The organism is Priestia sp. 53B2 (genome assembly GCF_056099005.1).
In genome coordinates, this window is sequence record NZ_JBLZXA010000009.1 from 113692 (window position 1) to 171362 (window position 57671).

At 39.0% G+C, this 57671-nt stretch carries 57 protein-coding genes, 1 tRNA gene and 1 pseudogene (2 of these 59 only partly in view); 4 read left to right on the top strand and 55 right to left on the bottom strand.

Annotation, left to right across the window (positions count from 1 at the left end; translation table 11 throughout):
* From rnr to ACN6NE_RS09855, 13 genes are all read right to left on the bottom strand, one after another.
* Positions 1-126: the start of a ribonuclease R gene (rnr, locus tag ACN6NE_RS09795; RefSeq protein WP_013059695.1), read on the bottom strand. Its footprint begins 2217 nt before the window's first position; only the first 126 of its 2343 coding nucleotides appear in the window; it begins with the start codon at positions 124-126; its stop codon lies off the left edge, out of view.
* Positions 127-164: 38 nt separating this feature from the next.
* Positions 165-905: an alpha/beta hydrolase gene (locus ACN6NE_RS09800; protein ID WP_013059696.1), complete on the bottom strand. Its 741-nt coding sequence runs from the start codon at positions 903-905 to the stop codon at positions 165-167.
* Between the two features lie 267 nt (positions 906-1172).
* Positions 1173-1406 (bottom strand): preprotein translocase subunit SecG, encoded by a 234-nt coding sequence (secG, locus tag ACN6NE_RS09805; RefSeq protein ID WP_014457843.1) that lies wholly within the window; start codon positions 1404-1406, stop codon positions 1173-1175.
* A gap of 208 nt (positions 1407-1614) precedes the next feature.
* The gene (gene eno, locus ACN6NE_RS09810; protein WP_013059698.1) at positions 1615-2910 is read right to left on the bottom strand and encodes a phosphopyruvate hydratase; all 1296 of its coding nucleotides are present in this window, start codon (positions 2908-2910) and stop codon (positions 1615-1617) included.
* A 24-nt stretch (positions 2911-2934) separates the two neighbouring features.
* Entirely contained in the window at positions 2935-4467 is a 1533-nt protein-coding gene (gene gpmI, locus ACN6NE_RS09815) for a 2,3-bisphosphoglycerate-independent phosphoglycerate mutase (RefSeq protein ID WP_129705346.1), read from the bottom strand.
* Entirely contained in the window at positions 4467-5222 is a 756-nt protein-coding gene (gene tpiA, locus ACN6NE_RS09820; RefSeq protein WP_013059700.1) for a triose-phosphate isomerase, read from the bottom strand. Before tpiA ends, gpmI begins: the two co-directional genes overlap by 1 nt.
* Before the next feature lie 175 nt (positions 5223-5397).
* Positions 5398-6582, bottom strand: coding sequence for a phosphoglycerate kinase (locus ACN6NE_RS09825; protein ID WP_013059701.1), 1185 nt, complete (start codon positions 6580-6582; stop codon positions 5398-5400).
* Positions 6583-6891: 309 nt separating this feature from the next.
* A complete protein-coding gene (gene gap, locus ACN6NE_RS09830; protein ID WP_013059702.1) occupies positions 6892-7899 on the bottom strand; it encodes a type I glyceraldehyde-3-phosphate dehydrogenase in 1008 nt (335 codons plus the stop codon).
* Between the two features lie 46 nt (positions 7900-7945).
* The gene (locus tag ACN6NE_RS09835) at positions 7946-8974 is read right to left on the bottom strand and encodes a sugar-binding transcriptional regulator (protein WP_013085386.1); all 1029 of its coding nucleotides are present in this window, start codon (positions 8972-8974) and stop codon (positions 7946-7948) included.
* A 132-nt stretch (positions 8975-9106) separates the two neighbouring features.
* Positions 9107-9355 carry a glutaredoxin family protein gene (locus tag ACN6NE_RS09840; RefSeq protein ID WP_043977322.1) on the bottom strand — a complete coding sequence of 83 codons (249 nt, stop codon included), beginning with the start codon at positions 9353-9355 and terminating at the stop codon, positions 9107-9109.
* Positions 9356-9367: 12 nt separating this feature from the next.
* Positions 9368-10678, bottom strand: a complete 1311-nt coding sequence (gene rpoN / locus ACN6NE_RS09845) for an RNA polymerase factor sigma-54 (RefSeq protein WP_116516502.1) — start codon at positions 10676-10678, stop codon at positions 9368-9370.
* A 286-nt stretch (positions 10679-10964) separates the two neighbouring features.
* A complete protein-coding gene (locus tag ACN6NE_RS09850; protein ID WP_474325273.1) occupies positions 10965-11639 on the bottom strand; it encodes a hypothetical protein in 675 nt (224 codons plus the stop codon).
* Between the two features lie 201 nt (positions 11640-11840).
* Positions 11841-11912 (bottom strand) — tRNA-Arg (locus ACN6NE_RS09855).
* A gap of 220 nt (positions 11913-12132) precedes the next feature.
* Between ACN6NE_RS09855 and clpP the strand changes: the two genes are divergently transcribed.
* Positions 12133-12720: an ATP-dependent Clp endopeptidase proteolytic subunit ClpP gene (gene clpP, locus ACN6NE_RS09860; protein ID WP_013059707.1), complete on the top strand. Its 588-nt coding sequence runs from the start codon at positions 12133-12135 to the stop codon at positions 12718-12720.
* Between the two features lie 33 nt (positions 12721-12753).
* Here the strand turns inward: clpP and ACN6NE_RS09865 are convergent, their stop codons facing one another.
* The 25 genes from ACN6NE_RS09865 to uvrB all read right to left on the bottom strand — a co-directional run bounded on the left by ACN6NE_RS09865 (position 12754) and on the right by uvrB (position 36335).
* Complete coding sequence (locus ACN6NE_RS09865) at positions 12754-13008, bottom strand: HPr family phosphocarrier protein (RefSeq protein WP_013059708.1); 255 nt, start codon at positions 13006-13008, stop codon at positions 12754-12756.
* Between the two features lie 28 nt (positions 13009-13036).
* Positions 13037-13981, bottom strand: coding sequence for a DNA-binding protein WhiA (gene whiA, locus ACN6NE_RS09870; RefSeq protein ID WP_013085390.1), 945 nt, complete (start codon positions 13979-13981; stop codon positions 13037-13039).
* Positions 13982-14014: 33 nt separating this feature from the next.
* Positions 14015-15001, bottom strand: a complete 987-nt coding sequence (locus ACN6NE_RS09875) for a gluconeogenesis factor YvcK family protein (protein ID WP_474325274.1) — start codon at positions 14999-15001, stop codon at positions 14015-14017.
* Entirely contained in the window at positions 14998-15891 is an 894-nt protein-coding gene (rapZ, locus tag ACN6NE_RS09880; protein ID WP_013059711.1) for an RNase adapter RapZ, read from the bottom strand. The genes ACN6NE_RS09875 and rapZ overlap by 4 nt, the downstream gene beginning before the upstream one ends.
* A gap of 41 nt (positions 15892-15932) precedes the next feature.
* Complete coding sequence (locus tag ACN6NE_RS09885; protein ID WP_013059712.1) at positions 15933-16391, bottom strand: 8-oxo-dGTP diphosphatase; 459 nt, start codon at positions 16389-16391, stop codon at positions 15933-15935.
* A gap of 303 nt (positions 16392-16694) precedes the next feature.
* Positions 16695-17648 (bottom strand): thioredoxin-disulfide reductase, encoded by a 954-nt coding sequence (gene trxB, locus ACN6NE_RS09890; protein WP_013059713.1) that lies wholly within the window; start codon positions 17646-17648, stop codon positions 16695-16697.
* Between the two features lie 111 nt (positions 17649-17759).
* Positions 17760-19262: a tetratricopeptide repeat protein gene (locus ACN6NE_RS09895; protein ID WP_129705356.1), complete on the bottom strand. Its 1503-nt coding sequence runs from the start codon at positions 19260-19262 to the stop codon at positions 17760-17762.
* Positions 19263-19443: 181 nt separating this feature from the next.
* Positions 19444-20067 (bottom strand): bifunctional phosphoribosyl-AMP cyclohydrolase/phosphoribosyl-ATP diphosphatase HisIE, encoded by a 624-nt coding sequence (gene hisIE, locus ACN6NE_RS09900; RefSeq protein WP_013059715.1) that lies wholly within the window; start codon positions 20065-20067, stop codon positions 19444-19446.
* Positions 20064-20822 (bottom strand): imidazole glycerol phosphate synthase subunit HisF, encoded by a 759-nt coding sequence (hisF, locus tag ACN6NE_RS09905; protein WP_025752585.1) that lies wholly within the window; start codon positions 20820-20822, stop codon positions 20064-20066. The genes hisIE and hisF overlap by 4 nt, the downstream gene beginning before the upstream one ends.
* Positions 20822-21556 (bottom strand): 1-(5-phosphoribosyl)-5-[(5-phosphoribosylamino)methylideneamino]imidazole-4-carboxamide isomerase, encoded by a 735-nt coding sequence (gene hisA, locus ACN6NE_RS09910; protein WP_474325275.1) that lies wholly within the window; start codon positions 21554-21556, stop codon positions 20822-20824. The genes hisF and hisA overlap by 1 nt, the downstream gene beginning before the upstream one ends.
* Positions 21549-22190 (bottom strand): imidazole glycerol phosphate synthase subunit HisH, encoded by a 642-nt coding sequence (hisH, locus tag ACN6NE_RS09915; protein WP_129705360.1) that lies wholly within the window; start codon positions 22188-22190, stop codon positions 21549-21551. The genes hisA and hisH overlap by 8 nt, the downstream gene beginning before the upstream one ends.
* A complete protein-coding gene (gene hisB / locus ACN6NE_RS09920; protein WP_474325276.1) occupies positions 22191-22775 on the bottom strand; it encodes an imidazoleglycerol-phosphate dehydratase HisB in 585 nt (194 codons plus the stop codon). It lies immediately after the preceding gene.
* Between the two features lie 75 nt (positions 22776-22850).
* Complete coding sequence (gene hisD, locus ACN6NE_RS09925) at positions 22851-24119, bottom strand: histidinol dehydrogenase (protein WP_129705363.1); 1269 nt, start codon at positions 24117-24119, stop codon at positions 22851-22853.
* Between the two features lie 15 nt (positions 24120-24134).
* Entirely contained in the window at positions 24135-24767 is a 633-nt protein-coding gene (gene hisG / locus ACN6NE_RS09930; RefSeq protein WP_013059721.1) for an ATP phosphoribosyltransferase, read from the bottom strand.
* Positions 24767-25948 (bottom strand): ATP phosphoribosyltransferase regulatory subunit, encoded by a 1182-nt coding sequence (locus tag ACN6NE_RS09935; protein ID WP_013059722.1) that lies wholly within the window; start codon positions 25946-25948, stop codon positions 24767-24769. Before ACN6NE_RS09935 ends, hisG begins: the two co-directional genes overlap by 1 nt.
* 183 nt (positions 25949-26131) lie before the next feature.
* Positions 26132-26659, bottom strand: a complete 528-nt coding sequence (locus ACN6NE_RS09940; RefSeq protein ID WP_013059723.1) for an acyltransferase — start codon at positions 26657-26659, stop codon at positions 26132-26134.
* On the bottom strand, positions 26656-27303 hold the full coding sequence (ppaX, locus tag ACN6NE_RS09945) for a pyrophosphatase PpaX (RefSeq protein ID WP_474325277.1): 648 nt from the start codon (positions 27301-27303) through the stop codon (positions 26656-26658). The genes ACN6NE_RS09940 and ppaX overlap by 4 nt, the downstream gene beginning before the upstream one ends.
* Before the next feature lie 60 nt (positions 27304-27363).
* Entirely contained in the window at positions 27364-28197 is an 834-nt protein-coding gene (gene lgt / locus ACN6NE_RS09950) for a prolipoprotein diacylglyceryl transferase (RefSeq protein ID WP_474325278.1), read from the bottom strand.
* Positions 28198-28213: 16 nt separating this feature from the next.
* On the bottom strand, positions 28214-29149 hold the full coding sequence (gene hprK, locus ACN6NE_RS09955; protein WP_013059726.1) for an HPr(Ser) kinase/phosphatase: 936 nt from the start codon (positions 29147-29149) through the stop codon (positions 28214-28216).
* A 190-nt stretch (positions 29150-29339) separates the two neighbouring features.
* A complete protein-coding gene (locus ACN6NE_RS09960; protein ID WP_013059727.1) occupies positions 29340-29705 on the bottom strand; it encodes a phage holin family protein in 366 nt (121 codons plus the stop codon).
* Between the two features lie 2 nt (positions 29706-29707).
* On the bottom strand, positions 29708-29902 hold the full coding sequence (locus tag ACN6NE_RS09965) for a PspC domain-containing protein (protein WP_013059728.1): 195 nt from the start codon (positions 29900-29902) through the stop codon (positions 29708-29710).
* Positions 29903-29943: 41 nt separating this feature from the next.
* Positions 29944-31035: a DUF4097 family beta strand repeat-containing protein gene (locus tag ACN6NE_RS09970; RefSeq protein WP_474325279.1), complete on the bottom strand. Its 1092-nt coding sequence runs from the start codon at positions 31033-31035 to the stop codon at positions 29944-29946.
* Between the two features lie 38 nt (positions 31036-31073).
* Complete coding sequence (locus tag ACN6NE_RS09975) at positions 31074-31385, bottom strand: hypothetical protein (RefSeq protein ID WP_013059730.1); 312 nt, start codon at positions 31383-31385, stop codon at positions 31074-31076.
* An 87-nt stretch (positions 31386-31472) separates the two neighbouring features.
* Complete coding sequence (uvrA, locus tag ACN6NE_RS09980; RefSeq protein WP_129705373.1) at positions 31473-34349, bottom strand: excinuclease ABC subunit UvrA; 2877 nt, start codon at positions 34347-34349, stop codon at positions 31473-31475.
* A gap of 6 nt (positions 34350-34355) precedes the next feature.
* A complete protein-coding gene (gene uvrB / locus ACN6NE_RS09985; RefSeq protein WP_474325280.1) occupies positions 34356-36335 on the bottom strand; it encodes an excinuclease ABC subunit UvrB in 1980 nt (659 codons plus the stop codon).
* Positions 36336-36670: 335 nt separating this feature from the next.
* On the opposite strand from uvrB, the gene ACN6NE_RS09990 reads away from it, so the two are divergent.
* Entirely contained in the window at positions 36671-38332 is a 1662-nt protein-coding gene (locus ACN6NE_RS09990) for a sigma-54 interaction domain-containing protein (protein ID WP_474325281.1), read from the top strand.
* Between the two features lie 66 nt (positions 38333-38398).
* On the opposite strand, the gene pruA is transcribed toward ACN6NE_RS09990, so the two are convergent.
* The 8 genes from pruA to ftsE form a co-directional block, all read right to left on the bottom strand.
* A complete protein-coding gene (pruA, locus tag ACN6NE_RS09995) occupies positions 38399-39970 on the bottom strand; it encodes an L-glutamate gamma-semialdehyde dehydrogenase (RefSeq protein WP_474325282.1) in 1572 nt (523 codons plus the stop codon).
* A gap of 27 nt (positions 39971-39997) precedes the next feature.
* A complete protein-coding gene (locus ACN6NE_RS10000) occupies positions 39998-40912 on the bottom strand; it encodes a proline dehydrogenase family protein (protein ID WP_013059735.1) in 915 nt (304 codons plus the stop codon).
* Between the two features lie 315 nt (positions 40913-41227).
* Entirely contained in the window at positions 41228-41452 is a 225-nt protein-coding gene (locus ACN6NE_RS10005) for a DUF2198 family protein (RefSeq protein ID WP_028412034.1), read from the bottom strand.
* 26 nt (positions 41453-41478) lie between these two features.
* The gene (locus ACN6NE_RS10010; RefSeq protein ID WP_129705381.1) at positions 41479-42669 is read right to left on the bottom strand and encodes a PDZ domain-containing protein; all 1191 of its coding nucleotides are present in this window, start codon (positions 42667-42669) and stop codon (positions 41479-41481) included.
* A gap of 162 nt (positions 42670-42831) precedes the next feature.
* Positions 42832-44271 (bottom strand): S41 family peptidase, encoded by a 1440-nt coding sequence (locus ACN6NE_RS10015; RefSeq protein WP_057244829.1) that lies wholly within the window; start codon positions 44269-44271, stop codon positions 42832-42834.
* Between the two features lie 173 nt (positions 44272-44444).
* Positions 44445-45653: a murein hydrolase activator EnvC family protein gene (locus tag ACN6NE_RS10020; protein WP_129705383.1), complete on the bottom strand. Its 1209-nt coding sequence runs from the start codon at positions 45651-45653 to the stop codon at positions 44445-44447.
* Between the two features lie 160 nt (positions 45654-45813).
* The gene (ftsX, locus tag ACN6NE_RS10025; protein ID WP_129705385.1) at positions 45814-46704 is read right to left on the bottom strand and encodes a permease-like cell division protein FtsX; all 891 of its coding nucleotides are present in this window, start codon (positions 46702-46704) and stop codon (positions 45814-45816) included.
* The gene (gene ftsE, locus ACN6NE_RS10030; protein WP_013085414.1) at positions 46694-47380 is read right to left on the bottom strand and encodes a cell division ATP-binding protein FtsE; all 687 of its coding nucleotides are present in this window, start codon (positions 47378-47380) and stop codon (positions 46694-46696) included. The genes ftsX and ftsE overlap by 11 nt, the downstream gene beginning before the upstream one ends.
* Positions 47381-47721: 341 nt before the next feature.
* Between ftsE and ACN6NE_RS10035 the strand changes: the two are divergent.
* A pseudogene (locus ACN6NE_RS10035) lies at positions 47722-48262 on the top strand (flavodoxin family protein).
* Positions 48263-48287: 25 nt separating this feature from the next.
* On the opposite strand, the gene cccB reads toward ACN6NE_RS10035, so the two are convergent.
* The 6 genes from cccB to secA form a co-directional block, all read right to left on the bottom strand.
* Positions 48288-48602: a cytochrome c551 gene (gene cccB, locus ACN6NE_RS10040; RefSeq protein ID WP_474325283.1), complete on the bottom strand. Its 315-nt coding sequence runs from the start codon at positions 48600-48602 to the stop codon at positions 48288-48290.
* 124 nt (positions 48603-48726) lie between these two features.
* Positions 48727-49443: a twin-arginine translocase subunit TatC gene (gene tatC, locus ACN6NE_RS10045; protein ID WP_129705389.1), complete on the bottom strand. Its 717-nt coding sequence runs from the start codon at positions 49441-49443 to the stop codon at positions 48727-48729.
* Between the two features lie 59 nt (positions 49444-49502).
* Positions 49503-49721: a twin-arginine translocase TatA/TatE family subunit gene (locus tag ACN6NE_RS10050; RefSeq protein WP_129705391.1), complete on the bottom strand. Its 219-nt coding sequence runs from the start codon at positions 49719-49721 to the stop codon at positions 49503-49505.
* Between the two features lie 26 nt (positions 49722-49747).
* Positions 49748-51508, bottom strand: a complete 1761-nt coding sequence (locus tag ACN6NE_RS10055; RefSeq protein ID WP_474325284.1) for an alkaline phosphatase D family protein — start codon at positions 51506-51508, stop codon at positions 49748-49750.
* Between the two features lie 278 nt (positions 51509-51786).
* Positions 51787-52885, bottom strand: a protein-coding gene (gene prfB / locus ACN6NE_RS10060; protein WP_115655064.1) for a peptide chain release factor 2 whose coding sequence is annotated in 2 segments (ribosomal slippage) — positions 51787-52821 and positions 52823-52885 — 1098 coding nt in all. Because the reading frame shifts where the segments join, the coding sequence is not laid out codon by codon here.
* Positions 52886-52984: 99 nt separating this feature from the next.
* Positions 52985-55501, bottom strand: coding sequence for a preprotein translocase subunit SecA (gene secA, locus ACN6NE_RS10065; protein WP_013059748.1), 2517 nt, complete (start codon positions 55499-55501; stop codon positions 52985-52987).
* A 226-nt stretch (positions 55502-55727) separates the two neighbouring features.
* On the opposite strand from secA, the gene ACN6NE_RS10070 reads away from it, so the two are divergent.
* The gene (locus ACN6NE_RS10070) at positions 55728-56132 is read left to right on the top strand and encodes a GNAT family N-acetyltransferase (RefSeq protein ID WP_474325285.1); all 405 of its coding nucleotides are present in this window, start codon (positions 55728-55730) and stop codon (positions 56130-56132) included.
* A gap of 71 nt (positions 56133-56203) precedes the next feature.
* Here the strand turns inward: ACN6NE_RS10070 and hpf are convergent, their stop codons facing one another.
* From hpf to fliS, 3 genes are all read right to left on the bottom strand, one after another.
* Entirely contained in the window at positions 56204-56755 is a 552-nt protein-coding gene (hpf, locus tag ACN6NE_RS10075) for a ribosome hibernation-promoting factor, HPF/YfiA family (RefSeq protein ID WP_013059750.1), read from the bottom strand.
* A 189-nt stretch (positions 56756-56944) separates the two neighbouring features.
* A complete protein-coding gene (fliT, locus tag ACN6NE_RS10080) occupies positions 56945-57283 on the bottom strand; it encodes a flagellar protein FliT (RefSeq protein ID WP_057244822.1) in 339 nt (112 codons plus the stop codon).
* 2 nt (positions 57284-57285) lie between these two features.
* On the bottom strand, positions 57286-57671 hold the 3' portion of the coding sequence (fliS, locus tag ACN6NE_RS10085; RefSeq protein WP_057239915.1) for a flagellar export chaperone FliS. Its footprint extends 16 nt past the window's final position; 386 of the gene's 402 nt are visible here — the last part of the coding sequence; the start codon falls outside the window, past its right edge; the stop codon is at positions 57286-57288.

The window sequence follows — 57671 nt, forward strand, 5'->3', positions numbered from 1 at the left end:
TTTGAATGACTCTGCATCCTCAGTATTAAATTCTTTTGCAAGCTCTTGGACAGTCAAAGGTTTGTAATTATCCCTTTTCATAAAATCCAATATTTCATTTATATAGGGCTGATTTTCTTCTTTCACATCATGTCCCTCCTTTTTCTTTATTCGTATTATCTCTATCACCAATCAAGTGATTCCAAAAATGCATATACATCCTCGTGAAGCTGATCACGCTCTTTATCAAAGGTAATGGTATGACCAGATTCTTCGTACCATTTTATATCTTTTGTAGGAGACTCGACGCTATTATAAATAATATTGGCGCTGTCTGTATTAATCATATGATCATGACGACCTTGTACAACAAATGTCGGTGCATAAATCATATCAACTGAATTTCGCACTTCAGCGATTAATTCCTGTAAAGACTTTAATGTGTTCATTGGTGTTTGCTTGAACTCTTCCATTTCTTGTTCAATCTGTTCAGACGATTTACCTTCACGCTTTTTATATTCGCGTGCATACGCTAAAACACCTTCATACATGACTTCTTCACTCTTTATATACATAGGGGCGCACATAGGCACAATACCCTTTATAGGTACAGTGTAACCCAATTTCAGTGAAAATACGCCACCTAGTGAAAGACCTACAGCGGCAATACTTTCATGACCTTTGCTTTTCAAAAACTCATAGCCGTCCATGACATCTTTCCACCAATCTTTTGGACCAGTATGAACAAGTTCTTCAGGCGCTACGCCATGTCCTTTGTAATGAGGTGCGTGGCATGTGTATCCTTTTTTCTCTAAAAAACGACCTAACATACGAACATCAGCAGAATTTCCGGTAAAACCATGAAGTAATAAAACAGCTTTTTCGCCGCCTTCAAATGTAAATGGCTTTGGTTGTGCAATTTTCATATATCATTTAACTCCTTTTAGTTATAATATCTGCAGTCCTAATAGAAAAAAACATGTATTTATGTGACGGTCATCACATAACAAGAGATGTGACCATCAACTTTTACGCTTTTATACTATATTTAGTACTTTTTTCTAAAGCTATATTATATCATTACTTAAAAATGAAATTAAAGTATGCAACACGCCCATTAAAAAACCACCTAATACATAAGTTGGTATACACCAAGTACATATGCATTAGGTGGCAGTCTATCCAGTAACATATTAAAGTTTGAAATAAGATACAGCAAGTGTTAACGCAAAGAATAAGATAGATAACACTACTGTCAAACGGTGTAAAACTAAGTCAATTCCACGTGCTTTTTGTTTCCCAAATAACGTTTCAGCTCCACCGGAAATAGCTCCAGATAATCCAGTAGTTTTACTTGATTGTAAAACGACCACAACAATCAAAGCAATTGAAACAATCACTAGCAAAGTAATCAGCAATGTATGCACTAAGACACACCTCCTACACCAAGTAATAGTCAATCAGCGGGGTTTCTTCATCCCTTCTGATTGGCATTACCGGGGATAAAGTACGCGCACTACGCTAAGGTTAATTTATCATAAAAAACCCTCTCGTACAAGTAATGGCAGTGAAATACACCGGATTTTAACGTAAAAAAACGGATGACAATCGTCATCCGTTTTTTATACTTTCAACTTATTTTTTTAAGTTGTAGAAAGATTTAGCGCCATCGTATACAGCTAGAACACCTAGCTCGTCTTCGATGCGTAGTAATTGGTTGTATTTCGCAATACGATCTGTACGGCTCATAGAACCAGTTTTGATTTGACCAGCGTTTGTTGCAACAGCGATATCAGCGATTGTTGCATCTTCAGTTTCACCAGAACGGTGAGAAACTACTGCTGTGTAACCAGCACGTTTAGCCATTTCGATAGCTTCGAACGTTTCAGTTAATGTACCGATTTGGTTAACTTTGATAAGGATAGAGTTACCTACGCCTTGTTCGATACCTTGAGCAAGTTTTTTCGTGTTTGTTACGAATAGATCGTCACCAACAAGCTGTACTTTGCCGCCAATGCGCTCAGTTAATAGTTTGTGACCATCCCAGTCATTTTCGTCTAAACCGTCTTCGATTGAAACGATTGGGAATTCGTTAACTAACTGCTCATAGAAATCTACCATTTCAGCAGAAGTTACGCCTGTACGGCCTTCGCCTGCTAAGTCATATTTACCAGTTTCTTTGTTGAAGAACTCAGAAGAAGCTACGTCCATACCTAATTGGATGTCTTTACCAGCTTCGTAACCAGCTTTTGTGATTGCTTCTACGATTACTTCTAATGCTTCACGGTTAGAACCTAAGTTAGGAGCGAAACCACCTTCGTCACCTACAGCTGTGTTTAAGCCTTTAGCAGATAAAACAGATTTTAACGCGTGGAATACTTCAGCACCCATACGGATTGCTTCTTTGAATGTAGGAGCTCCTACAGGTAAGATCATGAATTCTTGGAAGTCAACGTTGTTATCAGCATGAGAACCACCGTTGATGATGTTCATCATTGGAGTTGGTAATTGCTTAGCGTTGAATCCACCAAGGTAACGGTATAATGGAAGACCTACGAAATCAGCTGCTGCGTGAGCTACTGCCATAGATACACCAAGAATAGCATTGGCACCTAATTTACCTTTGTTTTCAGTACCGTCTAACTCGATCATAAGGCGGTCAATACCGATTTGATCAGTTACGTCCATACCTACTAATTCAGGAGCGATAATTTCGTTTACGTTTTCTACTGCTTTTAATACACCTTTACCTAGGTAGCGAGATTTGTCACCATCGCGTAATTCTACTGCTTCGTATTCACCAGTAGAAGCACCACTTGGTACTAAAGCACGTCCGAAAGCGCCTGATTCAGTATATACTTCAACTTCAACTGTTGGGTTACCGCGAGAATCTAATACTTCGCGTGCATAAATGTCAAGAATTGCTGGCATTTTAAAACTCTCCTTTATAATTAATTATTTAATTAATGTTTTACCTGTCATTTCTTTTGGCTGTGCTACATCTAGAAGAGTAAGCATCGTAGGAGCTAGATCTCCTAGAATACCGTCTTCACGAAGCTCTAAGCCTTGTTTGGTTACGATTACTGGAACAGGATTCGTTGTATGAGCCGTCATTGGATTACCTTCAAGCGTAATCACTTCATCAGCATTACCATGGTCTGCTGTGATGATTGCTGTACCGCCTTTAGCTAAAATTGCATCTACGATTTTGCCTAAGCACTCATCTACTGTTTCAATCGCTTTTACTGTTGGTTCTAACATACCTGAATGGCCAACCATATCAGGATTTGCAAAGTTTAATAAAATAGCGTCTTGCTTATCGCCTTCGATTTCTGCAAGCAACGCGTCCGTCACTTCATAAGCACTCATCTCAGGTTTCAAGTCATATGTTGCTACTTTTGGTGAATCGATTAAGATACGTGTTTCACCAGGAAACTCTGCTTCACGTCCACCGCTCATAAAGAACGTTACGTGAGGATATTTTTCTGTCTCGGCAATACGAAGCTGCTTTAAGCTATTTTGAGATAATACTTCACCAAGCGTGTTATCCAAGTTAATTGGCTTAAAGGCTACATATCCGTCAACTGTTTCGCTGAAGTGAGTTAAACATACAAAATGTAAGTTTTTCGGATGTTTTTCACCACGATCAAATGAACGGAAATCTTCGTTTGCGAACGTATTTGAAATTTGAATTGCGCGATCCGGACGGAAGTTGTAGAAAATAACTGCATCTTCGTCTTGAATTGTCGCAACTGGCGATCCGTCTTCTTTTGTAATAACAGAAGGTAAAACGAATTCGTCATAGATTCCATTTTCATACGAATCTTTTACGCACTCTTCAGCGCTTGTATATGATGGACCTTCGCCGTACACCATTGCGCGGTATGATTTCTCTACGCGCTCCCAGCGTTTGTCGCGGTCCATTGAGTAGTAACGTCCTGAAAGTGTTGCAATTTCACCAACGCCGTACTCTTCAATTTTTTCATTAAGTTCTTTTAAATACGTTTCAGCAGATTGAGGTGCTACATCACGACCATCTAAGAAGCCATGAATGTAGACTTTTTCTAAGCCTTCACTCTTAGCTAGACGCAATAATGCATATAGATGTTCGATATGACTGTGTACACCGCCATCAGATAAAAGCCCGAAAAGATGAAGATTTGTACCCTTTTCTTTTGCGTGCTTTACAGCTGCTAGAAGCGTTTCGTTTTGTTCAAACTCGCCTTCACGAATTGCTACGTTTACACGAGTTAAGCTTTGGTACACAATTCGGCCTGCGCCGATGTTTAAGTGACCTACTTCAGAGTTACCCATTTGGCCTTCTGGTAAGCCTACAGCTTCTCCAGACGCCTGAAGTGTAGCATGAGGATACTCGTTCCAGAAACGGTCGAAGTTTGGTTTTTTTGCATGTGTTACCGCATTACCTTTATCTTCATCGCGTAATGCAAAACCATCTAAGATGATTAATGCTACTGGCTTTTTACTCATTACTTACCAGCCTCCAAAAGCTGTAAGAAAGAATCTGCTTCTAAGCTTGCTCCACCTACTAAAGCTCCGTCAATGTCTGATTGAGACATATATTCTTTAATATTAGCAGGTTTTACGCTACCGCCGTATTGAATACGTACAGCATCTGCAACATCTTGAGAGAATTGTTCTGCAACAACGCTACGGATGTATGCACAAACTTCGTTTGCACCTTCAGCAGTTGAAGATTTACCTGTACCGATTGCCCAGATTGGCTCATATGCGATAACCGTTTGTTTTACTTGCTCATCAGTTAGACCAGCTAATGCTTTTTGTACTTGATTAGCTACAACTGTTTTTGTTTGATCTTGTTCGTACTCTTCGTTTGTTTCACCGCAGCAAACGATTGGTGTTAAACCGTGTTTGAATGCAGCGATTGTTTTTTGGTTTACTGTTTCGTCCGTTTCAGCAAACATTTCACGACGCTCAGAGTGTCCTAAAATGACATAGTTCACACCTAAGTCTGCTAAAGCAACAGGGCTCACTTCTCCAGTGAACGCACCGTTTTCTTCAAAGTGCATGTTTTGTGCACCAATTTTTAAGTCTGTGCCTTTAGTCGCTTCTACTAAACGATCTAAAAATAGTGCAGGTGCACATACTACTGATTCTACGCTTTCAGGAGATGGTACTGCTCCTTTTACTTCTTCAACAAAGCTAGTTGCTTCAGAAAGTACTTTGTTCATTTTCCAGTTTCCTGCAATAATTGGTTTACGCATGTATAACACCGTCCTTTGTTTATTGTGGGTTTTCCCTTCACGCGTTAGATGTCCAAGAGGGTGCTGTTAAAAGTGATTCGGTCCCTTTTATCTCTTGGTCATCCATCTTCGCTGCTTGATAATTTTCTATATTATCAGTCGTCAGGTCGGTCCTCCGTCTTACTGAAACATAAACTTACTTATCGTTTAATGCAACTACGCCTGGAAGTTCTTTACCTTCCATAAACTCTAGTGACGCACCGCCACCTGTAGAAATATGGCTCATTTTATCAGCTAAGTTGAATTTTTCAACAGCTGCTGCAGAGTCTCCTCCGCCGATTACTGAATATGTGTCAGTTGCTTCTGCTAAAGCTTCTGCTACTGCTTTTGTTCCGTTAGCAAATGCGTCTAATTCAAATACACCCATTGGTCCATTCCAAATAACTAACTTAGAGTTTTTGATTACGTCAGCATAGATTTCACGCGTTTTCGGTCCTGCGTCTAAGCCTTCCCAATCGCTTGGAATATCTTCAATTGATACAACTTGAATATTAGCATCATTTGAGAAGTCATCTGCTACTACCACGTCCACCGGCATGTAGAAGTTTACTCCGTTTTTCTTAGCTTTTTCCATGAAAGATTTTGCAAGTTCAATCTTGTCTTCTTCAAGAAGTGATTTACCTACTTCATGGCCTAGTGCCTTAATAAATGTGTAAGAAAGTCCTCCACCGATGATTAAGTTATCTACTTTATCAAGCAAGTGGTCAATTACACCGATTTTGTCTTTAACTTTTGCTCCACCAACGATTGCAGTAAATGGACGTTCTGGGTTTGATAATGCTTTTGAAAGCACATCAAGCTCTTTTTCCATTAAGAAACCTGCTACTGCTGGAATATGTTGTGCAATTCCTTCTGTTGAAGCATGCGCACGGTGAGCTGCACCGAATGCATCGTTTACGTACACGTCTGCTAATTCAGCAAATGCTTTTGCTAATTCAGGATCGTTTTTCTCTTCACCTGGGTAAAAACGTACGTTTTCAAGTACTAAAACATCGCCTTCGCTCATACCGTCGATTGTTTTCTTTACTTCTTCGCCAAAAGCTTCGTCAGCTTTTGCAACGTCTTTACCAAGAAGAGCTTGTAAACGTTCTGCAACAGCATTTAGACGTAACTCTTCAACAACTTCGCCTTTTGGACGTCCAAGATGGCTAGCTAAAATTACTTTTGCACCTTGTTCTACTAAATATTGAATAGTAGGAATAGCTGCACGAATACGAGTTTCGTCTGTTACTTTTCCGTCTTTCATTGGTACGTTAAAGTCTACGCGACAAAATACTCGCTTTCCTTTTACATCGATGTCTTTCAACGTTTTTTTGTTCATCGTTAAAAGGCCTCCTTAAGTATTTATGGTACTAAGCAAGTAGGCTTCTATGTAATCATCAATCCACAAACCACCGTACATTTCATTTTATATATTGGCGCCTTTCTATATAAAGTGAAACTCCAGTTAGCTGCTTATGACGCTTTTTCATGTAGAAGCCAATACATAAATCAAGGAAGAGGGGGTATGCCCCTCTCTTCCTTAGCAAGTCTTATTATAGTCGTTCTATTTTCAGATATCCAATAAAAAAGGAAAGTCTAGTCGATTTCTGTCTTATTGAATAAAATAGAAGCGAATTTTAAGTTATTCTTATAGTCCTTTAGCAGCGATGTATTGAGCAAGGTCTACTACACGGTTAGAATATCCGCTCTCGTTGTCGTACCAAGAGATAACTTTAACCATGTTACCTTCCATTACCATTGTAGATAATGCATCGATTGTAGAAGAGTTGATGTTACCATTGTAGTCACCAGATACTAGTGGCTCTTCGCTGTAACCAAGGATACCTTTAAGATCGCCTTCAGCAGCTTCTTTAAGAGCGTTGTTTACATCCTCAACAGTTACTTCTTTGTCAAGTTCAGCAACTAAGTCTACTAAAGAAACGTTTGGAGTCGGAACACGCATAGCTCCACCGTTTAATTTACCTTTTAATTCAGGTAATACTAGAGATACAGCTTTAGCAGCACCAGTTGAAGTTGGGATGATGTTTTCAGCAGCTGCACGAGCACGACGGTAATCTTTGTGTGGTAAGTCTAAGATTTGTTGGTCGTTTGTGTAAGAGTGAACTGTTGTCATCATTCCGCGTTTAAGACCGAACTTGTCATTTAACACTTTAGCAAATGGCGCTAAGCAGTTAGTTGTACAAGAAGCGTTTGAAATTACGTTGTGGTTAGCCGCATCGTATTTGTCTTCGTTAACACCCATTACGATTGTGATATCTTCGTCAGATGCTGGAGCAGAGATGATTACTTTTTTAGCTCCTGCTTCTAAGTGTTTCGCAGCGTCAGCGCGTTTTGTGAAGAATCCAGTAGATTCAACAACGATTTCTACGCCTTGTTTGCCCCAAGATAATTGAGCTGGGTCACGTTCAGCAGAGATTTCGATTGTTTTACCGTTTACTACTAAGTTGCTACCATCTACTACTACTTCTGCATCTAATTTTCCGTGTACAGAATCATATTTTAAAAGGTGAGCAAGCATGTTAGCATCTGTTAAGTCGTTAATTGCTACTACTTCAACGTTATCATTTTTTAAAGCTGCACGGAATACGTTACGGCCGATACGACCAAATCCGTTAATACCAATTTTTACTGCCATGGGTATTTCCTCCTTGAATGTAAAAAGTATTTTTTTATATGAGGGATTAATTAAAATCCCTTACTAACTCTTTTGCGGCGCCTTCATCTGTAATAAGAATCGAATCATGCGCTTGTTGCATAAACGCTTTAATTGCCTTTGCTTTTGATGAACCTCCTGCAACAGCAATAACACATTTATTGTTCTTTAAATCATCGAGTTGTATGCCAACTGTTTTAACTTTATGAACAACTTCGCCTTGATGATTAAAATAATATCCAAATGCCTCACCTACAGCATGTCCATTTTTCACTTTTTCTAAGTCTGCTTGTGGTGTTTTACGGCGTTCTGCCATTGTCATAGCGTCTCCTATTCCGTGAACAACCATACCAGCGGACTTAATTAAATGAAGCATGTCTTTAATAGATGGTTCACCGATAATGGATCGGTATGCTTCATCACTAAGCTGATCTGGAACATGAAGCAAGCGATAGTGACTCATGGACTTTTCAGCCATCTTAGCACAAATCGTATTTGCTTGGTTTTGTACATTTTCACCTAGCCCTCCGCGAGCAGGTACAAAAAGTACATCAGGGTGTTTTAAATCAGGTGTCATCATTTCAGCAACGGCGGCAAGCGTGGTACCACCTGTAACAGCAACGGTATTTTTTTTACCAACAAGGCGCTCCTTGATACACGAAACAGATGCTCGACCCATTTCATTTTTGACCCAAGGAGACTGATCACTATCTCCAGATACAACAACAACTTCTGATAAAGAAAACGCCTCTTTTAATGTTGTTTCCAATAATCGAAGTCCTGAAACTTCCTTCATTACTTCTTCTAATTCAGCCAGAAGGAGTTCTCCCTCATTTGTAAGCGTCATTCCACTAGGGTAAATATCAATCAAATCTTGTTCTTTTAAGAATGTTACTTCGCTTCGTAACACACGCTCTGTTAGCCCAAGGCTTACAGCTAAGTTTCTGCGGCCAATCGGCTGCATTAAACGTATGTATTGCAAGATTTGATAGCGCTTTTGCATAACTGAGAGAAGTTCAGGTAATAATTTTCGTTGTACTTCTATTAAAGAACGCATGTTAAAATCCCCTTAAGGCATAAACTCGCTGGACACATTTTGTCCCGTATAGACATATTATGTCCCACCTTGCGCAAAAAAATTCACCCTGCTACAAAATCTATTCTAACAGGAGTGAATCCTTTATTCAACTCATGTGTTGCCTATTTTTAAAAGTAAGCGTTTTCTTAACGGAATACCTGTTATTTTTCCATATTCCACTTCTTCTCCATCCATTTCTACTACAGGAATGGCAAGGTGATACTTTTCCAGCCACTCATCGTTTTTGTAAATATCTCGTTCAATAAGCTGAAAGGGAAACTCCGACTGCAGCTCTGCAAGCAGCTTCTTTGCATCATCGCATAAGTGACAGCCATTTTTGGTATACAGTACGACTTCCACATTCCCACTCCTTTACTGCGTGACAAAAAGTTTTCGTTGACTGGATGGTAGAACGTTTAATTGATCTCGATATTTGGCTACCGTTCTTCTTGAAATAGTAACGTTATAATTGCTTTGCAAAACGTTAGCCAACTGCTGATCTGAAAGCGGACGCTGTTTGTTTTCTTCTGCTACTAGCTTTTTAAGCAGTTCTTTTACGTGAGTTGTAGAAGTCGCTTCGTTGTTGCCCAGTTGAATACTAGTTGAGAAAAAAGATTTCATTGAAAAGGTGCCAAAAGGCGTTTGAATATATTTGTGCCGAGTAGCACGGCTAATCGTTGATTCATGCACAGACGTTTGTTCCGCTACTTCCTTCATTGTTAACGGCTTCAAATACGAAGGACCCTTTTTAAAAAATGCTTCTTGTTCAACGAGTAAGGTATTCATTAATGCGTTTAATGTATCTTTGCGTGTGTGTAAACTTTTCATAATCCATTGGAATTCACGATATTTCTCTTGCAAATAAGAAAACATTTCTTGGTTCTGCCTATTTTTCAGCTGAAGTTTGTATTGTTCATTCACTGAAAGCCGAGGTTCCAAATCCTCATTTGCATAAGCAACGACATTTCCATCTTCAATTTTTACAATAAAATCCGGTACAATGAATCGTTCATTGGACTTCATATAAAACGATCCAGGACGAGGATTTAATTTCTTAATCTGTTCATGTAATTGTTGAAGAGCTTCAAGTGAGATTTGACATAACTTTGAGATTTTCATCCATTTTTTATACGCAAATTCCTCAAAGTGATGTGTCAAAATTTGCTCTATTTTTTCTGTCCATTGATTGCTTCTTTTTAATTGAAGCATTAAGCACTCTTGTAAACTTCTTGCCCCTACTCCTGCCGGGTCCATCTGCTGCACAAGCTGAAGAGCCTTTTCAACCTGCTCTTGACCTTGGCCAAGCTGGTTAGCAAGTATGATTAACTCATCGTGCAAATAGCCAGCATCATCCAGACTATGAATAACAAACTCAACGGCTGCCTGCTCACATTCATCTAATTTTAATAATGCGGATTGATTCATTAAATGTTCGTACAGCGTTTCTTTAGGAGCTGGTATACTGCTCATATAATCTGTTGAATCAGAAGTTGCATGATTTTTTTGATTGTGAGATGTATAGACGGGCAGCTCTGAAAAATCTATAAGCGGATTTTGAAGCGCCTGCTCATGTAAAAACGCTACAATATCCATCGATGAATATTGTAAAAGAGAAATAGCTTGTGATAATTCTTTTGACATCGTCAGCTTTAACGACTGCTGCTGAAATAATCCAATCTCCATTATTTCTCCCCTCCCCTTCATCTATTTTACTATAAAAACGCTTTCAAAGAGCATGTAACTATTTTTTATATGTAATTTTTTCATCAAAAAATCTCCGTCAACCTTTGTTAACGAAGCGGTTCATCCTATTTTTAATTACTAACCATCAAAAAAGCAATAGAGCTATGCACCTTTATAACTTTTCATTATAATTCGCCCCAACCACATGATCCGAGCAATAATCCAACATGACGGTTTCTTCGTCATGTCGAATTTTCTGCATGTGTATAATATATAGAAGAATTGCTTATTGAATGGTTTGTGCCATTTGCATAAACTTGTCCAAGTTTTCTTCGTCATTTTTCGTGAAGATGGTTAGCTTCATTGGTTTCTTTCCTTTAACCAACACGGCGTTTACCGTATGATCGCCAGATGTGGCTTCATACCAAACAGAATCTTTGAAGATTCCATTCTCTTCAAGATTCTTTTTCTCTGCTGCATTTTTATTAACTGCTGTTGCCGTTTGTTTAACAGATTGAGCAGCGTCGTCCATCGATGCTTCTGATGAAAGCATTTCAATACGCATAAATTGAGAATCATCTGAAGTTAATACTAATACATCTTTTCCTGGTTCTTCACCCGTTAGTTTATAACCGTCCATTACTTGAATAGAATAATCTTGTTCTGGGCTTTTTGTTAGTTTTGTTTCTGAAGAAGAGGTTGACTGTCCATCTTCTGCTGTTTCGCTAGTTGATGATTGACTTCCTGAAGGTTTGGCTGAGACCTCGGAAGAATCCGCATCTTTTTTCGAATCTTCTTTTGCAGCGCCTGATGTTTGATCAGATTTAGAAGCTGTATCCTGCTGAACATTTTCTGCTTGATCATTAGACTTCGGCTGAGCAGAATCTTCGTTCGTCCCGCATGCAGACAGCAATAGTGCTACCGATGCACTGACAATGAAAAGTTTGTTCATATATTTCATATTTATTCCTCCTCCGTGTTTCTTTTCCTTATATACTGTTTTATAGTATTCTGACAAATTCCGCAACCGGTACAATGGAATTAATTTCTTGCTTCCTTACGCGTATAAAGGGTTACAGGAGAAAAATAAATATTATTTTTTAAGAATATGAGCCTTTTTACTCAAAATAAAAAACGTTGCGTAATCCGCAACGTTTTAAGACGCCCTCGACAGGATTCGAACCCACCCTAAGAGAACCGGAATCTCTTGTGCTATCCACTACACTACGAGGGCATATTTGTCACAACTTCCATTATAGGAGAGAAAACTTCTCTTTTCAATAGAATACTACGTTTATTTTTTTTAGAAGGGGGAAAAATTTTAATAATGTCAAAGAGGAATACATAGTCTTTTAAGCGAATATGTGTAGTAGAGGTTCTTTTGTTTGACCTTTATTGACCATACGTGTATTATAGGTACATAACAAATTATTCTTGTTAAGGAGGAATTTAATATGAACTTAATTCCTACAGTTATTGAACAAACAAACCGTGGTGAACGTGCTTATGACATTTATTCACGTTTATTAAAAGACCGCATTATTATTTTAGGTAGTGCTATTGACGATAATGTAGCTAACTCAATCGTTTCTCAGCTTCTATTCTTAGCTGCTGAAGACCCAGAAAAAGATATCTCACTTTATATCAACAGTCCAGGTGGCTCTATTACAGCTGGAATGGCTATCTACGATACGATGCAATTCATTAAGCCAAAAGTTTCTACAATTTGTATCGGTATGGCTGCATCAATGGGTGCTTTCTTACTGGCTGCTGGTGAAAAGGGCAAACGTTTTGCTCTTCCAAACAGCGAAGTAATGATTCATCAACCTCTTGGTGGTGCTCAAGGACAAGCTACTGAAATCGAAATTGCGGCAAAACGTATTCTATTCTTACGCGAAAAACTAAATTCAATTTTAGCTGAGCGTACAGGTCAACCTTTAGAAGTGCTACAACGTGATACAGATCGTGATAATTTCATGACTGCTGAACGCGCTTTAGAATACGGTCTAATTGACAAAGTATTAGAAAACGACCCTAAATAAAAAAAAGCCTTTCCCGCAACGGGAAAGGCTTTTTTATGCATCGTTCTCTACGTAAGCTACTAACGCATCCATTGCTTCTTTTTCGTCTACCCCTTCAACGATGAGCGTAATAAGAGAACCATTATTAATCGCTAAGCTCATTAACCCCATGATACTTTTAGCGTTGACTACTTTCTCATCTTTCTTCAAGTACACATCAGATGTAAAACGAGTTGCTTCTTGCACAAATAGTGCCGCAACACGAGCTTGTAATCCCGTTTTTAATTTTACTTCTACTTGTTTTTCCATGATAAAATCCTCCCCCTTGCAATTCCCCTTATGTGACTGGCTGACCGGCGCGAAGCTTGTCTGCTATTTGGTCAATTTTACGCAACCGATGGTTAATGCCCGATTTGCTAATTTGACCTCCAGATACCATCTCACCAAGCTCCTTTAACGTAACGTCTTGGTATTCCACACGCAAACGAGCAATTTCTCTTAGCTTTTCTGGTAAGATGTCTAATCCAGCTGTTTCATCAATATAACGAATGTTTTCCACTTGACGAATAGCCGCTCCGATCGTTTTATTTAAGTTAGCTGTTTCACAATTAACTAAGCGATTAACGGAATTTCGCATATCTCGGACGATTCTTACATCCTCAAACCGTAAAAGAGCGTTATGGGCTCCAATGATATTTAGAAACTCCGTAATTTTTTCAGCTTCTTTCAAATAGTTAATATAGCCTTTTTTCCGTTCTAATGTTTTACTATTCAATTGAAATTCGTTCATTAAATTGCATAAAGCTTCGTTGTGCTCTTCATACAATGAAAAGATTTCAAGATGGTACGATGATGTCTCTGGGTTATTAATAGAACCGCCGGCTAAAAATGCGCCTCTTAAGTAGGATCGCTTACAGCATTTCTTTTGTACTAGCTCTGGTGAAATACGATGTGTAAACGTGAATCCTTCTTCTACAATTTTTAAGTCTTCCAAAAGCATTCTCGTTTTCTCTACTAATCGAACAATATACACATTGTTTTTCTTCAACCGCATTTTCTTACGCACAAGCAGTTCTACTGACACATCATAATTTTTCTTAAGCAGGACATAAATGCGTCGAGCAATCGCTGCGTTTTCTGTTTGAACATCAACTGTGAATTTTTTATTCGAAAAAGAAAGTGAACCATTCATTCGAATTAATGCAGAAAGCTCTGCTTTTGCACAGCAATCTTTGACTTCTAAATTCGTTAACTCTTTTTTTGTTTCTGATGCAAATGACATAACTTCACCTCCAATCTACATACGGAAATAGTGTTAAACACCCGTATTCGCTTTACCTTGCAGCGATATCAGCATAGAATACACAAGCTTTGCTACTTTTTTTGTATCATGCCTAATTACGCTGCCGTCATACTGAATAATTTGATCTTCAATCACTTCTAAACCTAATTTTAGCAATACTTCACGATCATATTCTACAGGCTGAGCCTGCTCTACTTGATATTTCTTTTTCAAAGGTGCTGGAATAGGTGCATTATTGACGATAATCGCATCTAAAAATGCACACGGCATATGATTGTAAAGCGCTTTAATATGATCACTTGCCTTGAAGCCCAATGTCTCACCCGGCTGCGTCATCACGTTGCATACGTACACTTTCTTTGCTTTTGTCGAACAAAGCTCGTTACAAATATCCTGCACCAGTAAATTCGGCAAAATACTTGTATAAAGACTTCCGGGCCCCAATACAATTAAATCAGCGCGTCGAATCGCTTTTATTGTCTCGACAAGCGGTTTCACATCGGCGGGCGATAAAAATACTTTATTAATTTTTTTATTAACTTCTGGAATTTTAGATTCACCTGTTACGATGGATCCATCTTGCATCTCCGCATGCAGCACAACACTTTGATTAGCTGCTGGAAGTACTTTCCCTCTGACGTTTAGTACTTTGCTCATTTCTCGTATAGCATGCACAAAATCGCCAGTAATAGACGTCATAGCTGCAAGCAACAAATTGCCAAGAGAATGGCCTGTAAGCTCATTTCCTGTATCAAATCGATGCTGAAAAAGCTCTTCAACTAGTGGCTCTACATCAGATAAAGCAACTAGCACATTTCGAATATCACCAGGAGCAGGGATTTCAAGTTCATCGCGCAATCGGCCAGAACTTCCCCCGTCGTCTGCTACGGTTACGATGGCTGTAAGATCAAGAGGGTATTCCTTCAACCCTCTTAACAGCACTGGTAAACCCGTTCCTCCCCCAATGACGACAACTTTTGGAAGCTGTTCACTGCTCATCTATGATTTTCCTTTCTCCTCTCAATGTCACGATGAGAAATATGAGTTTTGTATTCATTCTGGAAATGGTGACCTAAATATTCAGCTAATGTGACGGAGCGATGCTGTCCGCCTGTGCATCCTATAGCAATGACCAGCTGGCTTTTACCTTCTCGCTTGTACTGTGGAAGCATAAACGAAAGTAAGTCTACTACTTTTTCAATGAACTTTTGAGTTTCCGTCCATTTTAATACGTAAGAAGAAACCTCTTCTTCAAGCCCTGTTTTAGGACGCATATGGTCAATGTAGTGAGGGTTTGGCAAAAAGCGCACATCAAAGACTAAATCAGCGTCAATAGGTACACCATATTTAAAACCAAACGACATCACATTAACAGTAAAAACCTGTGAAGCGTGCGACGAAAACTGAGTTAAAATCTTTTCTCTAAGCTCTCTTGGTTTTAACTCTGACGTCTCATAAATAAGCTGAGCTCTTCCCTTTAACTCCTCAAGAAGCTCACGTTCCATACCAATTCCTTCCAAAGGTAAACCCGAAGGAGCTAGCGGATGTGAACGTCTCGTTTCTTTATAGCGCGTCACCAATACAGAATCTTTTGCATCTAAAAATAAAATTTGTGGCGTGACCCACGTTGTTTCACTCATGTTATCTAATGCTTCAAACAGGCTTTCAAAAAACTCTCTGCCTCGCAAGTCCATAACAAGAGCAACTTTATTCATTTTATTCCCTGACTCTTTCATGAGTTCTAAAAATTTCGGTAGCAATGTAGGGGGTAAATTATCTACACAAAAGAACCCTAAATCTTCAAAACTCTGAATTGCTACTGTTTTTCCTGCACCTGACATTCCAGTAATAATCACTAATTGAATATCGCTTACAGACCCAGTACTCATTTTCCATCCCCCTCAATCTATGCATACATGTCTATTTATCATTAACAAGGATCAATTCGATAAGATAATAACTCGAAATCCGTTGTATACGTAAAGTTGCCATAAATAACACCCGACCCTTTTGCTACATAATCGATAATGTGATGATCTCCCGGTGCCATCGGCAATTCACTTACTTCACTCAAATTATGCCAACCGAGTTTGCCTTCTTCTGATTCTAGCACATTTGTCCCATCAAAATCTGTAGCAAAAAAAGTAAACATCATCCATTCAGATGAAATTTGATCGTTTTCTTTCATCGTAAAAGTAAAGATACCTTTTACAGTGGGATTTTTCAAATAAATTCCCGTTTCTTCACGAAATTCTCTTACAACAGAGTCTTTTACAGATTCTCCTTGCTCCATTTTCCCACCCGGGGCCACCCACCAGTTTCTTCGTGGCTTTTGAAGCAACAATACTTTATCGTCTTTCATTAATACACAATTTGTGACCCTTTGCATGTTTTCCACCTCATCATATGTATACTGACATTTTCTTTTATTATACTACGAAACAAACTTCTCTCACAACGGAGATGAACTAACTATTACTAAATTTTCTGAAAATAATTCATTGCTGTTATATACGTAAATTCAATCTGTTATAGTCACAAAAAAGAGGCATAGGAACACGTCCTATGCCCGACATACATATATTTTATAAAAGGGGGTCAATTACTATCTATATAGTAACCCATCAATGTTTCACAGGTGTTACAGAACAGTTAAAACCGAATTACGTTTTGTAAAAGATTGATTTCAGCCTTATTGCTGAATAGCTTTTAACTTTTCTTTTAACTCTTCTACATAGTGCTGAGCCGCTTGAGCAGCAATGCTGCCATCACCTGTAGCTGTTACAATTTGACGAAGAGCCTTTTCACGAACGTCTCCAGCTGCGAACACACCTGGTACTTTTGTTTCCATTTGCTCGTTCGTTTCAATATATCCTTCTTTATTCGTGATGTTTAGGCTTTCGAATGGTTTTGTTAGTGGAACCATTCCAACATAAATGAATACGCCGTCCGCACCGAACTCGCGCTCTTCACCTGTTTTTGTGTCTACTAACGTTACGCTGCCTACTTTACCGTCTTTTTCATTTACTTCTTTGACCGTTGTATTCCAAATAAAATCAACTTTTTCGTTGTCAAATGCACGCTGCTGTAGGATTTTCTGCGCGCGAAGCTCATCGCGTCGGTGAATAATTGTTACTTTTGTTGCGAAGCGTGTTAAATATACGCCTTCTTCAACTGCAGAGTCTCCACCGCCTACAACGACTAGCTCTTTACCTTTAAAAAATGCGCCGTCACATACAGCACAATAAGATACGCCGCGGCCGCCTAGTTCTTTTTCTCCTGGCGCGCCTAATTTTTTATATTCCGCACCAGTAGCAACGATTACTGAACGTGTTTTATATTCTTTGCTGCCTGCACGAACTGTCTTGTATTCTTCTCCGTCGATGATTTCTTTAATATCACCGTACGCATATTCCGCACCGAATTTTTTTGCATGCTCAAACATTTTGTTAGAAAGGTCAGGACCAAGGATATGGTCATAACCTGGATAGTTTTCTACATCTTCCGTATTAGCCATTTGACCTCCTGGAATTCCGCGTTCAATCATTAGTGTTGATAAATCTGCACGAGATGTATATACAGCAGCAGTCATACCTGCTGGACCTGCCCCAATAATAATGACATCATAAATTTTTTCTTCTGTCATTGCTTTACACTCCTTTTAGGAAATTCCTTCGTAGTTGATTCCAAATTTATGGATAATTATTTCGTTAACACTATCCTAATATGTTCTTCCTATTACCGTCTATTTTTTTGCTCAATTTAATAACGTATTCACAATTTTACTGTACTTTCTAACTGTTGCAGCGGAAATGGAATATTGTTTTGCCGCATCGGCTTGAGTAATAGCCTGCCTTTTTTCTTTCGCCCATATATATGTGACGGCTGCAGCCCATGCATTTACGTTCACATGCTGAAAATCATAGGATTGTTTATATACCTGTACATATACATAAAACCAAAAGCTTAAAAGATCCTGGATATCACTTTCATTCTGCGATTCCATCTCCAGTTCAATAACATCTGCCACCTCAAAAATTACATGGTGTTTATCCTGCCATACATACGTATATACTTCATCTAAAAGTGTACTCATATGTATGGACGACTTGATTTCTTCTAAAAGAAGCAGACGCTGCTGTTCAGGAAGCTTTTTTGCCATATACAAGCTGTAAAGCTGATCGTGAACATTTTTTGTTGCACACTTCTTTTTCGCTGTAACATCCACTTTCGATTGAAAAACCTTCGCAGCTTTTTGACTGATGCGCCAAGGCTCCTCTCCTTCTTTATCAGGAACGTCTTCCAATGCCAGCTTCCACATTTCTTTAGCGAACGCTTCACGTCCGGTATAGTAAGAGGCATATGAGAGCCAATAATGAAATGAGTTGTCTCCTTGAAATCCTTGTGTATAAAGCTTTTTTAACCATCTGTATGATAGTTTGTATTGACCAATCAATGCAAATGTTGCTCCAAGCTTATAGCGGTGTTCAAATGACATTGGATAAACGCGGCTAAGCCCGTCTGTAAGCTCCTCAACTTCTTTATGCTTGTGGCAATAATAATAGAAAATCAGCTGATTGCATAACGCATGAAGATTTCCAGGGTTTTTCTCCAATACTTCATTCAGCAAATCCATTGCCTCATCAATTTTATTTAAATAAAAATAAGCTAACGCTAAATTATTATATGCAGACCAGAATTCTGGATACTCATCAATTATTTCAGTTAACAAATCCACTGCTTCTTCAAAATTCGTTGCTTCAAGCAGTCTTTTTGCTTGTTCTTGTTTTATAATCAGCATGTCGCCTAGCTGATTTTTAGGCTCTTCATCTTCTTCATCCACATCAATTGATAGTAAATCTAACAGATCTGTAGCCGATCGAAAGAGGTCACCACTTGGAAAATGCTCAATGTAATACATCGCGTATTTTTTTGATTCTTCAAACAGTCCAAGATGCGCATAGCTGTTGGCTATATAGTAGTAACAGCTTCCTAATGTATCGTCCATATGATGAATCACATGGAGAAAAAGCTCGTTGGCATCTTGATAATCTCCCCGCTCCGTTAAAGCTACTCCAACGTTTGTAAGAAGCTGTGGATTACGGGCATTTTCTTTGTTTGCACGCGTTAAATACTTGAGCGCTTTATCCGACTCCTCTTCTTCAAACGCCTGCAGCGCTTTTTCGAAATAGAAGTCACCCGTTTGCGAAAATGGAATTACTTGTGCCATTTTTTGAATTACTTTTGAGTGTTTTTCCATTAAGCCCTCCAAATAAGTTGATAATTTCGACGTTCGTAGTATATCACATTTGCCAAGAAGTTTAATACCTCTATTCAAAAAAGGAGCCTGTAAGCAGTCGTTTCTTGACACAAATAAGAGAAGGTTTTGCCTCTTTTATCTAAAATGAGACAACTCCTTCTCTCCTTTCACTATGTAGCTATTAGCTAGAGTGACGCTCTTTTAATACTGATAGGACATCGTCTAAAGGCAGCTTTTGCTCACGAAGTAAAACAAGTACGTGGTACAATAAATCTGCAACTTCCCACTTCAGCTCATCATGGTCACGATTTTTTGCTGCAATAATCACTTCACCAGCTTCTTCTCCTACTTTTTTGAGGATTTTATCTACGCCTTTATCGAATAAGTACGTCGTATAAGCTCCTTCTGGCATTTCAGCTTCACGCTTAGCGATTACTTCTTCTAGCTCATTAATAATAGCAAACCGATTATCGTTTTGTTTATTTTCTCCAAGAATTGTTTCATTAAAGCAGCTGTAAGCCCCCGTATGACAAGCAGGACCTTGAGGCTCCACTTTTACAACAAGAGAATCAGCATCACAGTCATATGCCATGCTCACAATTTTTTGTGTGTTTCCAGAGGTTGCGCCCTTGTGCCACAACTCTTGTCGAGAACGGCTGTAAAACCATGTTTCACGTGTATCAATTGATTTTTGAAGTGATTCTTCGTTCATATAAGCCAATGTTAAAACTTCTTTGCTCACAGCATCTTGTACAATAGCTGGCACAAGTCCATCACTGTTGAATTTAATGTTTTCAATCGTCATCGAATGCTCACTCCTTGTTGTTTTGCATAGCTTTTAATTTCTTTTACAGATGTTTCTTTATAGTGAAAGATCGAAGCCGCCAAAGCCGCGTCAGCTTCTCCTTTTTCAAACGCATCGACAAAATCTTGACCATTTCCTGCGCCCCCAGAAGCAATAACAGGAACGCTCACCGCTTGGCTGACTGCTTTGGTTAATGCTAAATCAAACCCTGACTTTTCGCCATCTTTATCCATACTCGTTAACAAGATCTCACCCGCACCGCGCTTCACTGCTTCTCTTGCCCAGTCGATTACTTCCCAGTCCGTTGCGTTGCGGCCTCCGTGTGTATAGACTCGCCATGATTGTAAACTTTCATCGTACTTAGCATCGATGGCTACCACAATACACTGAGCTCCAAAAAAGTCGGACCCTTCTGTAATCAGTGCTGGATTGAGTACGGCCGCTGTATTTAATGACACTTTGTCTGCACCAGCACGAAGCATTCTCTTCATATCTTCTAATGCATTAATTCCTCCACCCACCGTAAAAGGAATCGCTAGCTGAGATGCTACTTCTTCTACAACATGTACCATTGTTTTGCGTCCTTCATGAGAAGCAGAAATATCTAAAAAGACTAATTCGTCTGCGCCTTCTTCATCGTAAAATTTCGCCAACTCTACAGGATCTCCTGCATCTCGAAGTTCCACAAACTGAACTCCTTTTACCACACGGCCGTCCTTTACATCTAAACAAGGAATGATTCGTTTTGTAATCATTACGCTTTCACCTCTTGAAGTGCTCCAGCTAATGTAAACTTATTTGTATAAAGTGCTTTCCCTACAATCGCACCAATAACGCCGTCAGCTTCATATTTCTTTAGTGCATCTAGATCAGCAAGCTTACTAACTCCCCCTGATGCAATCACACCTTTTCCGGTAGCCTTAGCCATTTCAACAATTCCTTGCACATTAGGACCAGATAACATACCGTCGGTAGAAATATCAGTAAAAATGAATGTTTCTGCACCAGCATTAGCCAATTCTTTTCCTAGTTCTGTCGCTTTAATTGTAGATGTTTCCACCCAACCTTCCGTTGCAACGTAGCCATCGCGTGCATCAATACCAATAGCAATACGCGCACCATATTCCTTCAGCATTTTTTTCACAAATTCAGGATTAGAAATAGCTGCACTTCCTAAAATAACGCGGTCGATTCCATTTTCTAAATAGTAAGCAACGTCAGCTTCTGAGCGAATGCCACCTCCAATTTGCACACGTACATCTAATTTCTTTTTCACGCCCAGCACAAATTCATCATTCACGCGCTTGGCCGCTTTTGCGCCGTCTAAATCAACCATGTGAATCCACTGAGCGCCTTCACTTGCGAATTGTGTGGCCATATCTACCGGAGAATCTCCGTACACCGTTTCTTTTGTGTAATCTCCTTGAAGCAAACGGACGCACTTTCCTCCGCGCATATCAATGGCTGGATATATTTCAAATTTACTCATACGATGGGCTCCTTTTCTCTACGAAGTTTGCATAACTTTGCAGCATTTGCATTCCAATTGCACTGCTTTTTTCAGGGTGGAATTGAGTGCCAAATACGTGTTCTTTTCCAACAACTGCTGGAACTTCAACATCATAAGGACTTGTTGCTAAAAGCACGTCTTGGTCATTTGTTTTTACGTAATAAGAGTGAACAAAGTACACGTGACCTTCACTGATTCCATCAAGTAGGGCAGACTGCTGATGAAAATTTAAAGAGTTCCAGCCCATATGCGGAACTTTATATGTCTGTCCTTCGGCAGTAATGCCGGGAATACGCTCGACTCTCCCTTTTAACAGTTCCAGCCCTTTTGTTACGCCGTTCTCATCGCTTTCTTCAAATAAAAGCTGCATACCTAAACAAATTCCAAGCAAAGGCATTCCTTGTGCTACTTCTTCTTTAATAAAGTCCGTCAGCTTTGTTTGATTCAGCTGTTCCATCGCATCTTTGAATGCTCCAACTCCAGGAAGAATCAGCCCTTTTGCCTTTCTTAGTTCTGCAGGATCTGCGGAGATAATATAGTCATAGTTTAATCGTTCAAGAGCTTTACTTACGCTGTATAAGTTGCCCATCCCATAGTCGATAATTCCAATCATTTACAACATCCCTTTCGTCGAAGGCACACCTTTGACACGCGGATCAATCGTTGTCGCTTCGTCCAAAGCACGTGCTAAAGCCTTAAATACCGCTTCAATAATGTGGTGTGTATTTTTACCGTAGTGTACAATTACATGTACATTCATGCGAGATTCTAATGCAAATTTCCATAAAAATTCATACACAAGCTCTGTATCAAATGTACCGACGCGCGACGCGGGAATGTCACCTTTAAATTCAAAATGAGGACGATTGCTTAAATCCACTACAACTTGAGCCAAAGCGTCATCCATTGGTACAAAAGCATTTCCATAGCGCTTAATTCCTTTTTTATCACCGAGCGCTTCTTTGAACGTTTGACCAAGGCAAATACCGACATCTTCCGTTGTATGGTGATCATCAATCTCCGTGTCTCCATCTGCTTTTACATCAAGGTTAAACTGTCCGTGTTTTGTAAATAAATCGAGCATATGATTTAAAAAAGGAACGCCTGTATCAATGTTCGCTTTTCCATCTCCATCGATTCCAATCGCTAATGCAATATCCGTTTCGTTTGTTGTACGTTTAATACTTGACTCTCTCATTGTGAAACTCCTTTCAACTGTGCATGTAATAAGTAAAGAAAAGAACATTTCTACTCTTTTCTTTTAATCTCCATCTTATTTTTTAAAGCGTTCTTCAACCGCCCTTGCATGAGCTTCTAGCCCTTCTAAACGAGCAAACGCTGCGATTTTCGAGACATTTTTCTGCAGGGCTTGTTGGCTGTATGAAATGATACTAGACTTTTTCACAAATGAATCAACTGATAAAGGACTTGAGAATTTCGCTGTCCCATTTGTTGGAAGAACATGGTTTGGTCCCGCGAAATAATCGCCAACAGGTTCTGAGCTGTATCTTCCTAGAAAAATAGCACCGGCATGACGAATAGAACCTAAAAGTTCAAGCGGACTTTCAGTCATAATTTCTAAATGCTCAGGAGCTAATTGATTAACAGCTTCAACCGCTTCTTCTAATGACCCGGTCACATAAATAGCGCCATGGTTATCAATAGAAGGTTTTGCAATTTCTTTACGAGGTAAAGATTCTACTTGTCTTTCCACTTCTTCTTTAACAGCTTCGGCTAATTTCATAGAAGGCGTAACTAAAATACTTGAAGCTAATTTGTCATGTTCTGCTTGAGACAATAAATCAGCGGCCACTTCGTTCGGCTTAGCCGTATCGTCTGCTAGTACGACAATTTCACTAGGTCCAGCAATTGAGTCAATGTCTACTAAGCCATATACTTCTCTTTTCGCTAATGCAACAAAGATATTACCTGGCCCTACAATTTTATCGACGGGTTGAATTGTTTCTGTTCCATAGGCAAGTGCTCCTACTGCCTGAGCTCCCCCTACTTTATAAATCTCTTTGACCCCAAGCTCACTCGCTGCTACCACTACTCCAGCAGGAAGCGCACCGTCTTTTCCTGGAGGTGAAACCATCACGATACGTTTTACACCTGCCACTTGAGCAGGAATGACATTCATTAAAACGGAAGAAGGATACGCCGCAAGGCCTCCCGGTACATAAACACCTACTGCATCTAAAGGCGTTACTTTCTGCCCTAAAATGGTGCCGTCTTCTTTTGTTGTCATCCAAGACTGCTCGACCATTCTTTCGTGGTAATCACGAATGTTGTCAGCAGCTTCACGAATGATTGACAGCATATCTGCATCAACCAGCTCATAAGCACGCTTCTTTTCTTGTTCTGTCACAAGCAAAGAAGAAAGCTCAACGCCGTCAAATTGGGCTGTATACCTTTTTAAAGCTTCGTCTTTTTGCTCTTGCACCTGCTTTAAAATATTTACGACAATTTCTCTTTGAGCACTTGTCCCTTGATCAATCGTACGCTTTAAGCTCACTTGTTCTGTTACACGTGTAATTTTCAATGTATGTCACCTCTTTTATACAGGTTGAACCACTTGGGCTAAACGATTCACTAAATCATCAATTCGTTCGTCTTTTAAACGATAGCTCACAGGGTTCACAATCAAACGCGATGTAATATCTTCAATGTGCTCCAATTCAACAAGTCCGTTCTCTTTTAGTGTTTGTCCCGTTGATACAATATCAACGATCCGATCAGCCAGGCCGATTAAAGGCGCTAATTCAATCGAACCATTCAATTTTATAATTTCTACTTGCTCTCCTTGCTCCCTGAAATAAGTAGATGCTACATTTGGATATTTGGTTGCCACTTTTTGAGCAATTTCTGATTTTTTAGCATTAGGCAAACCGGCAACGGCCAGATGACATTTACTAATATTTAAATCCAACAGCTCATAGACATCTCGTTCTTCTTCTAACATTACGTCTTTACCTGCAATACCAAGATCCGCTACTCCGTATTCTACATAAGTAGTAACGTCCATTGGTTTTGCTAAAATAAAGCGCATGTTCTCTTCAGGAATATCTACAATCAGCTTGCGCGAATCGTCAAATTCTGGCGGCAATTGAAAGTCTGCTTGACGCAAAAGTTCAGCTGCTTCTTCAAAAATACGTCCTTTTGGCATTGCAATTGTTAATAGTTCACTCATTATTGTCCCCCCTTGCCTCGTTTTCCAATTAGAAACGTGACTTCTTCAAACTGTGCAGTAAATACATCAACATCATCAACGCCTGCAATTTCCTGAGTCACTACCCGGTATCCTTGCTTGCGCTGTTCAGCAGCTAAAGCTAATGCCTCATCTAAACGCTCCTGGCTATATAATATGCCGTATACTGCTGAAGGCTCATATACTTCTTCGCCCAGCGCTTCAATTAAGCGGTCGAGCTGAATTCCAAATCCTGTAGCTGGTGTTTTAGACGCAAATTTTTCAAGAAGCTGGTCATAACGTCCTCCATTACCGATATGGAAACCAACATTTTCAGCAAAGACTTCAAATAAAATACCTGTATAATAGCTCATATGACTGACTAAGTTAAAATCAATTTTAATTTCATCCGTTACACCGTACGCATCAAGCATATTCCATAGCTTTTTCAAATCACCAGCTGCTTTTTTACCAGCTTCGTTTTCAACTAGTTCAACTGCTTCTTCAATCTTCTTTTCATCTCCGCGCAGGTTAAGCAGCTGAAGGAGACGCTGTTTATCAATAGAAGATAGATTCAAATCTTTTACATGATTACGATAGCCCACGTAATTTTTCTCATATAAAAAGCGGCGAAGCACGTTAGCACGTTCTTCATTTCCGACAATTTCTAAAAAAAGCGAATTAACAAACCCGATGTGGCCAATTGCCACTTTAAATGATTTAAGTCCCGCTCTTTTTAATGCGCCGATCATGAGAGCAATGACTTCAGCATCGCTGCTCATCGTAGCGTCTCCAATTAGCTCAACGCCTATTTGTTCAAACTCCGCCGGGCGGCCACCCTCACGCTGCTGAGCTCGGAATACATTTGCTTCATAAGCTAAGCGCAAAGGAGAATTATTTAAAAGTTTTGAAGCGGCCACACGTGCAAATGGTGTTGTTACATCCGGTCGCAGCACAAGCGTATGCCCTTCTTTATCTAAAAGTTTAAACAATTGTTGATCTAAAATAGCTGATGCGCTTCCTACCGTCTCGTAGTATTCCACAGTAGGCGTTGCCATATATTGATAGCCCCAGCTGCCGATTTCATCTGCCAGCTGATTGCGAACTTGTTTTTTTCTTTCAAAAAGAGCTGGCAGTGTATCTCTCATTCCAAGGGGTTTTTCAAACATAAATAACTTTGACATTCCGACACGTCCTTTAAGCTTGATTTTATCTATTAAGGAACCATTGATAGGTTGATTTTGCTTTATCACGCTAATGTATTAGCGAAATAACAAATTAAAGTTATTGATAGTTTACACCCGATAAAGTCAGCCGTCAACCGCCAGTTGTTCAAATTTACAAAAAAAACCACAGCTTAGTTCTTGCTAAGTTGTGGCTTTAGGTTCTGCTTCCCTGCGCTTTTCCATTTCTTCTTTTGTATAGATGACACGCATAGGGTTACCTCCAACAAAGAAACCGGGTGCTACATCTTTATGAACCACCGTTCCAGCCGCTACAACCGCTTCGTTGCCGATTGTTACGCCTGGAAGGATGGTGCTATTTGCTCCAATCATCACTTCATCCCCAATGATGACATCTCCAAGACGATATTCCGTTATCAGATATTCATGAGCGAGAATAGTTGTATTGTATCCGATAACCGTATTGCGTCCTACTTGTATTTTTTCAGGAAACATAATATCGAGCATCACCATAAGGGCAAAGGAGGTTTGAGGTCCTACTTTCATCCCTAAGCACGCTTTGTACAGCCAGTTTTTCATCGAAAGAAAAGGCGTATAGCGAGCGCATTGAATGATGAGGAAGTTGCGCACTACTTTCCAAAAAGGCACGGTCTTATAGACATGCCAAAGGGAATTAGCTCCTTTAACCGGATAGCGCGTCGTTTTTCTCACTGACGTTCTCCTTTTAATATATCAATTAAATCCGTCATATTCTCTAAAATAATATCAGGATTATAAGAAGCGATATGATCTCTTCCTTTTGCACTCCAAGCAACTCCAGCTGTTTTCGTATAAGCTCTTTGGCCAGAAACGATGTCATGATGGTTATCTCCCACCATCAGCGCTTCTTCAGGTTTAGTCTCAAGCAGCTTCAGTGCTTTTTCTACTGGCTCAGGATGCGGCTTTGCATTTGTTACGTCTTCAATTGCGACAATCGCATCAAAGAACTGGTCTAACTTTGTTAACTTAAGCCCCATCATGACCGTATTTCTTTGCTTTGTTGTGACAATACCTAATTTATAATTCTGCTCGTGCAGCCATTTAACTGTTTCAAGTACGCCTTCAAATTCTTTAACAAGCAAATCATGATTGGCTAGATTATGCGTGCGATACATCTCAATCATTTCGTTTACTTTCGTTTTATCCATTTCTACAAACGTGTCGTATAAAGGAGGTCCCATAAACTGTAAAATATCTTCACGAGTATATTGTTCAGGGTAATAGTGATTAAGCGTATGAGTAAACGAGGCAATAATTAATTCATTTGTATCAATTAACGTACCGTCTAAATCAAACAAAACCGTATTAATCGTCATTATTCATTTCCTTCCCTTGCGTCAAATCAAGTTTGTGTAAACCTTGTAGCTTTTCTTCATTTACGCCTTAGATTGTGCTTCTTCATTCTCTAAGTATTTCTGTTTACTCATTCCCGTCACGCGGCGGATAATAATTAAAATAATGGCTATTACAATCAGTGCAAGTGAAACAACTTGAGCGATTCTGAGTGTATTCGTCAGCATTAAGCTATCCGTGCGAAGCCCTTCTACAAAGAAGCGTCCAACTGAGTACCAGATTAAATAAGATAAGAAAATTTCTCCTTTTCGCAGACTGGTGCGGCGAAGTACCACCAACAGGATAAATCCAGAAAAATCCCATAATGATTCGTATAAAAACGTAGGATGATAGTATGTACCGTTAATATACATTTGGTTAATAATAAAATTTGGAAGGTGCAACCCTTCTAAAAAAGCACGGGTAACCGGCCCCCCGTGTGCCTCTTGATTCATAAAGTTGCCCCAGCGCCCAATGGCTTGGCCAAGGATTAAACTAGGCGCAGCAATATCAGCCAACTTCCAAAATGAAATCTTTTTTACTTTCGAATACACAATGGCAGTTAATACGCCTCCGATTAAGCCACCATGAATGGCAATCCCACCTTGCCAAATCTGAGGTATTTCATTTAAATGCTTTGAATAGTATCCCCATTCAAAGGATACATAATAAATTCGTGCACAAATAATAGCTATTGGCACAGCAAATAAGATAAGATCAACAAATGTATCTTTTGATAAGCCTCTTCTTACACTTTCTCTTGTCGCAATATAAAGACCTAATAGAACACCTGCACCGATAATTACGCCGTACCAGTAGACCGTTAGAGGGCCAAGTTCAAGGAAAACGCGATCTAACGGCTGAATAGTTGCTTCCACAAGTTAACACCCTTTCTTATAAATCTTCACGATCTCCTTCTTCAATTACATCTGTTAGACGTGCAGAAAATTGTTCTGCTGCGTTAATACCCATACGCTTTAAGCGGAAGTTCATTGCTGCCACTTCAATGATAACAGCTAAGTTTCGTCCCGGACGTACTGGCAATGTAATTTTTGTAACGTCTGTATCAATGATTTTCATTTTATCTTCTTCTAAACCAAGGCGATCATAATGTTTCTGCTGATCCCATGTCTCTAACTGAATAACAAGTGAAATTCGCTTATAGCTTCGTACAGCTCCTGCGCCGAATAGCGTCATCACATTGATGATCCCTAGCCCTCGAATTTCAAGCAAATGCTCGATTAAACCAGGCGCATTTCCTACAAGCGTGTCTTGGTCTTCTTGACGGATTTCCACACAGTCATCGGCTACTAGGCGATGTCCCCTCTTAACAAGCTCTAGAGCTGTTTCACTTTTACCAACGCCGCTTTTTCCCATGATTAATACACCAATTCCGTATATATCAACTAATACGCCGTGCAGGGCAGTAGTAGGTGCTAGCCGGCTTTCAAGAAAATTCGTTAAATGGCTGGAAAGTCGCGTTGTTTTAAAGCTTGAACGCAGCACAGGAACTGATTCACGCTCTGAAGCTTCGATAAGTTCTTTCGGTACATCCATTTCGCGCGAAACAATGATAGCCGGCGTGATATCTGTACACATCTTTTCCATTCGAACTTTTTTTTGTTCATCATCTAACTGTTTAAAAAATGATAGTTCTGTTTTACCTAACAGCTGGATACGTTCCGCTGGGTAATATGTAAAATAACCTGCCATTTCAATACCTGGACGTGAAATATCACTTGTTGAAATAGGGCGGTCGATTCCTTCTTCTCCGCTAATAAGCTCTAATTTAAATTTCTCAATGATGTCTTTTGTACGTACTTTAACCACCGTGCATCCTCCTTTTATGAACAGTCATATATCTGTTCATGTCTACAGTATATCCAACTCTCGCTTTTATGTCGCGTTTGGTTCTACTAGCCATTTTATTTTATCATTAATATGGAAAGAAAAGAAAAAAAGATGACATAGGCTGCATCGCCTTACCATCTTTTTTAGAAAATTAAATATTGCAAGAAAGTTATCTTCTATTTTGAAGCGGTTCAACAATCACTCGTTGAATAAGCGCATTTAAAAGCGACATGATTACCGAGGCTAAAAGCGCTGTACCAAACCCGTCAATATTAAAAGAATCTCCCATAACACTTTGTGTAATCATCAGCGTAATGGCATTAATGACGAATAAAAATAGGCCAAGCGTAAGAAATGTCACCGGCAGGGTAAGTAAAATTAAAATCGGCTTAACAAACACATTCAAAATTGATAGAATCAAGCTCGCGATAATAGCTGCACTGACTGATTCCAAGTGAAAGGTGTCAATATAACCTGCGATTACGATTAATACGAGGGCATTGATTAAAATACTAATAATTCCACGCAATAACATTTTTAGAAATCTCCTTCTTCATTTGGAACTAAAAACACAAAAATCATATATAAAATGACCGGGGTACCTACTGTAAAAAATAAACTGATGATAAACAATACGCGCAGTAGTGAAGCATCTATTCCGATATACTGAGAAATACCGCCGATCACACCCGCAAGCTTGCGATTTGTTCGCGAACGATACAACTTTCGCACGTTAATCATCTCCTTTGCTTTTTTACTAAACCAAGCGTTTTCTATTTTATAACAATTGAGCCCGTTTTGGATTCAGCTAACAATTTATAGCCTTTAGGAGAAGCGACATTGGCTTTGAAACGAAGTTGTTTCATCACCGTTTCTTTTTTCTCATCTACTATTTCCATCTCAGGAAGTGTACATGTAAAATTCCCAAAGTTAGATTTCAAATCTCCATCAACGGAGAGGTGGGGCGGCGTATAGAGCGCAATGCTCCCCGTAGTCGTTTTGAAAAATGCTTTTTCAATGCGCTCTCCTTTTAAATACGTATCAATATCTCCGTTAAATGTTTGAACGTCAATTTTCTTTGTGTCCCCATCAAATTTAACCGTTCCATTGATTGTTTCAAGCTCACATTTTGAAGCGAATATTCGAGAAAGTTCCATATGCCCGTTTGATGTCTCCATTTCAAGAGAATGGCTATTCACATCGTAAAAGCGGATGGTACCATTAGCTGTTTTGGCTTTCAGGTCTCGTACGCTTAGTCTTTCCCCATCGATTGAACCATTAAACATACGGAGCTTGACGCGTTCATATTCCATTTCTGGAATATAAATGATCGCTTTCACCTTCATTTGCTTTTGCTGAATTGCAAAGCGCAATTTGCCATTTTCAATGGAAAATGCCGTATGCTGCAAGAAAGTGCGGCGCGCTTCATCCGAATTCTCTACTTTGTAGATAGCAGCTTCACACTCTATTCGTACTTCTGTACTTCCCCAAGGTCGGAGTTGAACGCTTCCATTTGCTAAATCTACGTCAATCTCTTGAATATATGCTTCTGATTGTTGAAAGATGTGCTGAACGTCAATCGAAGGACCAAAGTTAAAATCTAAATCTCCTTCTTTTACTTTTTTTACCGTTTGATCTACAAATGTAAATAATTTTTCCTTTAAAGAGCTTTGAGATGACTTAGAAGCGTACGTTTTTTTCTGTTTTCCTCCTACATAAGGGGATAGCTCAGCTTTATCAGGCGTAGCATAGTAAGAATCATTAGCTGAGTCTTTTTCCAGTGAATTTAGCAAAGTTAAAGCCTCATCTACGCTAAGTTTCCCTTCTTCTACCATCTGTAAAATTTGTTTGCGCTTTTCACTCATACGTTCCATCTCCTCTTTACGTTTTAGTCATTCAACTTTTATCTGCTTAATATTTGTATCCCTTTTACAATATTCCATACAAACACGACAACATTAACTAAAGAGACAACAACTAAAGCTACAATTAAAAGAATAAATACCGTTCCACTAGAGCCAGTAAGAGCAGGAAGCAAGAAAAATAAGAACAAGATCGCTGTAGCGATAGGTAATAAATGTGACAAAAATGCAGTTTTTGCATGTTTCTTTACTTCTATGTTATGAACAACAAAATAAATAATAATAGGTAATAAAAATGGTGCAAAGAAAACGCTAAAATAATTTAAGGAAGATAGTATGCGATTTCCTTCCATAATAATCAGCTCCTTATATCATGTATTACGGTTTAATGAGTTAAAAAGTTTCATTCTTTATAAAAAAGACACCAATGCTGGTGTCTTTTAACGAGTTAATGCCTCTGCTTTTTCAACTTTTTTCTCCATACGCTTACGGTCACGTTCTAAAATTGGCTTCAAATAATGACCCGTATAGGATTCTTTTACTTTTGCCACTTCTTCTGGCGTACCCGCAGCCACAATTTGTCCGCCTTTATCTCCACCTTCAGGTCCTAAATCAAGCAGGTAATCAGCAGCTTTGATGACGTCTAAATTATGTTCGATCACTAGAACCGTATCTCCATTTTCAACTAAACGCTGGAGCACTTTTAATAATCGTGCAATATCATCGACATGAAGACCGGTAGTCGGTTCGTCTAAAATGTACAGCGTTCTTCCTGTTGAGCGGCGGTGAAGCTCTGAAGCTAACTTTACACGCTGTGCCTCTCCACCAGATAAAGTAGTAGCCGGCTGTCCAAGCGTGATATAGCCAAGTCCTACATCGTAAATTGTCTGCAGCTTCCGCTTAATCTTTGGAATGTTTTCAAAGAAGTGAAGCGCGTCTTCAACGGTCATATCCAACACATCTGAAATGTTTTGATCTTTGTATTTCACTTCTAAAGTTTCACGGTTATATCGTTTGCCGTGGCAGACTTCACAAGGGACGTATACATCTGGCAAGAAATGCATTTCAATTTTAATAATACCGTCTCCTCGACAAGCTTCACAGCGGCCGCCTTTCACGTTAAAGCTAAAACGGCCTTTTTTATATCCGCGCACTTTTGCTTCGTTTGTTTGGGCAAACACATCTCGGATGTCATCGAATACACCTGTATACGTTGCAGGGTTCGAACGAGGCGTACGGCCTATGGGAGACTGATCAATATCAATGACTTTATCTAAGTGTTCAATGCCTTTGATTTCTTTATGTTCTCCTGCTTTGCTTTTTGCTTTATGCAGCTTTTGCGCCAATGATTTATGAAGGATATCATTTACCAGCGTACTCTTACCTGATCCAGATACACCTGTAACAGCCGTGAACATACCTAACGGAAGCTTTGCTTTTACATTTTTTAAATTGTTTTCTTTTGCTCCTATAATTTCAATCATCCGATCTTTATCTATTGACCGTCTTTCCGCTGGAAGAGGAATAAACTTCTCTCCTGATAGATATTGACCCGTTAAAGAGTTTTCATCCTCCATCACTTCCTGAGGCGTACCTTGAGAAACAACAGCACCCCCGTGTACGCCGGCTCCTGGTCCGATATCAATTAAATAATCAGCTGCCATCATCGTATCTTCGTCATGTTCTACAACAATCAACGTATTTCCAATATCGCGCATGTCTTGCATCGTGCGAATTAAGCGATCATTGTCACGCTGATGAAGACCGATAGAAGGTTCATCTAAAATATAAAGAACCCCCGTCAAGCGAGAACCAATTTGAGTAGCTAAACGGATCCGCTGTGCTTCTCCTCCTGAGAGAGTTCCAGCAGAGCGGTTCAATGTTAAGTAATCAAGTCCCACGTTAATGAGAAAGCTTAGACGCTCACGAATTTCACGCAGTATCATATCCGCAATCTTCATATCTTTTTCAGATAGGCTGAGACTTTCAAAAAAATCATATGCTTCTTTTACTGAGAAGCGGGTTGTATCTCCTATATGCTTTTCGTCAATAAGCACCGCTAAGCTTTCACGTTTTAAGCGATTTCCTTTACATTTTGGACAAGCTTGCTGAGCCATGTACTTTTCCATTTGCTCACGGATATAATCTGAACTTGTTTCATGATAACGGCGTTCTACATTCCGAAGCACGCCTTCAAATTCGATATGATTTTCTCTTACTTGGCCAAAATCATTTTCATAGCGGAAGTAAATTTTTTCTTTACCGCTGCCATATAATACTTTATCAAATAAATGTTCCGGAATATCTCGCACCGGCACGTCCATATCGATGCCGTAATGTGTACATACGGCTTCAAGCAGCTGCGGATAGTATTGAGAACTTGTTGGCTCCCAAGGTGCAATTGCGTGCTGACGAAGCGTTAAGTCATAGTTAGGAATAACTAAATCTTTATCCACTTCCAATTTCGTTCCTAACCCGTCACACGTTGGACACGCCCCGTACGGACTATTAAATGAAAACATGCGGGGCTCAAGTTCTCCAATGGAGAAACCACACTTTGGACAAGCATGATGCTCACTAAAAAGCAGTTCTTCTTCACCTATCACGTCAATAATTACTTTCCCTTCTCCAAGACGAAGAGCTGATTCCAAAGAGTCCGACAAACGAGCGGCTACACCTTCTTTTACAACAACGCGATCAATCACTACTTCAATGGAGTGCTTTTTGTTTTTTTCCAATTCAATTTCTTCTGTTATTTCACGCATTTCTCCGTCTACTCGAATGCGAACGTACCCTTCCTTTTTAATATCTTCTAATACTTTTACATGGGTACCTTTTCGACCAGATACCACAGGTGCCAGTACTTGAAGTTTTGTGCGTTCAGGGTACTCTAAAATTCTATCTACCATTTGCTCAATCGTTTGAGATGTAATTTCAATTCCATGATTAGGACAAATTGGCTTTCCTACACGAGCAAACAAAAGGCGCAAATAGTCATAGATTTCCGTCACAGTTCCGACGGTTGAACGAGGGTTTCGGCTCGTTGTTTTTTGATCGATTGAAATAGCAGGCGACAATCCTTCGATCGAATCTACATCGGGCTTATCCATTTGACCTAAAAACTGTCTTGCATATGCCGAAAGCGACTCGACATAACGTCTTTGTCCTTCTGCATAGATTGTATCAAAAGCCAAAGAGGATTTACCAGAACCTGACAAACCTGTTAACACCACTAATTTGTCTCGTGGGATTTCAATATCGATATTTTTCAAATTGTGGGCTCGTGCACCTTTTACCACGATTTTTTCCATTGCCATGTTTTATCACCCTTCCGCTTTTAATTCTAGAATCAAGTCACGAAGCTCAGCTGCGCGTTCAAAGTTAAGCGCTTTGGCTGCTTCTTTCATTTCTTGTTCCATTTCTTCTACGAGCTTTGCTTTTTCTTTTTTGTTGAGCTTATCAAATGCCGGTGCTTCTTCATACGTTTCTGTATCTTCTGCTACTACTGTTGCACGAATTGAGCCTCGAACTTCTTTTTGAATCGTTGTTGGTGTAATACCATGCTCTTCATTGTAAGCTTCTTGAATACTTCTACGACGCTTGGTCTCATTGATAGCAATGTCCATGGAGTTTGTGATGCGATCTGCATACATAATGACATGTCCATTAGCATTTCGCGCAGCACGTCCGATGGTTTGAATAAGCGATCGTTCTGAACGCAAGAATCCTTCTTTATCCGCGTCTAATATGGTTACTAACGAAACTTCCGGAATATCTAAACCTTCACGAAGTAAGTTAATTCCTACAAGCACATCGTACTTTCCAAGCCGCAGCTCTCGGATAATTTCAATACGCTCGAGCGTCTTCACTTCAGAGTGAAGATATTGAACTTTAATGCCGATTTCTTTTAAGTAGTTCGTTAAATCCTCAGACATTTTCTTTGTTAACGTCGTAACGAGTACTCGTTCATTTCGCTTAATCCGGTCGTGAATTTCTCCAATTAAATCATCAATCTGCCCTTCAATTGGTCGAACTTCAATATTTGGATCCAATAATCCCGTTGGACGGATAATTTGTTCAATCACATCAGGTGCCTTCTCAAGTTCATAAGGACCTGGTGTTGCGGAAACATGAACAATTTGGTTAATATGCTGTTCAAATTCATCAAATTTAAGCGGGCGGTTATCTAATGCGGACGGCAAGCGGAAACCATGGTCCACTAACACTTGTTTACGCGCTTGGTCTCCATTATACATTCCTCTAACTTGAGGAATCGTAACGTGTGATTCATCCACAACAAGAAGGAAATCTTCCGGGAAGAAGTCCAGCAGTGTATAAGGTGTAGAACCAGCGGGACGAAGCGTTAAATGACGAGAGTAGTTCTCGATTCCCGAACAAAAGCCCATTTCTCTCATCATTTCTAGGTCGTAGCGCGTGCGCTGCTCCAAGCGCTGCGCTTCTAAAAGCTTTCCTGCTTCTTTTAGCTTCTCTAGCTGTTCTTCTAGTTCTTTTTCAATATTTTGAATGGCAACACGCATTTTTTCTTCTCTCGTAACAAAGTGAGATGCCGGGAAGATAGCTACATGTTCACGATCACCAATGATTTCTCCTGTTAGAGCGTCAACTTCTCGGATGCGGTCAATTTCATCGCCGAAAAACTCGACGCGAATACAGTGTTCATCTCGAGACACAGGGAAAATCTCCACAACATCACCGCGAACGCGAAACGTTCCGCGCTTAAAGTCAATATCATTTCTTTCGTACTGTACATCTACTAGCGTACGAAGCAGCTGATTGCGCTCTTTTTCCATTCCTACTCGAAGAGATACGACCATTTCTTTGTATTCTTCCGGAGATCCTAAGCCATAAATACAGGATACGCTGGCAATAATAATGACATCTCTTCGTTCAAAAAGAGAAGAAGTTGCCGAGTGACGAAGTTTATCAATTTCATCATTAATGCTAGCATCTTTTTCAATAAATGTATCTGTTTGAGGTACATAGGCTTCAGGCTGATAGTAATCGTAGTAACTGACAAAGTATTCGACTGCATTATTAGGAAAAAACTCTTTAAACTCACTGTACAATTGGCCAGCAAGCGTTTTGTTGTGAGCCATAATTAGTGTCGGCTTATTTATTTCCTTAATAACATTAGACATGGTGAAGGTTTTTCCCGTTCCTGTAGCACCTAACAAAACTTGATGCTGCTTACCTTCTTTAATTCCTTTCACGATCTTTTCAATTGCCTTTGGCTGATCACCTTGCGGTTGATATGGGGATACTAATTCAAACTGATCTTTCAAATGAAGGCCTCCGTTTCTATTTTCTTGTTTTATCTATTTTTATTACGATATGTAAAAACCGAAAACACGAACTGATATTCGTATTTTATCACTTTATAATCATAAATGAAACTAATGAGTATTAATCTTATATAGTGTTTGTTTGTTTTTATTTTTTACCCTGTTACTTTATTACCCACTAAATTCTTATACTACCCTTTTCGAAGGGAATACAATTCTTTGGATGAAAGCAATAAAAGAAAGTAAGCTGCGTTATTGTTTGAAAAAGATAGGCTTTTGCGCCAATTTCTAAATTATGATACAGTATAAAAAATATGTACTGAGAGGGGTTTAGTATGGCAAGCGTTGATCAAGTTCTTATAAATAACTCCTTTACAACAGTTGAAGAATCAACTTCTTTAGCTAAAGTGAAATCTGAACTTTCAAACTATGACTTCGTTGTAGTCACAGCAAGTACCTTTTATGTAATACAAAAAGATGAACGATACCTTTTAACAGGTCATGACGGGGCATCTTCCATAAAAAAAGTAATAGCGGATACAAATTGGCCTTCATCTTCTACTTCTACGTTAGCCAATTTACAAGCCAACACAAACTGGAACAGACCAGTCCTCATTCAAGCAGAAAACCAAGAAACTACAATAGGACTTGTAACACCTTCACAGTGGATTACACATTTGCATAGCCAAAATGAGATATTAGCTTCCTATTTTGATACATTGGCAGAAACCATTAATGATGCAGTGACAGCGGTCGATAATGAAGGAAATGTAATCTTGTGGAATACTGCTGCGGAACATACGTATAAGATTCAGAGAGATGATATTGTTGGTAGAAAAATCGGAGAGCATTTCAAAGATGAATCCATCATTCTACATACGATTCTAAATGAAGGGCGCCCTGTTCGCGGAACGTATCATCGTCCTAATGAACAAACTCACGTGCTTATCAATGCATCTCCTATTATAAGAAACAATCGAGTCATAGGTGGAGTTGCAACTGAACATGACATTACCAATATTGTAAGATTAAATGAAGAGATTGATGTGTCTCTTCTCATTCCGAAAGATAATCCATTTTCTTCTTTCACGGGTATCAGTCCTGAAATTAAGCAAGCCGTTGACATTGCCAAAAAAGTGGCATCTACAGATATGCCTATTTTATTAACAGGAGAACCTGGTTCTGGGAAAGAAATGCTGGCTCAGGCCATCCACTACGGGGGATCCAAACATAAAGAACCTTTTTTATCTTTAAATTGCGCCACTATTCCATCGGGACTCCTGGAAATTGAGCTCTTTGGTCATCAAAAAGATGTCTTTTCAGAAGATCCAACAACCATTGCGGGAAAACTGGAGCAGGCTCACAACGGGACGTTATTTATTGAAGAAATTGATAAAATGCCTCTTGAAATTCAAGTTAAGTTTCTCCGTTACTTGGAAGAACGATCCTTTTATCACGTTGGAGGCACGGAAGAAATTCAAGTTCAAACCCGAATTGTAGCCTCTACCACGACGCCTTTGGAAGAGTTGCTAAAAGCCGGTGAATTCCATGAAAATCTTTACTATTTGCTGACCGTCATCAACATTATTATTCCGCCGCTTCGAGACCATAAAGAAGACATCGAGGCATTGACTCAGCAATTTGTACAGGAATTCAGCAAGAAGTATAAAAAGAAGGCTCCTTTCATTAGCTCTGAAGTTCTCGAAGCCTTTATGCAATACGATTGGCCAGGCAATATTCGCGAGCTGAGAAATACGATTGAACGAATGATTTTTCTAAGTGATCAGTCGTTGATTACCCTTACGCACCTTCCTGACAATCTGAAGGATGCAAGTTCTTTCACAGAAGTTCAAAAAGAGGAAGAGTCTCTCCAAGAAGCTAGGCTAATAGAAGAGACTCTTCAAAAAACCTATGGAAACAAAAGTGCAGCAGCAGATCTGCTTGGCATTTCACGCGGCACCCTTTACAACAAAATCAAAGAATACGGACTAAACTAATCAAAAAATTCGACACGAAGCTAAAGATGCTTAGTGTCGAATTTTTTGATTTCCTATAGACTGAACTTATTTCTGTTTTCTCGCTGTCATCTTCCCTTGTGTAAATAATAGAAGATAATCATACCCTCCGGCTTTCGAGTCCGTTCCGGACATATTAAAACCTCCAAAAGGATGAACGCCAACTAATGCTCCTGTACATTTTTTGTTAATATATAAGTTACCGCAGTGCATGGTAGCTAACGCCCTTTGAATTCTCTCTTCGTTTTCAGAGAAAAAAGCTCCCGTCAAACCGTAGTCAGTTTCATTGTAAATCTCAATGGCTTCTTCCCAGTTATCTGCTTTTGTCAACGCAAGGACCGGTCCAAAAATCTCTTCTTGCATAATTCGTGCTTTTGAATCCACATCTTTGAATACTGTAGGTTCTATATAGTAGCCATTTCCGGGAGCTTTAGCTCCCCCGGCAATAAGCTTTCCTTCTTCTTTGCCAATTTCAATGTAGGCTAATACTTTTTCATACGCTTTTTGATCAATAACAGGTCCCATAGAAGGATTTTCTTCAGGCAGTCCGACGGTTAATTCTTTTGTTAATGCGGCAACTTTTTGGGCAACCTCTTCATAAACAGATTCTACAATAATCGCTCGAGAGCCAGCGGAACACTTTTGGCCTTGAAATCCAAACGCAGATGCTACGATCGCTTGCGCTGCCGCGTCTAAATCTGCCGTTTCATCTACCACAACGCCATCTTTCCCTCCCATTTCAGCAATGACGCGTTTCAGCCAAATTTGTCCAGACTGTACTTTTGAAGCACGTTCATAAATGCGACATCCTACTTCTCTTGATCCCGTAAAAGAAATAAAACGAGTTTGAGGATGTTCGACTAAATATTCTCCAACTTCTATGCCATCTCCAGGGATAAAATTCAGAACACCAGACGGAAGACCCACTTCCTCCATTAATTTAACAAATTTCGCAGCAATAACCGGTGCAGAATCAGCTGGCTTTAAAATAACTGCATTTCCAGATACAATTCCAGCTACAGTCGTTCCAGCCATGATGGCAAGCGGAAAATTAAAAGGTGAAATGACTACTCCTACGCCTAAAGGAATATACGTCATCTCTGTTGTTTCACCTTCTACCGGCGTTAAAGGCCGATGCTCATTCGTTTCACTTAAACGAATCATTTCTCGCGCATAAAATTCCATAAAGTCAATAGCTTCCGCGGCATCCGCATCAGCTTCTGCCCAGTTTTTCCCCACTTCATAAACGAGCATGGCAGAAAATTCATACTTTCTTTTTCTCATCAGATCTGCTGCTTTAAATAAATAATCAGCACGTTCAGCAGGCGGGACGTTCTTCCATGATTGAAATGCTGCTGACGCTTCTTTCATTGCCTGCTCAGCATAAGCTTTAGTACCACGGCTTACTCTGCCAATCACTTCATCTACCTTTCCCGGGTTCGTAGAGACAATCACTTCTTCTGTTGAGATTTTATCTTTTCCAATCGTGAGAGGATATGTTTGTCCCAGTTCTTTTTTCACTTTCACTAACGCCGCTTGCATCGCTTGTTTATTCTCTTCTAACGAAAAATCAGTAAACGGTTCATTTTTAAAAACTGAGATTTTTGTACTTACTGTCATTTCAACCAGTCCCCTTTAATTAGAAATTTATTTCGCGAAGTTTTTCAGCACAAACCATACGTTGGCGGGACGCTCGGCTAAGCGTCTCATGAAATACCCAAACCAATCAATGCCGTAAGGAACATAAACCCTGACTTTATATCCTTCTTTTACTAGACGGTCCTGCAGCTCTACGCAAATTCCATAAAGCATTTGGAACTCAAATTGGTCATTTGAAATACCATTTTCTCTTACTAATCGTTTTGTGTACTGAATCATTTCTTCATCATGACTTGCTACAGCTGTATAGTGCCCATTTAATAAATGCATTTTAATGATTTTTTTATAGTTTTCATCTACGTCTTTCTTTTCCGGAAATGATACTTCTGGCGATTCTTTGTAAGCTCCTTTTACTAGACGTAAATTGGCTTGATATTGATGTAAGTCATTCATATCTTGTTCTGTACGATAAAGATACGCTTGAATCACAATTCCAACATTATCGAATTCTTTGCGTAATTCTTTATACATATCAAGGGAGATTTGGCAGTGCAAGTAGTCTTCCATATCAATTCGAACAAAAATATTATTCATCCTGGCCGTGTGTAGAATTCTGCGCATATTTTCCATACAAAGCTCTTTGCTAATATCCAATCCTAAAGAAGTCATCTTTAATGATAAATTTGATTGAACGCCCGATTCTGCAATGGCTTCTAGTGTCTGAATGCACATGGCAGTAGACAACCTGGCTTCCTCTTCTGTAAAAACAAATTCTCCTAAATGATCAAGCGTAACAACTTTTCCACTATTGTTAAGCTCCTTGGATGTTTGAATTGCTGATTCGGTTGAGTCTCCAGCAACAAAACGAGCTGCCCCCATCCTCAATCCATACTTTTTAGCTAATTTGTTCATTGAATGATTTTTGCCAAGCGACTGAAACATCGTTCTCATTAATACTTCCATCAATCCTAAACCTCCTTTTATTTTTTAAAATTAAAAATAAACTAAATTTTCAGATTAATAATTTTATTTTTCTATACCCTTCTCACATTTCTGTACACTTATTTAAATAAATTTATACATAAGTGTCTAAATTTTTTTATTAATAAACATATTTGTCTAATTAATTTGATTATACTCGTTCATTAAATGAACCGAAACAATATTGTTATAAGTTCTAACTCATTTTTTTACATAAAAAAGCTCTCCACGTTGTGTAGAGAGCTTTTGTGTACAGTTTAATAATAAGCGATTAACTTATCACCAAAGCAACAATCTTTACTTTCCAGCTGCTAGCATGCCTTTTGCATATATAAAACCGATGGCTGCTGAAAGTAAATCTATTAAAATAATAAGCGGATAATCTGCGTACCCTTTATATACAGAAACAGCTATCAACAAAAGCGTCAGCGCTGTGGCAACATATAAGTTATATGTTACTCTAGCAAACAGAACAAGCAATATGGCGGGTAGAAAAACTGCGGCAATCGTTTTGACTTCCACAAACATTTCTCCTTTTTATCCGTCTTTTAACCAGCTTGTGAATCACGTTTTGTATAATTGTGTACAAACAAAATACCTAGTTCATGATGTTCGTTGTCATACAATGCTCGCTGAGTAAAGCGAACTTCTCCATTTTCGTCAATAACTTCTAGCTTACAAAAAGCACGGTTATTAACTTGTAATGCTTCATAAAATTTATGGACTTCAGATACAGCGATTCCATTTACCTTAATAATCACTTCTCCTACTTTCAAACCCATTTTCTCTGCCGGAGAATGAGGGATGATTCCTAATACAACCAAACCTTGTGTACGCTTAGTAAACAGTGCGGGCGCTTTTTCATCGCTTCGACGCTGCTGCAAACGAATCCACTCTCTTCCTATGATCGCTAGAATAGCAACAGCTACAGCGGCAAGAGGATAAAAAATAGCAGCAATCGTAATGATCGTTAATCCCACGCCTAATGCTAATACACGCTTACCGGTAAATTCAATAGATTTAAACGGCACCATACTTTGAATTCGCTGATAAAAACCGATAGCAAAAGGAACAAAAAACAGGCTAAATGATGTTCCGTCAATAGATAACACAGGCCACCATGGAAACACAGACGTAATGGCGCTGCCTGGAATTAAGACAAAAAGCGGGACAACCCATAATTTTTGAGAGTAATGAGCTCCAATTTCCTGCCCTCTTTTACTTTTCACAATGGCTGGAGACGTACCTTTTGCTCCAAATTTCCAAATTAAATATCCTTCTGCTAATACAAGCAGAGACATTAAAATAGTCAGAGAAGGTAAATCTGCGTTATGAGCTTGCACAGACCACGTTTGAATAAATCCTTCACCGAAACCAGATGCCGGAATAAGCAAGGTTGCAAGCACAGCCAGTCCTACGGTGTAAGAAGGAGAAAGCCATTTAAACGTCCAAGGGCCGCTTATGATAAAAGTTAAAACAGCTACAAGTACAATCATTCCTATAGATACATAGACACCTAGCAACACGGTAACAACGGATAAAATCAACCCAATAATGATACCTGGAAAAAATAAATATTTTGCTTCTAAAATAAAATCAAACACGCGAACATGAAAATTCTGACGCTCTCTCTTGACGCGAGAAAGACCTACAAAAAACGAGACGAGCAGAAATAAATAAGTTAACGGATGTAAAAACAAACGCCCGATACCTTTTAAGAGCTCTAATGCAAAATCCATTTTTTCACCACCTGTATTTTTCACATTTTTATTACAACATTTACGATTGATTGTTATGTATCATAGGCTTCTTTATTTTATCAAAATGCATCACTAACCGACAATGTTGTTTTTACTAAAAAAGTTCCGCGCTTTGGAAAAGCACGGAACTTTTTCTACTTCTTATTGACTAGCTAGCTTTAAAGCCGTTTGAAGCTGACGATCTTCATCTTTTGATTTAATTTTTTCTAGAAGTTTTGTTTGTAAAAGCGCTGCTGTATCTTCATCGATTTCACCTGTAGCTTTTTGCTTATTGGCTTTTTGGAATGCAGTTACAGCTGTTTCTGTCTCTTTACTAAAATATCCGTCTGTACGTCCAGGTTCAAAGCCAAGGCCTTTTAGCATCACTTGAGCATTCTTCACTTGGTCACCTGTCATATCACGTGTTAATGGCTTTTTATCAACTTGAATTGGATTTGCATAATAATAATCCGGCTGCTTGACTTCTACTGTTGGTTTTATACCTTTTTCGTTAATCCAGTTTCCATCAGGCGTTAGCCATTTATAAAACGTTAATTTTAAATTACTGCCGTCTTCCATTGGAACAGCTTGTTGAACCGTTCCTTTTCCATAGGATTTTTCACCGACTAGCTTGTATCCTCCTGCTTCTTTTAATGCCCCGGCAAGAATTTCCGAAGCGGATGCACTTCCTCCATCAATCAAGGCCACAATTGGATAATCCTTTTTCTTTTTCATTGAAGAAACCACTTTTTGACGTTCACCGTTACGATCTTCAATTTGGATATATGGCTTTTTATTCGTTACTAATTTATCAAGCATTTTTTCAACGCTCGTTAAATAGCCACCAGGATTTCCCCGAACGTCTAGAACTAAGCCATCAATATTTTTATTTTCAAGTTTCTTCAACTGTTTCGTAAATTCGTCTCCCGTTGATTCAGAGAATGACGTAATTTCCATGTAGCCAATTTTTTTATTATTTACATTTTTAACAGAAGAATAGACGGTTTCAATTGGAATCTCATCTCTTACAACTTTTACTTTCATCGTTTCTTTCACGCCTGGTCGTTGAACATCTAATGTCACGGTAGAGCCTTTTTTACCGCGAATTTTTAATACTGCTTCATTCAATTCCAGACCCGCGATACTTTTACCATCGATCTTTAAAATCTGATCATTTGGTTTTAATCCTGCTTTTTCCGCAGGAGATTGTTTAAACGGAGCTACGATTGTTACTTTTCCATCTACCATGCTTACTTCAGCGCCAATTCCCTCAAACGATGAATCAAGAGACTGCGTGAATTGCTGTGCCGTTTTCTTATCCATGTAAGATGAGTGAGGGTCTCCTAAGGTTTGTACCATTCCTTGGATTGCGCCATCTAATAATTTTTTGTCATCTACATCTTTGTAATATTTTGAAGATATCAGTTCATAAGCTTGCTTGATTTTGTCTAGCTCTTCCTTTTCCACTTTACTATCATTTGAAGAAGTTGTAAGGGGGGTACTGACCGTTCCAGCATTTGCATACTGAATGCCAAAATATGTACCTGCTGCTCCAACAACTAAGGAGAGTGCCATTAATAGTGCAACGATTTTCCGATTCAAGTTCTTTCATCCTCCTCAACCTTAAGCCATCTCTTCTTATTATAATAGATACAATCAAAACTATGTAATAAAAAGGATGCATGTGTTATTTGTAGCAAAAGGCACCACACAAATCAAGTGCGATGCCTTTTTGTTAAACTATATGTCGAGCTTGTACCACGTATGCTAGGAACTTAAAATTTAATATAACTTTCAGGGTTTACAGCGGAACTTTTGCCTTTCCAATCGCCTTTATGCAATTCAAAATGCAGGTGAGCACCAAACGAACGTCCTGTGTTCCCTATATAACCTAATTGTTGACCTTTATTGATAGATTGACCGCTTGAGACGCTGTAGCTCTCTAAATGAGCATAAACTGTAACCCACGTCTGACCTTCTACATTGTGACGAATAAATACGGCATTACCAAAAGAAGAAGAATGATATGCTCTAATTACCTTTCCGCTTGCTGCGGCTACAACTGGCACACTTTCTCCTCGCTTTCCAATATCAATACCGTAGTGTCCTCTTCCAAACGTTTCTCGATACCCAAAATGAGATGTTAACGGGCCCTTTGCCGGCCTCATAAACGACCCGCTTGTAACAGGGGTTGCCTCCTCTGTTGCCCCGGCTTTTTCAATTTCTTGCTGTTGAGCTTGTGCTGCATTTTTTTGATCAGCTAAAATAGAAGCTTGCTCTTCTAATCCAACGGCTTCTTCATTAAATTCTTTTTCCTGATCTTTGAGCGTTTGCATGAGCTGATTCTTTTCATCCACTTGTTTTTGCAGCTGCGCACGAAGATTTTTAAGTTCTTCAAGCGCTTGATTTACTTCCGTTAGCTTGTTTTGAACTTTTGTTTCTTTCTCTTCTTTTGCCTTTTTATCAGCTTCATGCTGCATTAACAAATCGCGGTCAGCCCCTACAATTGTCGAAACCGCACTCACTCTGCTAATAAAGTCTCCGAAGCTTTCAGAGCCTAGCAGTACACCTATGTAATCCACAGACCCGCCATTTTCTTGTAAAGCACGAGCACGTTTTTTTAATAGCTCATTTCGTTTTTCAATTCGTTTTTTTACAACGTCAATCTCGCTTTTCAGCTTTTCGATGTCTTGCTTTGCTTTTTCTCCTTCAGATTCACAGCTGCGGATATCTGCATTCGTTTGTCCGACTTCTGAATCCAAGCGCGCAATCTCAACTTCTTCGTTTTTTTGCTTTTCTTGAACCTCTTTTAATTTCTCTTTATTTTGATTAATATTTTGGTTCACATCATCACTTTTTTTCTCTAAATCACTGAGTTTAGTAGTGCTGGCACCTTCTGCATAAGCAATTTTTTCATTACCTATCCAAGCCGCACTTAGTCCAACTAAAACTGCTGCTGTCATTACTAATGTCTTACGTGTCATTTGTTTCTCCCCATCTGCACATATTTCCCCGTATAAACGGGCATTAGCAAGACCCCCATTAGCACTTTTTTCTATTTTTATGTGTAATTACACAACAACCTCACATTTGATAAGCATCAAATGTGAGGTTGTTATAATCTATTAGGTTAAAAATCTATTCTTATTTTCGCAAGAACTTACGGATGGATAATGTACTTCCCCACATCCCAATTAGACCGCCGATCACTAGTAATAACAGCGACACTTGAAGCACGAATGGAAAGGCAGGTAAAAGTTCAAAGAATCCATCAAACTTAGGTTGAACTTCATTATATAAAACGCTGTACACACCGATAATAACTGCAATTGGCACAATAGAACCAAGCACTCCTAAAAACAGACCTTCAATAAAGAACGGCCAGCGAATAAAGGAGTTTGTCGCTCCAACTAAGCGCATAATTTCAATCTCTTCACGGCGAGCTACAATCGTAATTTTAATTGTATTTGAAATTAAGAACATTGCTGTAAATAGAAGCCCTAAAATCAGCACTACTCCGATATTACGAGCTACTTTCAGCACTTTAAATAACTTTTCAACTTGATCTTGTCCGTATTGAACTTTTGCTGCATACGGATATTTCTCAATTTGTTTAGCTACTTTTGCGACATCAGCTGGCTCTTTTGTTTTAACAACAAATACATCATTTAATGGGTTTTGCTGTTCAAACGGTTCAAAAGCTTGTCCTTCATCGCCCATACTATTAATTAAATCTTTTAACTCTTTATCTTTAGAAGAAAACGTCACCGTATCAACTTGCTTAATTGCATCTAGCTTTTCTTTCATTGCTTTTCGATCATCTGCTGTCGCTGCAGCATCAACATGAACGCGAATTTCCACATCATTTTCAATCAATTTAGCAATGTGGTTTAAATTCATCATCAACATAAAAAATACGCCTACAAGCAAGAGCGTCACGGTAACAGCACTTGCAGATGCGAATGTCATCCAGCCGTTTCTTCCTAAACTTTTAGATCCTTCACGTAAGTGGCGACCGAATGTCCTAGCCTTCATATCCGTATTCACCTCTTACTTCATCGCGCACAACATTTCCATTTTCAATCGCAATTACGCGCTTTCGAATTGTATTTACAATTTCACGGTTATGCGTTGCCATTAAAATAGTCGTACCGCGTTTATTAATCTCCTCAAAGATATCCATGATTTCCCACGAAGTCTCCGGATCAAGATTCCCTGTCGGTTCGTCGGCGATGACAACCTTAGGACTATTCACAATTGAACGCGCAATAGACACTCGCTGCTGCTCTCCTCCAGATAGTTCATCAGGGAAAGAATCCATTTTACCCTTTAACTTAACAAGCTCTAGCACCTCTAGCACTCGCTTTTTAATTTCTTCGGGACTTTGCTCAATTACTTCTAGTGCAAAAGCAATGTTTTCATAGACCGTTAATTTTGGAAGCAGCTTGAAATCTTGAAAGACTACACCAATATGTCGTCTAAAGATAGGAACTCTGCTATCTTTTATTTTTGCTACATTTGCACCGTTTACAATGATATTTCCTGAAGAAGGCTTTTCTTCACGATACATCATTTTAATAAAAGTGGATTTTCCTGCTCCACTTGGTCCTACGATATAAGCAAACTCACCTTGATTAATCTTGATGCTAATGCCATTGATTGCTTTTACACCGTTCGGATACGTTTTATATACATTTTGCATTTCAATCATAAGTAATCACCTAATCAAGTGTGTTATTTTAATACTATGTAAAACTTGTCAAAATACGACAAAACTCTACAATTAAAACCAAAAATTCGACTCTTCTCACGCGCTTTCTCATTATAACATCACTCTTCGTGAAAATAAGCCCCAAAAATATTACATTTTTATTTCAAATATGACATAAGTAGGATATTTTTAGTAAGGCATGAGAATTTATCCTTATTTTTAATTTTGTTATTTTTTACTGTTTATTTGCTTCTTATGAATATCGTTAGTCAGAGCACATTTATGTCTACTTTTGTACAAACAAGGTATGATAAATAAGAAAAAAGATGAGGAGAGATAGCATGATCACCATTTATGGAAGTTCACGAGAAAACGGAAATACGGAAGAATTAGCTAAAGCAGTCTTGAGTGGGATCGATACTGAAGAAGTTTACTTACGTCAGTCAGCATACCATTCACCCTATTACTGATATGCGTCACGATGAACATGGATTTACTAATCAACAAGATGATTATTATAATATAGCGAAAAAAATGGCAGCACACGATACTATTCTATTTGTTACACCTCTCTACTGGTACGGTATGAGCGGATTGATGAAGAACTTTGTGGATCGTTGGTCTGAAAGCCTCCGAGATTCAACCATTAATTTTAAAGAACAAATGAAAAACAAGCGCGTTTATGTATTAGTAGTAGGAGGCACAGGCGCATCTGTAAAGGCCCTTCCTCTTATTATGCAATTTCAATACATTGTCGATTTTATTGGTTCTTCCTTTAGCGGGTACATTATTGGAGAAGCAAATGCACCTGAAGACATAGCGAAAGATGTCAAAGCTCAACAGCAGGCCATTGTCTTAAACCAAGAATTAAAGCAGTTTTAACACAAAAATAAGACGGATATCCGTCTTATTTTTTCTTTGCCAGCCAAGCAGCAACTTTTTTGGCATCTTCTTCATTAATTAGTCCTTTTGGCATACCGCCTTGACCATTGTTAATAATGTTTTCAATTTCAGCTTCTGAGTGCTTGCTGCCTACATGCTGCAAGCTTGGTCCATTCGCTCCTCCTAAATCTAATCCGTGACAGCCTGTACAGTTTTTCTTCACAATGTCTTCTGCACTCGCTGAAGATTCACCAGCAGATTCATTTTTAGAGCTTCCTCCGCCGCACGCGGACAAAACAAGCGCTAGACCGATTGTTAACGTCAGTAATACTTTTTTCAAGCCTTCTCCCCCTTGCTGTAGAGTTTTCACTCTATTATAACCTACTCCAGAATGTTTAAAACACTCTGTTTACAAGGACTTTGTTTCAATTTCATGAATTCTCTCATCACACTTATGTATACGATTAAGCAATTGATTCGTTTCCTAAACGTTTTTTGTATACTACGCGTGAAATTGTCACACTGAGCTCATATAAAAGCAGAAGCGGGACAATTACTAAAATATCCGAAATAAAATCAGGAGGAGTAATAAGTACGGATATCACAATTAAAGCAAAATAAGAGAGCTTCCTTGCTTTAGCTAATCTTAAAGGGTTTAGAACCCCTAAGCGCGTTAAGAATAGAACAACTAAAGGCATTTCAAATAAAAACCCAAACGGTAAACACAGATTAAGCATAAAACGGAAATAATGCTCTGCCGTAAACATCAGTGAAAACTGATCATTCGACAGGCCCGTTAAAAATGCTAAAACCATTGGAAATAAAACAAAATAACCGAACCCCAGCCCGCTTACAAACAAAAGAAAGAAGAATGGAATGAAGGTAATCAGAACCTTATATTCTTCCTTTTTTAACCCAGGTGAAACAAACCGAAATACTTGATAAGCAGCTATTGGAAGTGTAAAGGCCAGCGCAAAAACAAATGCAATCACCATATAAATCCATACGATTTCACTTGGTCCAAGTACCGCAAGCTTGCCGTCCAAATCTTTCACTAGCCACTGATAAATATCTTGTACAAATACAAAACTGACAATAAGTAAAACTACAAATGCACAAAGTGTTTTAATAATACGAACACGCAATTCTTCAAGGTGCTCCATCAAGCTCATTTCTCCCATTGGCTTTCTCTCCTTTCTGACAAGTAGAAATAGACGAGTTTCCTCGTCTATTTCCTTACTTACGATGTGGATTCATTCCCTTTTTGTTCAGAAACGGTTGCGGCCTGCTTTTCTTTAACACTTTCATCATCTGATACGAGCCCTTTTGCTGCTCCTTTAAATTCAGTTAATGTTCGTCCAAACGCTCGTCCAACTTCCGGCAGCTTAGACGGTCCAAAAATTATTAAGGCAATGACTAAAATAATAACCAAACCAGGGATTCCAATATTAGAAAACATACTTGACCTCCTTTTCCTTACTCAGTTTACTGCTGGACTTTTTCTTTCTTTTTCAACTCTTGTTTTTCATGTGCTTTCCCGTGTGCCCGCATACGATCTTCCTCTACTTCCTTAGAAATCTTTAGTCCACGCGGTACGTTATTTACTTCAACTTCCGTCATACCTTTTCCATCTTTTTTATATTGAAAGGAAGCTCGAGTTGAAATTTCTGCACCAGGCTCTGTCACAAAAGGCACAACGCGATAATCGGCTTGCCATATATCAGGAGTTACCGTACACCTTACATATCCTCTGTAATCATTAAAAAATGTGAGGTGTGGATTTTGACTTAAAATTTTATCCGTATCAGCTCGTTTATCTGCTCCGTTCCCTCCGGAAGTGATGGAGGTGCCGATGAACTCTGCACCAATAATTCTTGAATTAAGGTTAGCAAAATCCGCGTATAAGTTAGAAGCCCAGTTAGCGTGTACATCTCCAGTTAGTACAATGACGTTGTCTAACTTTTTCTGTTCAATAAAATCAATGACGCGCTGACGATTCGCCGTATATCCATCCCATGCATCCATGCTGTATGTAGGCTTAGCAGCCGTTCCAAATTTTCTTGGTGCAAAGAAAATTTGTTGAGCCAGTACGTTCCAGTGACACGCTGACTTCTCAAGATTAGTAAACAGCCATTTTTCTTGTTCATTTCCCAATAGCGTACGTTTGGGATCAAGAGATTCTGGAGTTTGCGGCTTTGTTCCGTCTCCGTTTGCTTGATCATCTCTGTACTGACGCGTATCCAACACTTGAAAAGAAGCTAGTTTGCCATATGAAAAATCACGATACAATCTCATATCTGTTCCGTGAGGCAAGGATGTTTGACGCAAAGGCATGTGTTCGTAATAAGCTTGATAAGCTGCAGCGCGGCGTTGGATAAATGCTTCTACTGATTGGCCTTTTTCAGGAATTACATTTGCATAATTGTTTTCTACTTCATGATCATCCCACGTCACAATCCATGGAAAAGCAGCATGAGCAGACTTCAAATTGGCATCTGACCTGTACTGAGCATGCCTGTTTCGATAGTCTTGCAGCGTTTGAATTTCTGCGCTGCTGTGAGTACGAACGTTTCCGCTTGCAGCCACGTACTCGTTTGGTCCATATTCATAGATGTAATCACCCAAATGAACGACAAAATCTAATTGTTCTTTAACCATATGCTCATAGGCTGTAAAGTACCCATGTTCATATTGCTGACACGAAGCGAATGCAAACGTCATGCTGGCTACTTCTGCATTTGCTGAAGGAAGTGTTTTTGTTTTTCCAACCGGGCTTAACTCATGGCCGCTTTTAAATCGATAATAATAAATATGACTCGGCTTCAATCCTTTTACATCAACGTGAACCGAATGAGCAAGTTCAGGTCTAGCCACTTCTGTTCCTCGTTTGACAATTCGATGAAAGTCTTCATCTTCACTAAGCTCCCATTTTACTGGAATAGGTTGATTAGGCATTCCCCCACCATTCAACGGGTCTGGTGCTAATCTTGTCCAAAGAACAATGCTATTTGCTAAAGGATCTCCTGATGCGACGCCTAGAGTGAACGGATAACTTGAAAATTTAGGCGCTGCAGCTGAAACTTCTACTGTATTTAAACCAATAGACTGAGTAATTGTTAAGCCAAGTGATACTCCTGCTACTTTTCCAGCTCCTTGTAAAAAACGCCGTCTATCAAACCCTTTATTCGAAGAAAAGCTATTCTGTTTCACTTGCTCTATTAATTCGTTTAACGATTTATTTTCCACGGCACATGCCCCTTCCTCATGATTTAACTCAAATTATAAATCCTGTTTGTAAAAGGGGTATAAAGGATTGTAAAGAAGCACTTACCGTAAAACAGGTATTTTTAACCATTTTATTTCATTGACAAAATAAGCGAACTGACGACAGCAACCTTTAAATTTCTGCATTTTCTTAATTTTCTTTTTAACAATAGTTCTTTACGCTCGTTTTTCTTCATCCAAATTTTACAAATTCCCAACAACTAAAAAAAGGCAGCATACCTAGGTATGCTGCCTTTTGATTAAATATGAGAACGTAAATACGCATCGATAAACGGATCTAGATCTCCATCCATTACGCTTTGCGTGTTTCCGACTTCCGTATTTGTGCGGTGATCTTTTACTAATGAATACGGATGGAATACGTACGAACGAATTTGACTTCCCCACCCAATATCTTTTTGTTCTCCGCGAATTTCAGCTAGCTGTTCTTGCTGCTTTTCAATTTCTAATTGATACAACTTAGATTTTAACATCTTCATTGCTTGCTCACGGTTTTTAATTTGTGAACGTTCCGTCTGACAAGATACGACTACATTAGTTGGGAGGTGAGTAATACGAACAGCTGAATCTGTTGTATTGATATGCTGACCTCCGGCACCGCTTGCACGATACGTATCAACCTTCAAATCTTCCGTACGAATATCAATTGAAATTTCATCATTAAATTCCGGCATTATGTCGCACGATACGAATGACGTATGACGACGGCCTGATGAATCAAACGGAGAAATACGAACGAGACGATGAACGCCTTTTTCAGCTTTTAAATACCCATACGCATTATGACCTTTAATTAAAAGCGTTACACTTTTAATACCAGCTTCATCTCCAGGTAAGTAATCAAGCGTTTCTACTTTGAAACCTTTTTTCTCCGCCCAGCGCGTATACATACGTAGTAACATTGAACCCCAATCCTGTGATTCTGTTCCACCAGCACCTGGGTGCAGTTCTAAAATGGCATTATTTTTATCGTACGGCTCGCTTAAAAGCAGCTGTAATTCAAAGTCATTCATGCCTGATATAAGCTCTTTTAATTCACTAACTAGTTCTTCTGCTAAATCTTCATCGTATTCTTCTTTTACAAGTTCATAAGACACTTGTAAATTTTCATATGTTTCATCCAAGTGGTTAAATTGATTTACTGCATCTTTCAAACCATTGGCTTCATTAATAACAGTCTGAGCTGCCTGCTGGTCATTCCAAAAATTTGGATCAGCCATAGTCTCATCTAATTCATCGATACGAGCTTGTTTTGTATCGAGGTCAAAGAGACCCCCTAAAGTCCGCTAATCGCTTAGCTGTTTTGTCAAGTTCTTGCTTAATTTCTACTAAATCCATGAGTTAAACACCTCTATTTTATTTTTGACGCACAGGAAGGAAATGAGAAGACTCATTTCCTTCCTGTACTAATTCATTCTATACTAATTGACTCTTACTTTATGATTCTTTACCGCAGCAGTTTTTATACTTTTTGCCACTTCCGCAGATACAAGGATCATTTCGGCCAACTTCTATCGCATTTACTTTTGGCTTCTTCTTAGCCGGCGCGTCTCCTTCTTTTGGATGAACAGCCGCCTGACCTTGCGCTACCTCTTGACGCTCAAGGTTGTTGTTAATTTCTGCTTTCATGATATACTTCGTCACTTCTTCTTCAATGGTTGCAATCATATTTTCAAACATCGCAAAACCTTCCATTTGGTATTCGCGAAGAGGATCTGTTTGACCGTACGCACGAAGGTGGATACCTTGGCGAAGCTGATCCATCGTATCGATATGATCCATCCATTTAGAATCAACTGCTCTAAGAACAACAACTTTTTCAAATTCACGCATTTGTTCTTCAGGGAGCTGCTCTTCTTTTTCATTATAACGAGCTTTTGCATGATCTACCAGCAGTTCTACCATTTCTTCAGGCTCTTTACGGCGAAGATCTTCTTCTGTGACTTCACCTTCCTCAAGAACATTAGCATTTACGTAATCAATAATCGCTTGTAAATTCCATTCTTCTTCTAATTCTTCACGCGGTGTGTTTACTTCAACCACACGCTGTAGCGTTGATTCAATCATACGTTCTACAATCGCACGCAGGTTGTCTGAATCAAGCACTTCAAAGCGCTGTTTGTAAATAACTTCACGCTGTTGACGAAGCACGTCATCATATTGAAGCAATTGTTTACGCGCATCGAAGTTATTACCTTCAACGCGTTTTTGAGCGGATTCAACAGCTCTTGTTACAATTTTACTTTGAATTGGCTGTGAGTCATCCATACCAAGGCGATCCATCATTGCCATCATATTATCTGAACCAAATCGGCGCATTAATTCATCTTCCATGGATAGATAGAATTGAGATACCCCTGGATCCCCTTGACGTCCAGCACGTCCGCGAAGCTGATTATCAATACGGCGTGATTCATGACGCTCTGTACCAATTACAGCAAGACCTCCAGCTTCAACGACACCTTCACCTAGTTTGATATCCGTACCACGACCGGCCATATTTGTTGCGATTGTTACCGCACCTTTGTGACCCGCATTTTCAATAATATCCGCTTCACGCTCATGCTGTTTTGCATTTAACACGTGATGGCGAATGCCTTTTTTCTTTAATAAAGCTGATAAAACTTCAGATGTTTCGATCGCAACTGTACCAACAAGAACAGGCTGTCCTTTTGCGTGGCGCTCAGCAATATCTTCTACTACCGCATTAAACTTGCCTTCCATTGACTTATAAATTAAATCCGCTTTATCATCACGTGAAATTGGCTTGTTTGTCGGAATAACAACAACGTGCATGTTGTAGATATTACGGAATTCTTCCTCTTCCGTTTTAGCTGTACCCGTCATACCTGATAATTTTTCATACATACGGAAGTAGTTTTGGAATGTAATTGTAGCTAACGTCATGCTTTCATTTTGAATCTCAACATTCTCTTTAGCTTCAATAGCTTGATGCAAGCCGTCGCTAAAACGTCTTCCTTTCATTAAACGACCAGTAAATTGGTCAACGATTACGACCTGATCTTCATCAATTACATAATCCACATCATTTTGCATCGTTACATGTGCTTTAAGCGCTTGGTTGATGTGATGGTTTAGCGCTACGTGTGAAATATCAAATAAGTTTTCAATACCAAATGCGCGCTCTGCTTTTGACATACCTTCTTCGGTTAGCTGAACGCTTTTTGTTTTGATATCAAAAGTAAAATCGGTTTCTTTATCAAGCGTGCGAACGAATGCATTAGCTTGAATATAAAGAGCAGTCGATTTCTGTGCGCTGCCGGATATAATAAGCGGCGTACGTGCTTCATCAATTAAGATAGAGTCAACTTCATCGATTACAGCAAAATGAAGCGGACGTTGAACCATTTGTTCTTTGTACAGCACCATGTTATCACGTAAATAGTCAAATCCGAGTTCATTATTTGTACTGTACGTAATATCGGCTGCATATGCTTCTTGCTTTTCTTCACGCGTTAAATGGTTTAAGTTTAATCCTACTTTCAAGCCTAAGAATTCGTATAAACGACCCATTTCACTAGCATCACGGCTCGCTAAGTATTCATTGACTGTTACTACATGTACACCTTTTCCTGTAATAGCGTTTAAGTATACAGGCATAGTAGCTGTCAACGTTTTACCTTCACCCGTTTTCATTTCCGAGATATTCCCTTCATGCAGAGAAATCCCCCCCATTAGCTGAACTTTGTACGGATACATGCCTAACACACGTTTCGCTGCTTCACGTACAACCGCAAAAGCTTCATCTAATAGGTTATCGAGCGATTCGCCATTTTGGTAGCGTTGTTGAAATTCAGCTGTTTTTTCACGAAGCTGATCGTCCGTTAAAGACGCTATTTCAGGACCTAACGCATCAATTTGGTCCGCCATTTTTTCTAAACGGCCTATTTGGCGCTGATTGCCGTCAAACACTTTTTTAAATAATCCAAGCATATTAAAACGCTCCTCTATTTATAATCAGTACATTTTATACTATTTTCATTCATATCTGTATCTTTCATTATAAAACATTCTGAGTAAAATTGTAACATTGCAGCTAAACAAGTAGCAACTTGTACCCTTTTTCGTCTGTCTCTTTACGAGTACTACTATATTAACGAGTTATTTTCTATTGTGATTTCCCCTGCCTCACTCTTACAATAAAAAAGGGGAATGTAGAATGAACGTTCAATCGATTACAAAAGAACAAGCTTGGGAAGTCCGTCATACTGTCATGTGGCCTGATAAAGATTTCAGTTATATTCAGCTGAAACATGATCCATCAGGCATTCACTATGGACTGTTTGAAGAAGGAGAGTTAAAATCAGTTGTTTCCTTATTTATAACAGGTGATGAAGCTCAATTTCGAAAATTTGCTACTTTCAAAGAAGAACAAGGAAAAGGATATGGCAGTCGTCTACTAGAGGAGGTTTTTCTCAAAGCTAAGAACCTTGGGGTACGAAAGATCTGGTGTAACGCACGAGAAAATAAAGTCTCTTTTTATCAGGCGTTCAACATGAAAAAAACGGCGCGTGTATTCACCAAATCTTCTACACGCTATGTAGTGATGGAACTATTTTTTTAAGCAGCTAAAAAGCAGCGTGCGGAGGCACGCTGCTTTTACTTTACTGCTCTTGTTTAAGAGAGCCTATAATCTTAATTTGGTTCAATCAATCCATATCGTCCATCTTTTCTTCGATATACAACGTTTGTAATGTTGGTCTCAGCGTTTGTAAATACAAAGAAACTATGTCCTAACATATTCATTTGCAAAATAGCCTCTTCACTATCCATTGGCTTTAAGTTAAATCGTTTTGTACGAACTAGCTCTAATTCATCTTCTTCAGTTGCAACTGCTACGTTCGCTTCGCTTTCTAATGCTGCGAACAGATACTTCTCAGCGCCTTTTTCACGCATTTTTCGATTTACTTTTGTTTTATGTTTACGAATTTGACGCTCTAATTTATCTAGGACAAGATCGACAGCTGCGTATAAATCACTGTGTGTCTCTTCAGCTCTCAATACGAGATCATTCATTGGGATTGTGACTTCTATTTTTTGATCGTTATTGTAGACTTTTAAGTTTACATTTACGTCAGCAGTTGGTGTTTCGTCGAAATAACGCTCTAACTTACCAAGCTTTTTCTCTACGTATTCCCTAATTGCTGGAGTCACCTCAATGTTTTCACCGCGAATGTTATACATCATGTTCGAACTCCTCCTTTAATCCATTGCTATACCTCTACAATTCTACAATACCCGACACAATCCCTTCCTAAACTATTAAAATTTTTTGAAAATTTAGTGAAAATTTATGGAACCTGAGAAAAGTTTATGAAAAAACCAAAAAAATAGACCTTCTTCATAAGAAGAAGGGTTGTATTTTTTTACGTAGAATTAATTTTTTTTATCGTAAAACATCCCATCAAACGTTTTTGTTTCGTAAGGGTTTACATAGCTGTTGCTATGCTTTTTTTTCGCTTTTAACAAACGGAGATCTACCATAATTTGATGCCGAATTAAGATCAGCTTTTGATCAATTTCCTTATTCATTTCGACAATTTTTTTACCCATCGATTCATTATCCCTACTTTTTGGCGGCAGTTTCTCTATGAGGTCACGTCTTTTTAATAGAAGATACTCTAACTTTTGAATACCTTCTTCTCGATTTTTGTCAGAAAATGTTTGAATAAGCCGATAAATCTCATCCGTTAGCTGATATAGGTCGTTAATCATATTTATGCTTGACCGCCGCTTCCATGGACTTGCTGGCGGTGAATATGCACAACTTGCTTCCATGTATCACGAAATTCTGTTACATATTGTTCGGCTTCATCCAAGCTTGCTGTGTCATTTTTTGTATTTGCTTCAATTAAACACTGGTTAATATAGTCATACATAGCCATCATAGACTTAGCAACTTGCACGTTTGTATCAAGGGTAATCATTAATTCTTGAATAATATTTTGTGCTTTTAACAGATTCGTATTTTTCAGCTCAATATTTTTTTCCTGTATGCCTGTTCGTGCAAGTTTGATAAATTTTAAACACCCGTTATACAGCATAAGCGTTAACTCTCCCGGAGAAGCAGTCTGAACGGCTCCTTGCTGATACGCTTGATATG

Excerpts from the sequence above, each read along its gene's own strand:
- ACN6NE_RS09800 (WP_013059696.1), bottom strand. The coding sequence starts at position 905 with ATGAAAATTGCACAACCAAAGCCATTTACATTTGAAGGCGGCGAAAAA.
- eno (WP_013059698.1), bottom strand. The coding sequence starts at position 2,910 with ATGCCAGCAATTCTTGACATTTATGCACGCGAAGTATTAGATTCTCGC.
- gpmI (WP_129705346.1), bottom strand. The coding sequence starts at position 4,467 with ATGAGTAAAAAGCCAGTAGCATTAATCATCTTAGATGGTTTTGCATTA.
- tpiA (WP_013059700.1), bottom strand. The coding sequence starts at position 5,222 with ATGCGTAAACCAATTATTGCAGGAAACTGGAAAATGAACAAAGTACTT.
- ACN6NE_RS09825 (WP_013059701.1), bottom strand. The coding sequence starts at position 6,582 with ATGAACAAAAAAACGTTGAAAGACATCGATGTAAAAGGAAAGCGAGTA.
- gap (WP_013059702.1), bottom strand. The coding sequence starts at position 7,899 with ATGGCAGTAAAAATTGGTATTAACGGATTTGGTCGTATCGGCCGTAAC.
- ACN6NE_RS09835 (WP_013085386.1), bottom strand. The coding sequence starts at position 8,974 with ATGCGTTCTTTAATAGAAGTACAACGAAAATTATTACCTGAACTTCTC.
- rpoN (WP_116516502.1), bottom strand. The coding sequence starts at position 10,678 with ATGGAGATTGGATTATTTCAGCAGCAGTCGTTAAAGCTGACGATGTCA.
- ACN6NE_RS09850 (WP_474325273.1), bottom strand. The coding sequence starts at position 11,639 with ATGAAATATATGAACAAACTTTTCATTGTCAGTGCATCGGTAGCACTA.
- clpP (WP_013059707.1), top strand. The coding sequence starts at position 12,133 with ATGAACTTAATTCCTACAGTTATTGAACAAACAAACCGTGGTGAACGT.
- ACN6NE_RS09865 (WP_013059708.1), bottom strand. The coding sequence starts at position 13,008 with ATGGAAAAACAAGTAGAAGTAAAATTAAAAACGGGATTACAAGCTCGT.
- whiA (WP_013085390.1), bottom strand. The coding sequence starts at position 13,981 with ATGTCATTTGCATCAGAAACAAAAAAAGAGTTAACGAATTTAGAAGTC.
- ACN6NE_RS09875 (WP_474325274.1), bottom strand. The coding sequence starts at position 15,001 with ATGAGCAGTGAACAGCTTCCAAAAGTTGTCGTCATTGGGGGAGGAACG.
- rapZ (WP_013059711.1), bottom strand. The coding sequence starts at position 15,891 with ATGAGTACTGGGTCTGTAAGCGATATTCAATTAGTGATTATTACTGGA.
- ACN6NE_RS09885 (WP_013059712.1), bottom strand. The coding sequence starts at position 16,391 with ATGCAAAGGGTCACAAATTGTGTATTAATGAAAGACGATAAAGTATTG.
- trxB (WP_013059713.1), bottom strand. The coding sequence starts at position 17,648 with ATGACAGAAGAAAAAATTTATGATGTCATTATTATTGGGGCAGGTCCA.
- ACN6NE_RS09895 (WP_129705356.1), bottom strand. The coding sequence starts at position 19,262 with ATGGAAAAACACTCAAAAGTAATTCAAAAAATGGCACAAGTAATTCCA.
- hisIE (WP_013059715.1), bottom strand. The coding sequence starts at position 20,067 with ATGACGATTGAAAACATTAAATTCAACAGTGATGGACTTGTGCCAGCT.
- hisF (WP_025752585.1), bottom strand. The coding sequence starts at position 20,822 with ATGATTACAAAACGAATCATTCCTTGTTTAGATGTAAAGGACGGCCGT.
- hisA (WP_474325275.1), bottom strand. The coding sequence starts at position 21,556 with ATGAGTAAATTTGAAATATATCCAGCCATTGATATGCGCGGAGGAAAG.
- hisH (WP_129705360.1), bottom strand. The coding sequence starts at position 22,190 with ATGATTGGAATTATCGACTATGGGATGGGCAACTTATACAGCGTAAGT.
- hisB (WP_474325276.1), bottom strand. The coding sequence starts at position 22,775 with ATGAGAGAGTCAAGTATTAAACGTACAACAAACGAAACGGATATTGCA.
- hisG (WP_013059721.1), bottom strand. The coding sequence starts at position 24,767 with ATGAGTGAACTATTAACAATTGCAATGCCAAAAGGACGTATTTTTGAA.
- ACN6NE_RS09935 (WP_013059722.1), bottom strand. The coding sequence starts at position 25,948 with ATGTCAAAGTTATTTATGTTTGAAAAACCCCTTGGAATGAGAGATACA.
- ppaX (WP_474325277.1), bottom strand. The coding sequence starts at position 27,303 with ATGACGATTAATACGGTTTTGTTTGATTTAGACGGTACGTTAATTGAT.
- ACN6NE_RS09960 (WP_013059727.1), bottom strand. The coding sequence starts at position 29,705 with ATGTTATTGCGTGGAATTATTAGTATTTTAATCAATGCCCTCGTATTA.
- ACN6NE_RS09970 (WP_474325279.1), bottom strand. The coding sequence starts at position 31,035 with ATGAGTGAAAAGCGCAAACAAATTTTACAGATGGTAGAAGAAGGGAAA.
- ACN6NE_RS09975 (WP_013059730.1), bottom strand. The coding sequence starts at position 31,385 with ATGGAAGGAAATCGCATACTATCTTCCTTAAATTATTTTAGCGTTTTC.
- uvrA (WP_129705373.1), bottom strand. The coding sequence starts at position 34,349 with ATGGCAATGGAAAAAATCGTGGTAAAAGGTGCACGAGCCCACAATTTG.
- ACN6NE_RS09990 (WP_474325281.1), top strand. The coding sequence starts at position 36,671 with ATGGCAAGCGTTGATCAAGTTCTTATAAATAACTCCTTTACAACAGTT.
- pruA (WP_474325282.1), bottom strand. The coding sequence starts at position 39,970 with ATGACAGTAAGTACAAAAATCTCAGTTTTTAAAAATGAACCGTTTACT.
- ACN6NE_RS10000 (WP_013059735.1), bottom strand. The coding sequence starts at position 40,912 with ATGGAAGTATTAATGAGAACGATGTTTCAGTCGCTTGGCAAAAATCAT.
- ACN6NE_RS10010 (WP_129705381.1), bottom strand. The coding sequence starts at position 42,669 with ATGGATTTTGCATTAGAGCTCTTAAAAGGTATCGGGCGTTTGTTTTTA.
- ACN6NE_RS10020 (WP_129705383.1), bottom strand. The coding sequence starts at position 45,653 with ATGACACGTAAGACATTAGTAATGACAGCAGCAGTTTTAGTTGGACTA.
- ftsX (WP_129705385.1), bottom strand. The coding sequence starts at position 46,704 with ATGAAGGCTAGGACATTCGGTCGCCACTTACGTGAAGGATCTAAAAGT.
- ftsE (WP_013085414.1), bottom strand. The coding sequence starts at position 47,380 with ATGATTGAAATGCAAAATGTATATAAAACGTATCCGAACGGTGTAAAA.
- tatC (WP_129705389.1), bottom strand. The coding sequence starts at position 49,443 with ATGGGAGAAATGAGCTTGATGGAGCACCTTGAAGAATTGCGTGTTCGT.
- ACN6NE_RS10050 (WP_129705391.1), bottom strand. The coding sequence starts at position 49,721 with ATGTTTTCTAATATTGGAATCCCTGGTTTGGTTATTATTTTAGTCATT.
- secA (WP_013059748.1), bottom strand. The coding sequence starts at position 55,501 with ATGCTTGGATTATTTAAAAAAGTGTTTGACGGCAATCAGCGCCAAATA.
- ACN6NE_RS10070 (WP_474325285.1), top strand. The coding sequence starts at position 55,728 with ATGAACGTTCAATCGATTACAAAAGAACAAGCTTGGGAAGTCCGTCAT.
- hpf (WP_013059750.1), bottom strand. The coding sequence starts at position 56,755 with ATGATGTATAACATTCGCGGTGAAAACATTGAGGTGACTCCAGCAATT.
- fliT (WP_057244822.1), bottom strand. The coding sequence starts at position 57,283 with ATGATTAACGACCTATATCAGCTAACGGATGAGATTTATCGGCTTATT.